Raw genomic sequence first — 57,175 nt, 5'->3', positions numbered from 1 at the left:
CTGAGAACACTGCGGATAACATCACCGAGAACTAGTCCTACCTTCAGCGGGGGATAGGTGCACTATCTCGCCGGGTTGAGGCCACTCACCTGCTCTCAATGCCCCCGCCCAAGATGTGCTAGCGTGGAGGGATGAGTTCATCCGCATCCTCCACCGCAGGCACCCCCGAAGAGCAGCCCGTCAACGACTCTGCCCTCACCGCAATCGACCCCGAGCAGAGCGCGCCCGAAAACGCTACCGACCAGGTAGAAAGCGAAGCGCCCACCGAGGCCCCCGCCCGCGTGTACCTGCATCCCGAGCAGCTGGCGATGATCCAGACCCCGGAGGCTCTGCCCATCCCCGTGCTCCAGCGTTCTATGCTGCGCATTAGCTACGTGCCCGCGATTATGCCCGGCAAGTGGTTCAACCGCTGGCACGAGCGTTTCGGCGACCGTGTGCAGCTGGCGGAGGTACCCGTGCGTGAGGCGCGCGGCCTGGACTCCCTGCATCAGGACCTGTGCCTGATTGACCCTGCCCTCAACTCTGCGGAAGAAACTGCCTCCGAGGCGCCCGCCGAGGTTAGCGCTGAGGCTACCGAGCACGCCCCCATTGAGCGTAAGGACGTACCCGAGAACCCCTTCGCACACATGAGCATTGTGCGCCCCGACCGCGAACCGGCAAGCACCGACGGCGAAAAGTACCATAGCATCCGCCTCTACGAGGAGCTACCCGTGGTCATTCTGCCGGTGGACCATGTGCTCACCGTGCTTGATGAGGTGCCCGTGGAGGAGCTTGCTGAAGAGTTCCTGCTGCAGCCCGCCTCCGATATTCCCGCTTATGAGGAAGTCTCCCGCGCATGGCGTGAGAGTGCCGGTCGCATCGTGCCCGAGGGCCTGACCGATAAGGAAACCATCGAGCTGGTTGCCGCTGGTGTGGGTCTGTACATTGTGCCCATGTCCATTGCGCGTTTCTACCACCGCAAGGACCTCACCTACCGCCCCGTTGCGGGCCTGGACACCTACCCGGTGCACCTGGTCTGGCCGCGTGCCCCCAAGGGCGAGCCGCGCAGCGAAGAGCTCGAAGCGCTCCTGCAGGACTTCATCGGTATTGTGCGTGGCCGCACCGCAACCAGTGAGCGCGGTAGCGAAACCCGGCAGGCACGCGCCGAACGCATCGCCGCTGAAAAAGCAAAGGAAAAAGCGAAGGCACGAGCCGCCAACGCCCGCCGCGAAGCACGCGATAAAAAGCGCGCCAACGCCAAGAAAAACGGTAACGCGCGCCAGCACGCTCGACAGTCCGCCAAAGCCGCCAGCGCACGCCGCGGCAAGAAACGCTAACGAACGATAGACGGTAAAATCAAACCATGGCATTAGCAATGGAAACCCGACCCGCAGCCTACGCAGTGATCATTGAGCAGGGCAAGCTGCTCATGACCCGCTGGGTGCCCGAAGACCGCGCGCTCAGCCCCCTCTGGTCCCTGCCAGGCGGCGGCATGGAACCCGGCGAACAGGCCGATGAAACCGCGCTGCGAGAGACCCTCGAAGAGACTGGTTACAGCGTCGCCATTGAAGACATTCTGGGCGTGCACGCCGGACACTTCCCCGTGCGCTCCACCCAGAAAGATCCGCAAGCGCTACCCTTCTGCGCCCTGCGGGTGGTTTTCCGTGCCCACATTGTCACCGGCGAACTGCGCCACGAAATCAACGGATCCTCCGACACGGCACGCTGGGTACCCATCGCTGAGCTGGACACCATCCGCTACGGCACCCTCATCGACGAGGTAGCCTCCATGATGGGCTACTCCAACGCCGCCAGTTGGGCACGCGAATACCGCGAATTTCTTGCCGACGAAAACGCACGGAAGCTTCCCTAATGAACCGACTGACCCTCACCCGCCGTGCGGCGCTCACCTCCCTGGCGCTCATGCCGCTGCTCGCCGCCTGCGGGAATAATGACGCTACCCCGCAGGTGGACCCTTCCGCATCCAGCTACGGTACTCTGCGTATCGGCTACGGTGCTCTGCGTGAGATGCGCGCCGTAGCGAACGTGTACGCGCGCGCCCTGCGACAGATTGGCTACTCCGTTGAACTTGTCGACACCGACAACAGCCGCGCCGCCGCCCTGCGCGGGCTCATGGTTCCTTCGGCTAACTCCGCCACCCCTACCGCAACTTTGCCCGACGACGAGGAAACCGGCAGCACCACTGCTGCCGCCCCTGAATCGTTGGACCTGGTCATCGACTACAGCGGAGACCTGCTGCTCTACCTGACCGACGACGGCAAAATCAGCCCCGCCGCGGCGCAGAACGAACGCATCGCCGCCTCCGTGAGTGCCTCCGCTCAAGCCGCAGGCGTGACCCTGCCCCCGGCAGCTACCCCCACCGCGGAGGAGAGCACCGCCTCCGCGCATGCTACGGACGCTACCGCGAGCCCTACCGCAAGCTCCACCCGTTCTGCAGACCCCATCAACCTGCGCGCTATGAGCACCACCGACATGACCAACGCCATCTCGCGCATCCTGCCCGAAGAGCTTGTGCTCCTCAACGGCGCAAACGCCACCAACAAGGATGTATTGGTCACCACCCGCGCCGTGAGCGCCCGCCACAAGCTCAACTCCCTCGCAAACCTGCGCGATGTGCAGTCTTCTCTGGCATTCTCCATCCCGGCAGGGTACTCCAGCGGTACTTATGGTGTGGATTCTTTGCGTAGCCTCTACCGTTACCGTGTGCACGACCCGAAGATTCAGGACGACCCCGCCGAGCGCGTTAACACCCTCACCGCAGACACCGTGCAGGTGACCCTGCTGCACAGCAGCGACTCCGCGATTGAAGAGAACCGCCTGGTCACCCTGGAAGACCCGTCAACGGCACTTTTGCAGCAGCAACTGGTGCCAATTATCCGCCGTACCCTGCCAGATAGCGCCCGTACGGCAATTAACCGCGTATCATCTACATTAGACACGGGTAACCTCTCGTTCCTGTTGCGTCTGACTAGCGGTTCCAACCCCATCGCAGATGACGACGCAGCACAATTCATTTTGGATCACCCTAGAAAGTAAATCATCATGACGAAGTACCGTCAGTCCTCAAAGTTGAGCAACGTCCTGTACGACATCCGCGGCCCCATTCTGGATGAGGCCAATCGCATGGAAGCGATGGGTCACCGCATTCTCAAGCTGAACATCGGTAACCCCGCGCCCTTCGGCTTTGAGGCGCCGGATGCCATCATGATGGATATCATTCGTCACCTGCCCGAAACTCAGGGCTACTCTGACTCCCGCGGCCTCTACTCGGCACGTACCGCCATTGTGCACCACTACCAGAACCGCGGCATCATGAACCTCGACACCGAATCTATCTACTTGGGTAACGGTGTGTCTGAGCTGATCCCGATGACCCTGCAGGCACTGTGCGAGACCGGCGACGAAATCCTCGTCCCCATGCCCGACTACCCGCTGTGGACCGCAGCCACCGCGCTGGTCGGCGGCAAGCCCGTCCACTACCTCTGCGATGAGGAAAACAACTGGTACCCGGACATTGAAGACATTAAGTCGAAGATTACCGAGCGCACCAAGGGCATCGTGGTTATTAACCCGAACAACCCCACCGGTGCCGTCTACCCGCGTTCCGTGCTTAAGCAGATTGTGGATGTGGCACGCGAACACGGTCTGGTCGTGTTCTCCGATGAGATTTACGAAAAGATTACCTACGATGGCGCAGAGGCCATCAACATGGCAACCCTCACCGGCGACGACGTGCTCTGCCTGACCTTCTCCGGCCTGTCCAAGGCGTACCGCGTCTGCGGTTACCGTGCAGGCTGGGTCGCAATCACCGGCCCGAAGAAGGACGCCGCAAGCTACCTTGAGGGCATTCACCTGCTCGCCTCCATGCGCCTGTGCTCCAACGTCCCGGCACAGCACGCAATCCAGACCGCGCTCGGCGGCTACCAGTCCATTAACGAGCTTATCGTTCCCGGCGGCCGCCTGTACGAGCAGCGCACCCTGGCACACAAGATGCTCAACGAGATTGACGGCATCAGCTGCACCAGCGCGGACGGCGCGCTCTACCTGTTCCCGAAGATTGATGTTGAGCGCTTCGACATTACCGACGATGAGCAGTTCGCCCTGGACCTGCTCAAGAGCCAGAAGATTCTCTTCAGCCACGGCCGCGCGTTCAACTGGAAGGACCCGGACCACTTCCGCCTGGTGTTCCTGCCCGATACGCAGACCCTCACCAGCGCCCTGGAGCGCCTGGGCAACTTCATGGCTGACTACAAGCAGAAGCACTAGCCCTGTTGCCTCTGCCTTGTGACAGATAGAAATAGCCTGCCCCGCAGTTCTGATGAGCTGCGGGGCAGGCTATTTCTGTTTGACGGCTGGAGGATGTGCCAGAGCGGGTGCTGGAAGCGGCTTTAGTTTGCCAGGTTCTCCTGACCAGCCTGTGCGCCGCGTGCCGCGTTCAGGCGCTCCTGCGCGCCCTGCAGCCACGCCTCGCAGCGGGCGGCAAGCGCCTCGCCACGCTCCCACAGGGCGATAGAGGTCTCCAGGTCGCTGGCGCCGGACTCCAGCTGGCGCACGACCTGCTCCAGCTCGGCACGCGCCTGCTCGTAGCCGAGGGTTTCGACGGGGGCGCCCAGCTCGGCGCTGTTGAAGCTAATGTTCTCGCTCATTGAGGAACCTTTCAAGGGTAAAAACTTAGGGGTAAAACGTAGGGGTATCGAGGTTTAGGAGATGTTTGAGGGACCCGTAGAAGTCACGGCCGCCTGCGCCGAACCGGTCGCCGCACGCACCGTAATCTGCTCGCCTTCGCTCAGTGCCGAAGCGTCACGCACAATAGCGCCCGCGGCATCCTGAACGATGGAGTAGCCGCGGTTGAGCGTCTGCGCAGGCGAGAGCGAACGCACTCGCGCCAACGTATGCGACAGAGTCGCCGACTCACGCTCCAGACGGTGCTGCACCGAACGGTGAGCGCGCTCGCGTAGCTGGCTCAGCTCCTCCACACGCATGAGCAGGGAGGACTCCGGGTGAGTGAGCACCGGGCGGCTACGCAGCTGGGCAATGTAGTTCATCTGCATGCCCACGTAGCCGAGCACCGCGCGGTCCAGGCGGGCGCGGGCCTCGGTGATGCGGGCGGTTTCCTCCGAAATATCGGGCACAATGCGCTTACCCGCATCGGTGGGGGTGGAGGCGCGCAGGTCGGCGACCGCATCGAGGATGGGGGAGTCTGCCTCGTGACCGATTGCCGAGACCACCGGGGTGGTGGCCGCCGCGACGGCGCGGATGAGCGCCTCCTCAGAAAAGGGCAGCAGGTCTTCGAAGGATCCGCCGCCTCGGGCGATGACGATGACGTCCACTTCCGGGTGGGCGTCCAGTTCGGCGAGAGCCGCAATGACCTCAGCCGCCGCACCCTCACCCTGAACGCGGGTATTGCGCACCTCGAAGACCACGCCGGGCCAGCGCAGGGAGGCGTTGCGGATAACGTCCTTCTCCGCGTCAGAATCGCGACCGGTAATCAGACCCACGCGATTCGGCAGCATGGGTAGCGGCTTCTTCCTCGCGTCAGAGAACAGCCCCTCAGCGGCGAGAGCTTCACGCAGACGCTGCAACTGCTCGTGCAGGTTACCGGTGCCGACCGCGTACACTTCCTTGCCGATGAGGGAGAGCTTGCCGTTCTTCCACAGGCTCGGCTTGGCGCGGGTGACGATGCGAGCGCCTACGGTCACATCGGCCGCCAGGCCGCTACCGGCACGCCCGAAGAGCGCGAGGGTGAAGGAGAAGTCTTCGTTGAGGTCTTTGAGCTCCATGAAGACGTTGCCACCGCGGCCGTTGAGGGAGGCGACCTGCGCCTCCACCCAGAGCTCGGGAACCTTGTCTACGTAGTTTTTGAGGTTCTGCGCGAGCAGGGCGAGGGGCCAGGGGTTGATGGCGGTGGTTTCCTGAGACTTCCCGGGAAGCTGCCGCTCGTGCACGGGCGGCACCACCAGTGCGGGTGCCGGCTGCGCTGCGGAGGGGTTGTAGAAGTTCATACCTTCTATTGTCCCTGATTGGTCGGTTATGCGCCTGCTTACAGGTCAGCCTGGCGACTCGGGTAGCTTGCACGCAGTGCAGGCAGAACTTAGCTTCTGGCGCATTCTGCGGGTCTGAATCGGCTTTGAACACTGTGAGCGGGTACCCTAGGCTCATGCGCTCACCCGATCAGTCAGCACATCAGAACAACGCCCTCAATACCGCCGCGGCTTCGTCAGCGGCGGGTACTGGCGCGCAAAACTACCCGGCGGACGCGACCCGAGTCGTCGACACCCGGATTACCCGCACGGACGGCTACTATACGGCGGACGAAGACACCACCCTGCTACAGCCCACGCGCACGCTCGGCCACGCCGCAGCCCCCACCAAGGCTGAACTGCATGCCGCCCCGGAGCCTCCCTTCGCGGCAGGTTTGCGGAGGTTCCTGACCGTTGTGCTGTGCGCGCTGGCCCTGGTGACCGGTTTGGGTGCGACCACGGGTGCCTGGGTGAACTCTAAGCTCATGTCAGAGCGCGGTTTCTCGCAGATTTCCTCCACCCTGGCAGAGGACTCGCAGCTTGCCTCACGCATCGCGGACGGTGCGGTTGAAGACCTCATGAACTCCGAGGCTATGACAACCTTCCTCGACGGCACCAAACAAAGCGGCTTATACTCCATTCTTGTAAAGCCGACACAAGACGGCATACGTTCCCTGCTCAACCGTTCCGCGGCTGAGCTGTCAAAAACTGAAGAATATCGAAGCCTCTGGAAGGAAATAGCCGAGGAAACTCGCCGCTACAACCTCGAACACCAGGACGGCCCCGCCGTCATTGTGCTCACCCCCTTCTACCGTGCGCTGGATGCGAAGGTCGGCTCTATCGGCTCCTTCGACCCGGACCTGACGAAGCTCGGCCCTGAAACCCTCAACATTGACCGGTTGAAGGACGGCAACAACCAGCAGGAGCAACAGGAATGGTACCTGCACGCCGGCATTAACCGTGCCGCCGCGCTGGGCAAATCCACCGTGCCGCTGACCATCATCTCGGTGCTGAGCCTGCTGCTGGCTACGTTGCTGGCACCCAGGCACCGCATCCTGGTACCGGTGGTCACGGCTCTGCTCTACGCCCTGCTGGGCTGGGGCGCCGCAGCCTGGTTTGGCGGCCAGAGCCCTGAATCCCTGGGAATTACCAGCCACAGCACCGCCGGAACGGCGCTGATTACCGGGGCATGGAACCAGCTTGCACCGTCACTGACCGGGCACTTGCAGGCGGCGGCAAGCTACGGGCTGGTCATGGCAATCCTCGCCCTACTGCTCGGTATTCTGATTCGCCTCATCGCCCTGGGACGTAGCCCTGCGAGCGGTGCCACAGTCATCACACACTAAAAGTCCGAACAACGTAGGATAGTAACCATGTCCACTGAAACTATTGCCCTGGGCCTGCCGCCCGTACCCCGCGAGCGCCGCAGCCGCGCCGACGTTGAAGCCGCCGCACCCGTCACCGGTGAGAAGAAAGTCCTGCTCGCCACCCCGCGCGGTTACTGCGCGGGCGTTGACCGTGCCGTGATTGCTGTTGAGAAGGCGCTGGAGCACTACGGTGCGCCCGTCTACGTGCGCAAGCAAATTGTGCACAACCGCCACGTGGTGGAGACCCTGGAGAAGCAGGGCGCTATCTTCGTTGATGAAGTGGACGAAGTTCCCGAAGGTTCCGTGACCGTGTTCTCGGCGCACGGCGTGTCCCCGGCGGTGGTTTCCGCAGCCGGCGACCGCTCCCTGAACACCATTGACGCGACCTGCCCGCTGGTGAACAAGGTGCACCGCGAGGCTGTGCGCTTCGCCAAGCAGGACTACGACATCCTGCTCATCGGCCACACCGGCCACGAAGAGGTCGAAGGCACCGCCGGTGAGGCGCCCGAGCACATCCAGATCGTGAACTCGCCCGACGAGGTGGACCAGGTGACCGTCCGCAACCCGGAGAAGGTCGTCTGGATCTCTCAGACCACCCTGTCCGTGGACGAGACCCTGGAAACCGTGGCGCGTCTGCGTGAGCGTTTCCCCTCCCTGCAGGACCCGCCCTCGGATGACATCTGCTACGCAACCTCCAACCGCCAGGGCGCCATCAAGGAGATCGCTCCGCGCGCTGACCTGGTCATCGTGGTTGGTTCCGCGAACTCCTCGAACTCCGTGCGCCTGAAGGAAGTAGCACTCGAATACGGCGCTAAGCGTGCCGAGCGTGTGGACTTCGCACACCAGGTGGACGAATCCTGGTTCGAGGGTGTAGCAACCGTGGGCCTGACCTCCGGCGCGTCCGTGCCCGAGGTTCTGGTTCAGGAGGTGCTGGCTCTGCTCGCCGAGTACGGCTACAACACCATCGAAGAGGTAGAGACCGCGAAGGAAGACATTCTCTTCTCCCTGCCGAAGGAACTGCGTTCCGCCCTGAAGAATGACGAGAACGTTGGCCGCCAGCTCGGTGGCCGCGGCGCTAAGCCCAACCGCTAATACTTTTAGCCTATGACCCCGTGTCATCTTCCCTACGTGGGGAGAAGACGCGGGGTCTTTCGTGTCTGAGGATGCACAGGTAGGGGGAGAAGCGCAGCTCTGCGGTCACGCTACGCGGGGGAGTGCCCCCTCTGCGGCGCTGGGGCGCCTTGAGGACGGAGCCCCCGCTTCGCGTGACCGCCTCCGCTGCCGCCTCGTTGCCCAGGGCCTATTACCCCGGAAATTACCGCGTCATACCAACCCCTCTGCGAACTCATGACATTTGTCATGGGCAGGTCATGACACTCTGTACCGCACCGGCGCAAAAACCGGCGGTGTAATAGAAACATGAACACCGCAGCACTTCAGAACAGCAAGAACAACACCGCAGAAACCGTTATTTCTGCCCGCTCCCTCCGCCAGGTTTTCTCCACCCGTGCGGCAGGCACCGTGGTCGCCGTCGACTCGATTGACCTGACCGTCAAGCGCGGCGAAATCATCGCACTGCTCGGCCCCAACGGCGCAGGCAAGACCACCCTCATCGACATGATTCTTGGTCTGACCCAGCCCAACGGCGGCGAGTTGAGCGTCTTCGGTCGCAACGCCTCCGAAGCGGCACGCGCCGGTCTACTCGGTGCGGTTCAGCAGACCGGTGGCCTGCTCAAGGACCTGACGATTCGCGCCACGGTCGAGATGATTGCCGCCCTGTACCCCAAGCCTATTGACGTGGATGAGGTACTCGCCGGCGCCGACCTGACCGAGATTGCTAAGCGTAAGGTCGGCAAGTGCTCGGGCGGTCAGCAGCAGCGTCTGCGTTACGCCCTGGCGACCATGCACTCGCCTGAACTGCTGATTCTGGACGAGCCGACCGCCGGCATGGACGTGAATGCACGCCGCACCTTCTGGGAGCGTATGGAAGCCATCGCAGAACGTGGAACGACCATTCTTTTTGCGACGCACTACCTGGAAGAAGCACAGAACTTCGCCCAGCGCATCGTGCTCATGGAATCCGGCTCCATCATCGCTGACGGCTCCTCCGACGAGATTCGTGCCCTGACCGGCCACCGCCACCTTTCCTTCCTCGCACCCGCACCCATCACCGACCTGGATGTGCCGGTCGAGGTGACCGAAGAGTCCGGCGGGTACCGCCACCGCATCTCCGTGCTGGAGATTGAGCAGGTACTGCGCACTCTGCTGAACAATTACAGCATCAGCGACCTGGAGGTCACCAAGCCTTCCCTGGACGAGTCCTTCACCCTGCTGACTGAGCAGGCCGCCGCCTCCAAGGCATCCGACGCCTAAACATCAGACCATCTAAACGCTACGCCGCCGCTACACACCTCAAGGAAAACATCATGCTCCGCTATGCACTCTACGACATCCGCGCTTCTATCCTCTCGACCGACCGTTTCTTCTTCGGCGTGGCACTGCCGATTGTCTTCTTCCTGCTCTTTGGCGCGATGCAGGACTACTCCTCCCAGCAGATGGGCGACGGCAATGTAGCAGCGTACGTCATGATTGGCATGGCGCTGTACGGTGCCGTGCAGAACACCGTGGCGATTAGCGGCAGCACCGTCACCGAGCTCTCCAGCGGCTGGAACCGCCAGCTGGCGCTGACCCCGCTGACCACCGGCAAGTACCTGGGTGCGAAGGCTCTGACCGCCCTGGTGATTTCTGCGCTGCCGGTGATTGCGGTGAACATTGTGGGCATGTTCACCGGTGTTGAGATCCCCGTGAACCAGCAGCTTGCAGCCGGTGCGCTGACGGTGCTGTGCGGTCTGGTGTTCGCCTTCTACGGCATCATGATGGGTCTGCTGATTCGTAACGAGAACGCCGTGTCCATTGCGAACGGTCTGCTGGTGATTATGAGCTTCTTCGGTACCGTGTTCTCCCCGCTGAGCACCGACCTGCTGAAGTACGCCCGCTTCACCCCGCTGTACGGTGCCGCCGAGATTGCCCGCTACCCCTTCAGTGCAGGTCAGACCATTATTCTGGGTGGTGAGGACTGGTTCGTGACCGAGCCGCTCTGGTACGCAGTGGTGAGCCTGGTCGTGTGGGCGGCAATCTTCCTGGGCGTTTCTGCCCTGCTGATGCGCCGCGCAACCCGCCGCTAAATGCTTCTTCCCGCCGCAGTCTCAAGGGTTCCGTAGTATCAGGGGCTCCCGAGGCTGCGGCGGAAGCCGTATCCACTCACGCTGCATCTACTAACACAGCCCCTACTGAACCGCCGCGCCGGTGGTATCTGCACCCGCGGCACCCGCACGTTAGGCTAGAACCATGACCGAAACCCACACCCATTCCTACGAGAACGAACACCCCCACGCAGAGAACGAGGTGGCACCCTCCGCCGCGAAGCGCACCCTGGGCAAGCACCGCTTCCGCTTCCTCCACCGCGAACGCAGCGGCAACGTGAACTGGCTGGCGCTGGGCTTTAGCGCCCCGTGGCTGGTGTTTCTGCTCATGCCGCTGGACAGCTTCCTCACCACCCCGGAGCTGGGGCCGGTGCGCTGGGCCGGTGTGGCGCTGGTGGTGCTGTTTGCGGTGGTGAACTGCTCGGCGTACGCGGTGCCGTGGCTGGTGCCGGTCGCCTCCACGGTGCGTCGAAGCGTCATCTGGACGATACTGATGGCTCTGCCTGTGGCTGGCCTGACGGCGCTGCGGCTGGAATCGGCGTATACGGTGTTCTTGTCGTTCAGCATGTACTTTGTGGCGTTCTGGATTTTTGGCACAATCGCCCCGTACCGCCTGCGCTTCGGTGTGGCAGCGACGATTGCCCTGGTCTGCTGGCTAATTTTTATGGTGGGTACCGGCTTTGACGTCACCGCGCGCGGCGGTATCGCCCTCTTTATCGGTGCGCCGATGGTGGGCATGCTGGGCTTCTCCTACCTGATTGAGCTGGGCGAACGCGCGGATGTGGCGCGTGCCTCCCTGGCGCTCTCCGAGGAACGCGAGGAGATTGCCCGCGACGTGCACGACGTGCTCGGACACTCCCTGACCGTCATCACTCTCAAAGCGGAGCTGGCGCAGCGCCTGCTGGAGATTGACCCCGCCCGCGCCGGCGCGGAAATGGAGGCGATCGCGCAGCTGTCCCGCGCATCCCTGGCGGAGGTTCGTTCAACCGTGACGCGCCTGCGCGTGCCCGACTTCTCGGGCGAGATTGAGGGCGCGGGACGTGCCCTACAAACTGCCAGTATTCGCGCCGAACTGCCGGAGGCTCAGAACGCGCTCGCGGTTGCTGGTGTGAACGCGAAGCTGTTCTCCTGGGTTCTGCGTGAGGCGGTCACGAACATGGTGCGCCACTCGGGTGCGAACGCGGCGCGAGTGCGTCTGAGCGCAACCGGTCTGGACATCCTCGATAACGGCGTGGGTGTGGGCGATGCTCGCGGTAACGGTCTGACGGGTATGGCTCAGCGTGTGGCGGCGTCCGGCGGTAGCGTGGTGATTGAGGCGGCGCCCGAGCAGTGGCTGGCTGAGAACCCTGGCGGTGGGGTGGGTACGCGCATCCGCGTGAGCATGGACGGTGACACCTCACTGCTGTAAATAGGTACTGTAGATTGTGGAACTTGGCGCCGCGCCCTGGACGGGGGAGCTACCCGCCCCTGTATGGTGGTGGTAGACAACCTCACGCGGTTGTTCCGCCCCACCGTTATCACCCCGTCTTCGCCCCCTGGGAGGCTCCCATGATTCGTGTTCTGCTCGCTGACGATCAGCAGCTCATCCGTGAGGCTCTTGCTGCTCTGCTGGGCCTGGAGGTTGACCTGCAGATTGTGGGTCAGGTCGGTAGTGGTGATGAGGTGTTGGGCGCTGTCGCCCTGTTGAAGCCGGACGTGGTGTTGCTGGATGTGCAGATGCCCGGTACTTTGCTGGCTGATGGTATTGAGGCGGCTGCGGCGCTGCGTGATGCGGGTGCGGTGAGTGAGTCGGGTGAGCCGGTGCGCACGCTGATTGTGACGACTTTTGGCCGCCCGGGCTATGTGCGCCGCGCCCTGGAGGCTGGTGCGAGTGGTTTCGTGGTGAAGGATACGGGTGCTCGCCAGTTGGCGGAGGCGATTCGTCGTGTGCATGCGGGGTTGCGTGTGGTGGATCCGTCGTTGGCGGCGGATTCTTTGGTGACGGGTGCTTCTCCGTTGACGGAGCGTGAGGCGCAGGTGCTGCGTGAGGCGGCGTCGGGTGGTACGGCTCAGCAGATTGCGTCGGCGTTGTTTTTGTCGGCGGGTACGGTGCGTAACTACCTGTCGGCGGCGATGGCGAAGACGGGTGCGTCGACTCGTCAGGATGCGGTGCGTATCGCCACGGAGAACGGTTGGCTCTAGCCCCCTGCTCTAATCAACCCGGGCGGCTCCTGCGCGAACACGGTAGAATGGTAGTGTCTATGCCCGCAGGCGCCCCGCACCCGTTTCTTCCCCGAGACCGACGGTGCCGCGCTTGGAAGCGGGCACCATTTTCGCCCTGTGCCCGCCCGCACCCGCCGCATCACGTACGCGGCGCATCCGGAACGTACGGCGGCACATGATTCGAAGGAAAACTTGTGGCTCTAACTATCGGCATTGTTGGCCTGCCTAACGTGGGCAAGTCCACCCTGTTCAACGCTCTGACCGGCAACACTGTGCTGGCGGCTAACTACCCGTTCGCGACCATTGACCCGAACGTGGGCGTGGTGAACCTGCCGGATGCGCGTCTGAACCGTCTGGCTGAGATTTTTGGTTCGGAGCGTATTCTGCCTGCGACTGTTTCGTTCGTTGATATTGCGGGTATTGTGAAGGGCGCTTCTGAGGGTGAGGGCCTGGGTAACAAGTTCCTCGCGAACATTCGTGAGGCGCACGCTATCGCCCAGGTGGTGCGTGCGTTTGATGACCCGGACGTCATTCACGTGGACGGCAAGGTCGACCCCGCCTCCGATATGGAGACCATCAATACTGAGCTGATTCTGGCTGACCTGCAGACTTTGGAGAACGCTATTCCGCGTCTGGAGAAGGCTGTGAAGATCAAGAAGGGTGACGCCGCTCAGCTGGAGACCTACAAGGCTGCGCAGAAGATCCTGGAGGATGGTGACACCATCATTTCTCGTGCGAAGGACGCGAAGCTGGAGCTGGCTCATTTGAAGGAGCTGAACCTGCTGACTGCTAAGCCGTTCATTTACGTGTTCAACGCGGATGAGGGCATTCTGGCGTCTGAGGAGAAGCAGCAGGAGCTGCGCGATATGGTGGCGCCGGCTGAGGCTGTGTTCCTGGATGCGAAGCTGGAGGCTGACCTGGTGGAGCTGTCTGAGGAGGAGGCTCGCGAGATGCTGGAGATGAACGGTCAGGATGAGTCCGGCCTGGACCAGCTGGCTCGCGTGGGCTTCTCGACCCTGGGCCTGCAGACTTATCTGACTGCTGGTCCGAAGGAGGCTCGCGCGTGGACTATTTATAAGGGCGATACTGCGCCGCAGGCTGCTGGCGTGATTCACTCTGATTTTGAGCGCGGCTTCATTAAGGCTGAGGTTGTGTCTTTCAAGGACCTGGACGAGGCTGGCTCCATGGCGGAGGCGAAGGCTCGCGGTAAGGTCCGTATGGAGGGCAAGGACTACATCATGCAGGACGGCGACGTGGTGGAGTTCCGCTTCAACGTCTAAGCGATAAAAACATAAAAGCGGAGCCCCGAACTGTGAATGTCACAGTGTGGGGCTCTGCTATTTTCTTAGGTAGACCCCCCTACAGAAAAGCTGTTTCTAGACTACGATTCGCTACTTCGACGAGAAAACGTATGAGTGCGATACCCGTTACGATTATGCTGTGCTGGATTCACCTGGTTATGGAGTCTTCGTGTGCCGCAACTGCTAGAATACCCCCCCGGCCACCACGTGGTGGGAGGAGGAGCAGTTTTGGTGTTCCTACTTGTTTTGTACCTGCTTCCTTTAGTTAGTACCTTTTTGGTAGAGTAAAATCGGTGGGTTCTATTTGTAAAAACGTTGCTATGCTTTTGCAACTCTGAGGCTGCGTTTCAAATATAGTGTCCAAAAAATCGAGCGAATGTGAACAATGTTTTCAGAAAGGCAAGGCATGGCTGAAGGGTACACGCTGCGTTGTCCTATCCGAGGTCTACTCAAGGTTTCGGGTCGAAGTAAGGATGGTCTCTCTGCAACGGAGGAGAAGTTTCGCATTGAGGCTCTTCAATATCTAGTCAAGGAGGGTTACCCGGTCGCGAACTTCATCGTCGAACCAGTACTCAAGCGTTTCGGTAACTCTGGTCGCAACAGCTTTCGCGCCGATTTTGCCATTTTGGATTGTCCTGTCGAACCTGGGCATGGCACCGAATGGATTCTTGAGCATGCCCTGGTATTGGGTGAGGTAAAGCGGGATAATGCCGATGCGCTGAAAGCTACAGAGTTTCAGGTTAAGCCCATGCTGGACTTCGCCCGTAATCAGTCGTGTGTCGCGGTCTACTGGGACAACGTCGATCAGAAGGTTTTCTGGCGTGAGGCTAATGAGGAGGGCATACTAACAGAGCATGAGGGACCAATTGAAGTTCTTCCTGGTTTCGGCCATGCTCCTGGAGCCAAACCCATGGGGTTGAAGGATTTGCGTACCGATGTGCCGCTGCGCGAAATTTTCGTCCGCATAGAGAATACCCTCCACGCCGCATCGATCTCTCCAAACAAGCGCTTTGGTCTCATGATGCAGCTTCTGCTCGCTAAGATTCATGATGAAGTGTCGGCTCGCAGTACCGGTGGACCGCTGAAGATCCAGGACTACAGGTCGCTCAAGATGAGTGCGACAACTGCTATTGCCACTTACAAAGAGGCGGCATGTTCTGCAGTTTCTTACTACAAGAACCATTTGCCGGAGAACGTGTCCACAGACTTGCCAATTCCAGACACGGCTTTCTTCACGGTGATGAGTATTCTGGCTCCCTATCGGGTAACCGCCGCATCTCAGACTGTGGTCCAGGACTTCTACATGTACTTCGCGCGAGGCCTCTACAAATGGGACTTGGCGCAGTACTTCACACCGCCTGCCGTTACGCGCTTTATTATCGATATTCTGTCCCCTGAGTGGGATCAGGATGTCCTTGACCCCGCTTGCGGAAGCGCCGATTTCTTGACAGCAACCTACCGCCGCGGTGTAGATGCTGGTTTCGTAGACTACGCATCGAAGGTCTGGGGTCGCGACCTCTCGGCTGAGGCTGTTCAGGTAGCCATTTTGAATATGGTGCTCAACGGTGATGGAAAGTCCAATATCAAGGAATGCAACTCCTTGGAAGCTGTCGACCAGCAGGAGGGACGGTGGGATATTGTTGTCTGCAATCCCCCGTTTGGTACCCGCATCGTCGAGAAGAACCCAGACATTCTCAAACAGTTTGATCTGGGCTGTGCCGACTTCAAGCGAGAAGAAGACCCTATAAAATCTAAACCGCTGAAGTCTCAGGAGACCGGCATTTTGTTCGCGGAGCTCTGTGTCCGTCTGGCCAAGTCGAGCACGGGGCGTGTTGCCCTCGTCGTCCCCAATGGCTACTTAGGGAATATCTCGGCCAAGTATCTGGAGCTGCGTCGTTGGATTGTACGCCATGCTGAAGTTGTAGCAGTCGTCGGACTTCCCCGCTTCACATTCAAAGGTTCCGGTGCCGACGTATCGGCCAGCATCATCTTCTTGCAGAAGCGTGACCAGCCGCTCAAGGCGGTCCCCAAGGAGTCCAGTAAGGCGCTGGCTGTCCAACTAATTGACAACGTCGGCTGGTCGACTGGTGATAAGAAGGCATCGCCGACCTATGTGCGTGACGAGTTGGATGGCACGCTGGTACTTGACGAAATGCAGGAGCCAATCCTGCTCTCCGATTTTGACGCTGCCCTGCGCGAACTAGCTGACAGCCCAGCAGCAGCTGACTTCCCATGGCTCGCTAATATGCCTGGAAGACAACATGTGCATACTGGTAACGGCTTCTCAGTCATGTTCCAGGAGATTCTTGATGACCCCTACCTGACGCTTGATCCCAAGATGCTTTCGCGGAAGCGGCGCGTCACTATCGACAAGATTAAAGCAGTTCCTCACTTCGTTTTGGGTGACGTCATCGACTTCCTCCCGGAGCTTCGCGATAGCGCTGGGCATGCGGTGTTTCTTGACCCGAAACAGGAGTACCAGTATGTGGAACTCAACAATGTGGAGACTGGTAGTTACCGTACTCACTTACTTCGAGGTTGGCAGCTGCCGCAGCGAGCTAAGCACTTGGCTGAGCCCGGTGACTTCTACATTGGCTCCATCTGGGGCAGTGTCCGCAAATGGTTCGTCGTCGGTAAGTCGGAGCAGAACGTCGTAGTGACCAACGGAATGCATCGCTTACGCCTCAAGCCTGGTAAATCCGACCTTGCGCTCGACCTCATCGCTGGGCTGTGCTCTGAGGCATTTAGTGTCCAGATGCGGAGCGCCGCCCGTGGTTCTGACGGCTTAGCTGAGATTCGTCCTGAAGACGCAGGGAAAGTGGTCTTGCCTCTGGTGACAAACCAGGATGCACGCGATCGTCTTCAGCCGTTTGTCGATCAGCTACTGTCTGGCTTGACTGGTGTCGAAAGCGCCGTCAGGACCCTTGCAGCCGATGGACTGCTCTCAGGGCCGCAAGTAGCCGGTCGTACCAGCCACGTCCATCTGGTGTAGTAGAGCACATCATGTTCATCGGAAAAGCCCGAGTCTCGAAGGTCCGCTATCCCGGTTCTCCTCTCAACAAGGGAAGCGACTTGTAGCAGTTCTTCAGTGGCACGGTTTCTGGTGCGAAGTGGTAATGCTCAGGCCTGAAGAATGCTCTTGTGCACATAATGTCTGGGATACCCTCGTGGTAACCAACATTGACAGTCTTGGGCGCTTTATATGCGAGGCGGTGACGATTATCGCCGACCTAGCAGAACGTGACATCAATGTTTGTGTGCTCAACCCTGCACTTGATACGTCTAAGCCCACTTACAAAGTGGCCGTCAGCATTATGACAGCGCTGGCTGAATGGGAACGCGATTTGCTCATCAAACGCACTAAAATGGGCGTTGTCAACGCGTGTACCGAGGGCCGTGTTGGAGATTTCCTTAAAGCGCTTACTGATGATGAAGCGTGCTAAGTCCGTGACCTATACGCAAAGGGGGAGCGCATTACAGCACTCTCACACTCGTTCTGAGTCTCGATGCAGACTATTTGCTGAGCATTTGACTGAGATACAAATAAGCAGAACCCCCGAGATGATCTGGAATCATCTCGGGGGTTCTGCTTTCGCTAAAACTCCGGACTGCCATTGCTGAGGCCATGAATGGAGGTATCAATAGGGTGACGAAATGAGTGCTACTTGCGCATACACTATGTCTGAACGGGGTTCAAGTTTTTAACGAAATCCGTACTCATCATTTGCCTATTAACCCTCACGCGCCACACAAGGCAGCCGCCTGGGTGTAAGTCTTATCGACCGGGATTAGTGGTCAGCACCAACCATCACGTTGGATGCCTTGATGACTGCGTATGCAGTCTCGCCCACCTTCAGGCCCAGCTCCTTGATGGACTCGTTGGTGATGGAAGCAGAGATAACAACCTCCGGAGCAATCTCAATCTTAACGATGCCGTTGGTTGCACCCTCGGTGATCTCAACAACCTTGCCAGCGAACTGGTTACGTGCAGAAAGCTTCATGAAGCCGTGCCTTTCGTTCATAAAAACCTATAAATGCTCTAAGTACTCTACACGCCGCAGCCACTCAGAAGCACCTTCCAACCAAAATATTACGCACAAACCAGGCAAATTTTATTTTCGGCTTCACCCACGCCCCGAACCCGCCCCAAAAGACCGGCAAAAACCAGCCCCACACATGCGGTTCACACCCGCCAAATGGTATAGTCAGCACGAACGCGAGAATCTTCGCACCCTCCACCGTCGCACCCCCGCCCTCGCTGACGCGCGCCCACACGCCGCAGCACCACCGCAGTAACACCGCGGAAACAGGGGAGCGGCGCATCCGCACAGATCGAAGAAGGAACCATGAGCGAAAACCTCAACGAAATCGAAGCACCCGCCTGCCCCGAATGCAGCGAAAACTACACCTACGAAATGGGTGAACTCTGGGCATGCCCCATGTGTGGCCACGAATGGGAACGCACCGCAGCAGGCGAAACCGAAGAAGAAGCAGGCTCCAAGGTTCTCGACTCCGTCGGTAACGAGCTCGTCGACGGCGACTCCGTTACCATCGTCAAGGGTCTGAAGGTCAAGGGCGGCGCAGACATCAAGGCAGGCACCAAGGTGCGCGGCATCCGCCTGCTCGAATCCCCCGTCAACGGCCACGACATTGAGGCGAAGGTCCCCGGCGCAGGCCAGATGTACCTGAAGTCCTCCGTCGTGAAGAAGGCATAAGCCCAGGCGATATAAGCCAAGAAGGCGTAAAGTCTCCTGCGAGGCGCAGAAAAGGCGGCACCTCCCGCACTAGCTCACGCTAGGGGAGGTGCCGCCTTTGTGTATGAGGGGCTCATCTGAGAAAAGCTCAGCGCACCCTCAATAGGTCGGAATGTTTTACTTCCTGCCGGTAAGGCCCAGGTAGACGGAAATAGTCAGCATTGCTGCGAAAATCGAAATAATCCAGCGGATCCAATCAATGCCGCTGGTGTCCGCTACACCCAGCTGGGTCGCTGCCCAGGTACCGATAGCCGCGCCGACAGCACCGCAGATAATGGTCCAAAGAATCGAAATGTTCTGACGGCCTCGCATGAAGAAACGTGCGATCGCGCCAATAATTGCGCCGGTAATAATGGTGCCAATAATAGTGCCCATTGTTATCTCCAAAGGTTATACACCTGCCGCTGTGACAGGTGGTGTGTTAGTTCTAGTGTAGGCAATGCTGGTTACGGAAAGCTTAATAACGGGTATGTTAAGGTAAACGGCACCTCAATGTTTTACGTGTAAAACACTGAGGTGCCGTTCCTAATGAACGAAGCGACTACTTCGACTTACGCCAAATCTTCAGAGCGCTACAAATCATCGGCAGCTGCAGGGGCAGGCGACCATACGCAATAGCCTTACGCTGAGTGGACTGGTTACGCGCATCCAGAGCCATCTGAATGTTCGCGGGGAACACCGCAACAAACAGCAGAGCCGCAAGCAGACCACCGGCACGGCGGGTCTTATCATTAGCCAGCAGGGCAGCGGTGCCCAGCTCAGCTACACCCGAACCGTGAGTGTACGCGTGGGCAGGACCCGGCAGGTACTTCGGCACAATCGAGTCGAAGGGATCCGGGATGATGAAGTGCAGCGCACCCATCACAGCGAGGGCGCGAGCCATGCGAGTAGCCGAGCGCTCAGCGCTGTACTCTTTCTTCTTAAAAATACTCATGCTCCCATTATGCGCCCGTCAGAGGCTTATTCCCCGCCTCAACGATGCGCTGAACCGCTGCGTGTTTGACTGTCTAAAATGCGGACTAGGCACGCCAAACAGAAAAACGTTGTTCAAAAGCAGGTAAGATAGGGGACAACGGCACCACGTGCGGATGACGCCCCGCCTGCCCTCACCTTCAGGTGAGTCGCCAGACGGAGTAAAACACGGGGTGCCCTTCAAAACAATCAAAGGAGTACATCATGAAGAAGATTCTGTTCATCGCTATCCTGGCAGGCGCTGCATACTTCGGCTACAAGAAGTTTGCTGCCTAAATAGCTAGCCCTCGGGCACTCTACATATCCTTAAGCAACGAAAACCCGCCGTCTCACATATGAACCATATGCGAGACGGCGGGTTTCTCGTATGCCCAACCTCCCGGGCATCAAACACGTAGCCTATAAGGCGAACCGGCTATTCGCTCGGCGGAACCTCACCGGTCATCACAACCTTGTTCTGCGAGGAGCTCCAGCTGAACTCAGCAGTCGTGCGACCGCTCGCGCTGGCGGAGCTCTCATCACCCTTCACATAGCGGTAGGTCACGCTAATCGAGCTGTCCGAGGTACGGGTAATCACCGGAGAGAACACATACGGCTCATAGGTTGCGGTACCAATGAACTTGCCGCGGTGGAACAGCAGAATATGGTGCGCCATCGAGGAGATGCAGCAATCAGACGGGGAAGAACCCGGAATCGCGTCAATCCACGACAGCTCAGCACAGGGGTCGTAACCCTCGTACGTGCGCGAAACGTTCGTCCACTGATCCCACTTGCTCTTATTCTTCAACTCGCGCAGAGCCTTAGACACCACGGTCGATGCAGAATCAGACGCGCAGGTGGAATCCTTCTTCGACTCAGACTTAGCTTCAGACTTGGAATCCGACTTCGACTCGGAGGTGGTCGGCTCAGCATGAACCGTAATCGTCACCACCGACGGCACCGGAGCAGGCGACGAAGCACTCGGGGTAGCGCTCGCGGATGCGCTCGGGCTCGCCGACGGGGTCGGGAACAGTGCCTGAGTGGAGGTCGCGCTCGCGGAAGCAGAAGCGCTGCCAGAAGAAGACACCACGGTACCCGAAACAGCAGAATCAGTGCTTGCCGAGCAGGAAGTGACAACAAGAGCTAGAGCGGCGCCCAATGCAGGTAGAGCCAAAGCGGTACGGCCGGTGAAGCGGCGGCGATTAGAAGACATGAATACTCCTGAAGATGCGCGGCAGCGCGCATCGGTGCTGGTCAAGAAGTGAATAGTGAACTCGTCCAGTATAGGGAAAAAGAGGCGGGCACGTGGTGCGCGCGGTCAGTGCCGTTCGTTACCAGCGCCGTTCGTTACCGTGGCATGTGTGAGCAACTGCCCGGCCCAAACCCCAAGCCCAAACACCCAACACCAAAAACTGGCTAGCAGACCTTATCGTCCGTCAGATAATGCACCAGCCGGCCGCGCCTCGCGGTCGCAATACGCGCCGTAATCCGCGGAAAAACCCACAGACTAATCGCGCCCTGAGCCCACAAAGTCAGCGAAAACAGTAGCGGCCGGAACGCAACATCGCGCGGATCCACGCCGGGGTTGAGAAGGCGCGCGAGCGCATCCGACAGGAAAATCGACGGGAACATCAGCGACATCAGCACCGTGCCCAGAACCCAGCCCGGCCCGAAACAGAGCAGAACCCAGCGGGCGCTCATCCGCAGGTTCTTGCGGTGCGCCCAGCGGAACTGCCAGCCGCGCAGACGGTACGGATAAATCACGCCCAGAATCGAGCCCAGGGACACCACAATAGCCGGCACCACAAAGAAGGACAGGGACATCATGAGCGTGGGGGTCAGGTTCTTGTCCTGACTGTGCAGAACCAGCGCCAGCAGAGTGCCAGAAACACCCGTGATCAGACCGATTGCAATAGCCTTCGTGCGCACGAACAGGTGCAGGGCGTGCGGGTCGCTACTGCGCAACGCACGCAGTGCATGCTCCTCATCGTGGCCCATCAGGTTCGTTGAGGTGACGTCCGCAACCATCCAGCCGACCATCACCAGCGCAAAACCAGCCGGGCCCTTAAACTCGCTAAACAGCCACGAACGCCAGACATCCGGGAGTAGGTACCAGCAGATTGCCGCCAACAGGGCGTTACACATGAGCGTCTGCGTCTCCACAGGGAAGGGGCGCGTGAACATGCGGCGTAGCTCAGCGCGCACACTCGGACGGTACGTATTCTGCGGATCAACGAGGGCACGACCCTCCACCCGCTGACGGCGCAGGTCCTGACGGAGTGCCCTGAAATTCGTCACGGGGTGCGCCAGCGGCGCAAGGCGGGAAGATACGTGCCTCAATATGCTCACCTGCCCATTGTAGAGGTGCCGCTGAGGCGAAGCGGCACCGCAGAAAATCAGCTATGCGGAAACTCCACCCACTAGAGCCTGTGTCCCCTTGCACACCCGCCGCATCCAAGGGACAATGAAAGCATGGCTGAAGTAACTCTACAGAACGAACTCGTAATCCACACCAACGGCGACCTGCCCGCAGTCGGCGCAAAGCTGCCCGAATTCTCGGTTCTCGCGGCTGATCTCTCCGAGATTTCCTCCGCAGATTTCGCAGGTAAGAACCTGGTGCTGAACATCTTCCCCTCCGTCGACACCGGTGTCTGCGCAAACAGCGTCCGCACCTTCAACAAGCAGGCTGCAGGCCTGGAGAACACCGTCGTGCTGTGCGTCTCCAACGACCTGCCCTTCGCAATCGGCCGCTTCTGCGCAGCCGAGGGCATTGAGAACGTTGTGACCTCCTCCGCTTTCCGCTCCTCCTTCGGTGAGGACTTCGGCGTGAAGCTCGTGGACGGCCCCCTGGCTGGTCTGCTGGCACGCTCCGTGGTCGTCGTGAACCCCGCCGGTGAGGTTGTCTACACCGAGCTGGTTCCCGAAACCACCAACGAGCCCAACTACGAAGCAGCCCTGGCAGCTATCAAGTAAGCTTAGTACGGGACCGGACAAGGTGCCGGCACCCGCATAGTACTTCCGTTGGGTCTATTCCCGGCGGTACACAGCACAGCAGATACTGAACGTCTACAGTGCATGATCTGGGGTTCACCCACACATGCGGCTGGCGACAGCATAACGCCCCGCCCACCCGGTATTTCGGGTGGGCGGGGCGCTTTACTATATCCAGACTTAGTGCGCGATTCAGACTTAGTGCGCGATTCAGACTTAGTGTGCAGAGGCGTCGGGATTGCCGGGAGCGTCGGTTGCGGCGGGCTCCTCGTCCGCGACCAGCATATGCTCCGGCAGGGTGCCTCGGCGCTTAGCCACCACAAAACGCGACACCAGCAGCAGAATGTACACCACCATCGAAATCAGCAGCATCGACTGCGGCGCCACCAGCAGACCAACCGCCGCAGACACACCCGCAATAGCGGCAGTCGTGCGGTCCTTAGAACTGCGATACGCATCGATAGCGAGCACCGCAAAGAGCGCCGTCATCACAAAATCCACGCCCTTGAGCTCGCTCAAGAAGCTTGCACCCAGCACATAGCCGAGCGTTGCGCTCGCTAGGACGCTCAGGTGCAGACCCGCGTGAATCCACAGGATGCGGGAGGCACGAAGCTTATGGCGGTCCGGTCCGGTGTTCAGCGCGTACGCCTCATCAATGAGGGTGTACACGGTGTAGAACTTCGCCAAACCACCCCGCACACGCTCAATCGGGTAGGACAGGCCGTACATGAGGTGGCGCGAATTAATGAGCAGAGTCATCACCGCGATAGAGAACAGCGAGGCATGATTCGACACCATATCAATCAGCACAAACTCCACCGAACCGGCAAAAACCAGGAGCGGCAGCAGGGGAGCCACCCAGAACGGCAGACCGTAACTGTGCACCAGCACGCCCAGACCAATGCCGACAAAGAACAGACCCAGCATAATCACGCCGGCAACGCGCATCGCCTCCGCGAAGCCGCTCTCGCGCGGCTGCTGAGAGTCCTGCGCATCGGGGGAGGCGGGGGCCTCCACCACGGGAATCATGCCGGTTAGCGGAAGGGCAGAAGCAATGACCTGTTCCACCTGCTCGGGAGAAGCCTGATGGGGCGCGGGTTGGCTCGCCTGCTGAGGTGTGGGCTGAGAAGAAGCAGCAGGGGAAGTAGTAGCGGAAGAAACAGACTTCTTAGAGATGTTCATCGTGACCCCCCCTAGAAAACCCAGTTAGCCAGCACAACGCAGGTGACGGTACCCGCCACCATGCTCAGCACCATATTCTTACGCCACAGGTGCGCACCCACGGTCACCACCAGACCCGCCAGGTACGGTACCGCCGTAGCGAACGAGGAGTAATTAATCTTCGCCACCGCATAGATGGCAAGTAGCGCAACCGCGCCGAGCGGAATCCAGTGGCTGAGCGCATCCAAAAGTTCGGAGCCAGCCAGAGCCTTCTTCAAACCGAAGGGAAGCAAACGAAGCAGGAACGTAATACCTGCAGCCACAAGAATTGCGGCAAGAATATAGCCGGTGGTCACTTCACTGTTCATGAAGATTTTCTCTTTCTGCACATACTCAGCGAAAGACCCCGAAAGAGGCGTGCGGGTGAAGCCGTGAAAGCATCCGCGAAAAAGGGTAGGGAGAGCCCAACCGAAGAGGTGTAGGGCGCTAAGTAGTGCGGTAGGTACGTGAGTTGATGAAAGCCGCGAAACGAAGAGGTGGAGGGTCGTTCCTCCTGCACGAGTTTTCTGCGCGGATAGTTCTGTGCAGATAGTTCTGAGCGGGTAGTTGCGCGCGTCAGTAGTTCTCGTGTGTGACCTCGGGTGATGCCGCTCCCGGTGCGGTGTTACTCCGGGGCGGCACAGCGTTCTGCGTCGCTAGTTTCCTTAGCGGTATCTTTCATCTGAGTCATGGGGTACCTTCATCTCTGGGAGCCTCCGCGCAGGTTCGCGCGGGAGGCATCTTAGTAATCCTAGAAATAGAAAGAGGGGAGAGCGAAGCTCCACTCATCTATCCTAACCGGTTTCGAACACGTATGTAACGTTCTTACCGCTGTGTGGAAGCGGGAGCATCAGTGGTAGCGGCGGTTTCAGCCTCAGCCGCTACCTCATGCACAGCACGATGCGGCAGAGTACCGCGGCGCTTCGCCACCGGGAAACGCGCCAGCAGCAGCACCACATACGAACCCAACGCCACCACCAAGAACGAGGACGGCGCAAAAATCAGCGCAACCGCAGCCGAAACCGCCACAAAGAGCGCCGTCACGCGATCCGGGTTGGCGCGGTAGCCGTCCATCGCAAGAACCGTGAAGATAGCCACCATCACGAAGTCCACGCCCTTCAGGTTACTGAGGAAACTCGCGCCCAGCACATACCCGAGGACTACGCTCAGAACCCACGACACGTAAATCAGCACGTTCACCCACAGAATGCGCGCCCCCGAACGCTCATTACGATCGGGACCGGAGTTGAGAGCAAACGCCTCATCGCAAAGAGTGTGAATCGCCAGAGCCTTAGCCCAGAAACCCTTCACATTGTGCAACGGGTAGGAAAGACCGTACACCAGGTGGCGCGCATTCACCAGGAACACCGTCAACGCAATCGACGCGAGGGGCGCGCCACCACTGACCATGCCCACCATGAGGAACTCCACCGAACCGGCAAAAACTAGGGCAGATAGCAGCGGCGCAGTCCAGATCGGCAGGCCGTGCGCGTTGAGGATAATACCCAAACCCAAACCCAGCACAGCGATACCGAGCATCACCACGGAAGAATCCGCAACAGCCAAGCGGAAATCACTCTGCGTGCTCGTACGCCCAGTGTCGGGACGCCCAGTGCCGGGGGTCTGTGCCATAAAAGAGTTCCTTGTGTATGTTGTGCTCTTCAAAAAATCTACTGTGTGCGTGAGGGACTTCGAAGCTCCGCCGCGGTTTTCCAGTGTATAGGAGCGGCCGGTTGACCGACGAGAAAAAGAGTCCGGGAATAAAATAATGAGAAACACGCTTATAGTGAATGGCACTAAACAAAGAACCACCCGAAAGGGCAACCCGAAAGGAACCTCAATGGCTGAACAGAACAACACCGTGCAGACTGCTGAAGAGCAGAAGAAGGTGTACTCGCACCAGCAGGAACGCCGCGAACTCGACAACTACCGCCAGACCAAGATCGAGCGCATCGACCGCCTGCGCTACCGTGCCTACGGTGCCAACGGCGCAACCCTCGACTTCGGTGTGGGCGAGGGCCTGCTGACCCCCGTCGAGCTGCTGCTCGCCGCGATTGCCGGCTGCTCCTCCGTGGACGTGGACGCGGGCACCTCCCGCCGCTCCACCCCCGAGGTGTTCGAGGTGCTCGCCTCGGCGCTGAAGCAGACCGAAGACGGCGCGGTGCGCCTCGACGACGTTGAGGTGGACTTTGATGTGCGTTTCCCCGCCGATGAGCAGGGCGCCAAGGCGCAGAAGATGGTGGACCGTCTGATTCAGCTCAGCGAGCAGAAGGATTGCACCGTTTCTCGTACCGTGGAGCACCCCACGAACGTTTCGTTCCACAACCTGGCTGACTAAAGCCGGGTGAGCTGAATAAATCGGGTGAATTAGCCTGATATGGAACCCTCCCGTACCGCTTGTGATGAAGCGGGTACGGGAGGGTTTTTCTGTGTTTTTGTGGTTTTGGGTGGAAAAGAGCCTCAAAAGCGAGTAGGATTGACCCTCAGATTAGGAAAACTTACGGTACGTAAGAAATCCTTATGATTAAAGAATTTCTTGACCCAGGCACAAACCTTCGGCGGCACCACCAGCAGCAGGACTAGACTGGACACCAGACTAGACCGCTAGCAAACGCACGAAGCAATAGCCTCAGAAAGAAGACCTGACATGGCACAGCCTACAGAGACTTCCGGCGCTGCATCGGAAGCCACCCCCGCAGAGGGTGAACTGAAGCGAGGCCTCTCCGCCCGCCACATGCAGATGATTGCAATCGGCGGCGCAATCGGCACCGGCCTCTTCGTCGCCTCCGGTAAGACCATCTCCACCGCAGGTCCCGGCGGCGCAATCCTCGCCTACGCCCTCATCGGCATCATGGTGCTGTTCCTCATGCAGTCCCTCGGCGAGATGGCGGCGCACCTGCCCGTCCCCGGCGCATTCCAGACCTACGCGGCACGCTACGTGTCCCCGTCCTTCGGCTTCGCCATGGGCTGGAACTACTGGTTCAACTGGGCGATTACCGTCGCCGCTGAACTCGTCGCCGTCGGCGAGGTGATGAGGTACTGGTTCCCGGACATCCCATCCTGGGTGTGGGCGGCAGGATTCCTCGTGCTGCTGACCGGCATCAACGCCCTCTCGGCACGCTCCTACGGTGAAAGCGAATTCTGGCTCGCCACCATCAAGGTCGTCACCGTGGTTGTCTTCCTCATCGCGGGTATCGCCATGATCTTCGGCATCCTGGGCGGTAGCTCCCCGGGCGTCTCCAACTGGACCGTCGGTGAGGCACCCTTCGTCGGCGGCGCACCCGCCGTACTCGCCATCTTCATGGTGGCAGGCTTCTCCTTCCAGGGCACCGAAATGATCGGTGTGGCTGCCGGCGAATCTGAGAACCCCCGCCGCGACGTGCCCCGCGCGCTGACCAGCGTGTTCTGGCGCATCATGCTCTTCTACATCGGCGCGATGGTCGTCATCGGCTTCCTGATTCCTTACTCCGACCCGAACCTGCTCACCGCAGCGGACGGCAACATCAACATCTCCCCGTTCACCCTCATCTTCGAGCGTGCGGGCATCGCCTTCGCGGCAGCCATCATGAACGCCGTGATTCTCTCCGCAGTGCTCTCTGCAGGTAACTCGGGCCTGTACGTTTCGGCTCGTATGCTCTTCGCGCTCGCCCAGGAGGGTAAGGCACCGAAGATGTTCACCCACATCAACTCCGGCGGCGTGCCCATGAACGCGCTGCTGGCAACCGCAGCTATCGGCGCGGTCGGCTTCATCGCCGCACTGCTCTCGCCGGACGGCGCGTACCTGTGGCTGGTGAACGTGTCCGGTCTGGCTGGCTTCATCACCTGGGTGGGTATCGCTGTGGCTCACTACCGTTTCCGCCGCGCGTACCTGAAGCAGGGCAATAGCCTGAAGGACCTGCCCTACGTGGCACCGTTCTTCCCCGCAGGCCCGATTATCGCCTTTCTCATGTGCCTGGTCGTTATTGGTGGCCAGAACTACGAGGCGTTCCTGAGCGGCGACTGGGCTGGCGTGCTCAGCTCCTACATTGGTCTGCCCGTGATTATCGCGGTCTGGCTGGTGCACCGCGTGGTCACTCGTGACCGCCTGATTCCGCTGGAGCAGATTGACGTGAGCGGCATCGAGGTTAAGGCTTCGAAGTAACGCGAATGCTTGCGCCGGCTGATAGACTCTGCTGGCTGAATTAGCTGATACGTGAAGAGCCGCCGGTTCCCCTGACTGAGGGGATCCGGCGGCTCTTTGCTATCTGCAGTTTATTCCGCACGGGTGAGCTAGGCTGTATGCTCTGCAGCTCTTAGGAATGGCGGCGCGAACGCAGAACGCTCAAGCCAAGACCCGCACAGATTGCAACAACGCCAATGCCAACAATCACACCAACGCTGGATGCACCGGTGCTCGCCAGGGTAGCCTTCTTGGGGCTGCTCTCCTTAGCGAGGCTGTCCTTTGCCCCAGTGTCCTTAGCCAGAGTGTCCTTAGCCGAGCGGGCGGCGGTCACCGGAGCCTCCTGGGCGGGCTTGCTCTGAGCAGGCTTATTCTTGGGATGCGCCACGGTTGCGTCCTCCAGCTTGTCAGCGTTGGGGGTCTTATCGGCAACCGGCTCCGGAGCGACCGTTGCTTCCGGCAGTGCGGGAACGGTCGGCGCGTCGGTCGGGTTCACACCCACGGTTGCCTCGGGCAGAGGAGCTACGGTCGGCGCGTCGGTCGGGTTTACACCAATGGTTGCTTCCGGCAGGGGTGCTACGGTCGGCGCGTCGGTCGGGTTCACACCCACGGTTGCCTCGGGCAGAGGAGCTACGGTCGGCGCGTCAGTGGGGTTTACACCTACGGTTGCTTCCGGCAGGGGTGCCACGGTCGGTGCGTCAGTGGGGTTCACGCCAACGGTTGCTTCCGGCAGGGGTGCTACGGTCGGCGCGTCGGTCGGGTTTACGCCGATGGTTGCCTCGGGCAGGGGTGCCACGGTGGGTGCATCGGTCGGAACCGCAGAAACCACGGGCTCCTGCGCGAAAAGCTCAAGAGGTTTCTGAGCATCAAACGAGCCGTACTCAGCACCCTGAACGCCAGCCGCCATAGTGCCCGCAATGTACTTGTGAGAGGTATTCAGCGTCGCCGCAACATTCGCCGGGACCTTCACCTCCGTCTCAAAAGCACCGTTGTGAATCTGCGAAGCAGGTACGGTCACCTCAGCCACGAAGCGCATACCCATCTGAGGAAAACGACCGGGAACCCACACATTCGTATCAGACACCACCACGCGCACACCGTGCGGGGTAGCCTCACCGGTGTAGCCGGTACCGCGGACCTTCAACACGGTCTCACCCTTGGTGTTCAAACGCGGCGAATCCACGTGCAGAACCGGTGCGGCGCTATCCTTCACAACGTCCATGCGCAGAATCTGACCGCCCCCGTAACCATCAACGATGATATTAGCGACGAAGCTGTAGTTCTTCGCCGGGTCAATCAGGCTACCGGGAACGTAATGGGTCGCAGTCGCCGTGCCGTCCTTGAACGGGCCCTCAACGCGCACCGTCTGAATCGGGTTCAGAAACGGGAAACCCCTATGGTTTGCCTCGTGCAATGCCGGGGCGAAAGCGGTAGTTTTCGCGGGCAGTTTCGACGCCTTGAACGTAATCTTGTTCAGACGCAGGGCGGTCTTCAACTCACGAGTATTGGTCTCAACTTTGTAGTTGTAGACCGTAATAACCGGCGGGTTATCCGGATTCGGGGTATTCGCTGCCGCAACAGAAGGCAGAGCGCACAAGCTCAAGGAAGCGGCAAGAAGAACAGAAGCGCCGGCGCTACCGTAGCGGCGGGCAGGAGAAGAGTTAGCCATCATGAAGTTCCTTCTACATGGGTGATTGAGTGATCCGCACTCTTCCTGTATCGCGCCAAGTCGAGTGCGTATACGGTACCGCGACATCGCGGTTAATTACACCGTAACACGCACCTAAACGCATGAACCGGACATAAGATAACTCGCCGAAATATTACGTAAAACCAATACCTACAGGGCGCACAATAGGGTGGATGAATAAGACAAACACGCACTGCGCCGGGTGGAGGATACGGAAATGCTAGGGTAGAAAGATGCCCACGCAGAAGAACCCGCAGAACCGAGTAGAAGCAACCCCGCCCGCCCCGCCCGCCGAACTCAGCGCTACTGAGCACAGCGCCATCGACAGCACGCACCGCGTCGTGAACGTGTGCGCTGTAGCAATCCGCAACCGGGACGGGCTCGTACTCACCGTGCGCAAGCAGGGCAGTGACGGGTTCATGATGCCCGGCGGCAAACCCGAACCGGGGGAGACCCCGCTACAGACCGCCTGCCGTGAAGTGAACGAAGAAATCGGGCTCACCCCCGACCCCGCCCGGATGCACCACCGCGGACTCCTGGAAGCGGCGGCACTGAACGAGGCAGGCTTTACGGTACGCGCCGAAACCTACGAATACGCACCCACCGACGAACAGCACGAGCTATTGGCTTCGCTGGTGCCGCAAGCCGAAATCGCTGAGCTGCGCTGGGTCAACCCCGCCATGAGCAGCTCTTTCGATTCTGCATCGCAGGCACCGCTGAATACCGAGCAGATCTTCCCGCTGCTGGCACGCACCCCGCTACCGTAACCCCCGCCCCTGACGTGCCCCTGAACCGGCGGGCGGCACACATGAGGTACACAGGTGCATCCGGTACCCTCAACACAGCAACATCTATCGCGGGTAGAACGCATAGAGGCGCTCCACCCCGGAAACCCCCCATACACCCCAAGGAGAACCATGAAGAAGACTGACTACAACCTCGCCGTCTACTGCGGGGCACGCTCCGGCAACGACCCGCTCTTCACCACCCGCGCCCAGGAGCTCGGCACCCTCTGCGCCCAGAACAATATTGGTGTGGTGTACGGAGGCGGCCGCACCGGCCTCATGGGTACCGTCGCGGGCGCAACCCTGGACGCCGGCGGCGTAGTTTACGGCGTGGTCACCCACAAGCTGGTCGGCCTGGAGGGTGTGTACCCCGGCCAGACCACCCTCGACATTGTGGACACCATGCACCAGCGCAAAATCGCCATGATTGAGAAGGCTGACGCATTCGTCGCAATGCCCGGCGGCCCCGGCACCCTCGAAGAGTTCTTTGAAGTTTTCAGCTGGCAGTTCCTCGATATTCACTCCAAGCCGGTCGCCCTGCTGAACGTCAACGGCTACTGGGACAAGCTCATTGACGCGATGCACTACATGGCGTCCACCGGCCTGCTCAACGAACGCTACCTAGACGAGCTCATCATCGCCACCACTCCCGAAGAGCTGCTGGATGCGCTTGCCAAGGACCTGGAACGCCGCGCCGCCGAGAAGAACACTGCTGAATAAAGCCAACACTGCATAAAACCAACGCAGAAAACGAGAACCACTATGGCAACCACCCCCAACCAGGCACGCACCCTGCTGCTGACCTTCTTCGGTCCGTTCCCCGGCGTGCCGGTGAACCCCACCGTTGCGCTCGCTGAGGGTGCTCAGCGTCTGCTGACTCAGAGGCGCCCGGATTTGAACGTCATCACCCGCGAGCTACCCGTCAGCTACGACGGATCCAGCACCGCTCTGCGCGCCGCCCTGCAGGATGTGCAGCCCGATGCGCTCATCAGCCTGGGCGTTGCGGTTGGCCGCGACGTGGTCAGCCTCGAACAGGTCGCTATCAACCTGGACTCCGCCGGTATTGAAGATAACGACGGCGACCAGCGCTGCGATGAGCCGATCGCTCCGGGCGGTCAGGAGGCGTACTTCTCCTCCCTGCCGGTGCGTGCCAGCTTTGAGCGTCTGCGTGCGGCGGGGGAGCCGGTCGAGATTTCGTACACCGCCGGAACCTACGTGTGCAACCACGTGTTCTACGAGGGTCAGCGCATCAGCCGTGAACTGGGTCTGAGCATCCCCGCCGGATTCGTGCACGTTCCCGCAACCTGCGCCGACGGTGAAGAGACGACCAAGGGTGTGGAGCTGACCGCCCACCGTGACGCCGGTGGCGTGATGCGTGATGAGCAGGGCATCCCGCAGCTGCCCGAATCCACCGTGGTGCGCATTATTGCGGAGGTCGCCTCCGACACCCTGCCCGCAGTGAACTAGCAACACTGGGCGTAGCTAGAACCCATATAACAAAACCGCCGGATAGCCTCCCAAACTGGGAGCCTATCCGGCGGTTTGTGCATCCTATACCCGCGGGCCATAAAACCCTTGGGGCTATGTTTGAGCTACTACTTGGTGCGGTTCTTCAGGTAGTAGTCAATCAGCGAAGCGGTCGAAGAATCCTGACGAGCCAGAACCTCGCGGTCACCCTCAATAGCGGGAACCAGGTCCAGCGCCAGCTTCTTACCGAGCTCAACACCCCACTGGTCGAAGGAGTCAATACCCCAAACAACACCCTGAACGAAGGTGATGTGCTCGTACAGGGCAATCAGGGAGCCCAGAACGCGCGGGGTCAGGCGCGGCGCCATGATGGAGGTGGAGGGGCGGTTACCGCTGAAGATACGTGCGTTGACCACGTGCTCTGCGGTGCCCTCTGCACGAACCTCTTCCTCGGTCTTACCGAAGGCGAGAGCCTGAGACTGTGCGAAGAAGTTAGCCAGGAACAGCTCGTGAACGTCCTGCTCGCCGTCCTTGGTCGGGTGGACCGGGTTAGCGAATGCCAGGAAGTCCGCAGGAATCAGGCGGGTGCCCTGGTGAATCAGCTGGTAGAAAGCGTGCTGGCCGTTGGTGCCAGGCTCGCCCCAGAACACTTCACCGGTTGCGTAGTTGACGAAGGAGCCGTCCGCGCGAACGGACTTGCCGTTGGACTCCATGGTCAGCTGCTGCAGGTATGCGGGGAAGCGGTGCAGGTACTGGTCGTAGGGCAGAACCGCGTGGGTCTCAGCACCGAGGAAGTTCACGTTCCAAATGTTCAGCAGACCCATCAGAACGGGTACGTTCTGAGCCAGGGGAGCGGTGCGGAAGTGCTCATCCATTGCGTGGAAGCCGGCGAGGAAGTCAGCGAAAACCTTCGGGCCGAAAACGATAGCCAGGGAGGTACCGATTGCGGAGTCTACAGAGTAGCGGCCGCCAACCCAGTCCCAGAAGCCGAAAGCGTTCTCGGGGTCAATACCGAATGCTGCAACCTTGTCGAGTGCGGTGGAGACAGCCACGAAGTGCTTAGCCACAGCCTCGGACGCTTCCTTGCCTTCCAGAGCGCCAGCCTCAGCCAGTGCGGACAGCAGCCACTCGCGTGCCACACGCGCGTTGGTGAGGGTTTCGAGGGTACCGAAAGTCTTGGATGCGACGATGAACAGGGTGGTCTCGGGGTCCAGGCCGGAGACCTTCTCAGCCACGTCGGTCGGGTCAATGTTGGAGATAAAGCGTGCGGTGATGCCTGCATCAGCGTAGGGCTTGAGAGCCTCGTACACCATGACCGGGCCCAGGTCGGAGCCACCGATACCGATGTTCACAACGGTCTCGATGCGCTTGCCGGTGATGCCGGTCCACTCGCCGTTGCGCACGCGCTCAGCGAAAGCGTAAATCTTCTTCAGCACGGCGTGAACGTCTGCGTCTACGTCCTGGCCGTCAACGGTCAGCGCGGGGGTGTAACCCTCGGGGCGGCGCAGCGCGGTGTGCAGTACTGCGCGGTCCTCGGTGACGTTAATGTGCTCGCCGGAGAACATTGCCTCGCGAGCCTGCTCCAGCTTGACCTCTTCAGCGAGCTTGACCAGCAGCTCAAGGGTTTCGGAGGTAATCAGGTTCTTGGACAGGTCGACGTGCAGTTCGTCGGCGGTGAAGCTGAGCTTCTGCGCGCGTTCCGGGTCAGCGGCAAACCATTCGCGCAGGTTCGGGGTGAGAGATTTGTGGTGAGCGGACAGAGCAGACCACGCGGAGGTGGTCGTAGGGTCAATAGAAGTAGTCATGCTTCCATTCTCTTATTTTCAGGTGCCTCTGTCATCTCTTTCGAGAGTGATATGGGACGATACGGCGAAAAAATCGAAACCTGGCACTGCTGTGAGCGGCATAGAAACGAAGTGAGCAATTCGAAGAAATCGAAGATGGTGACGTGCCTTGTCGGGTGCGTATCCAGCGGCAGAGGGAATGAGCCACAGAGGGAATGGGAGAAAGCCCACAATCTTTGAAGTTTCACTTTAAAGAACATTAGACTATATAGTTCAAAGAATCTTAGACCAGGGCTCAAAGTATCTGGGGTCATGAAACACCCCAAGAAATATCCCCTAGATGCTCATATACAGCGTTCTACCCGGTACGACTTTTGGGGTAGAGGCTAAGCCTTTAACACTCAGGACAACCAAACATGGCATTTAATCTTTTCAAGGGGATTCGTGTGTCCAAAACCGACCAGAATCCTCCCTACGAATCTTTTCTGGAAAGTCGCGGCTTCCGCCCTGAAATCCAGGGTCTTCGTGCGTTCGCAGTACTGCTTGTCGTGATCTACCATGTGTGGGTGGGTAAGGTGTCCGGCGGAGTGGATGTCTTTCTCTTCATTTCCGCATTCCTGCTTTCGCTTTCCTTCATGCGGAAAATCAATGAGGGTAAGCCCCTCAAGCTCCTGAACTACTGGACGCACGTGTTCACCCGCCTGCTGCCCGCAGCGTCGGTCGTGATTCTGCTGACCCTCGCCGGTAGCTTCCTGGTGCTCTCGCCGACCATCTGGACTGACCGTGCCGTGGACGCGCAGGCTTCCCTGTTCTACTGGCAGAACTGGAACCTGGCGAATAACTCGGTAAACTACTTCGCCTCCAACACCGGCGGTAAGTCGCCCTTCCTGCACTTCTGGTCCCTGTCCATTCAGGGTCAGATTTTCCTGCTCTGGCCGGTTCTTTTTGCTATCACCGCGCTGCTGGTGAAGAAGGTCCGTATCAAGCCGGTACCCGCCGCCGTACTGGTCTTCGGCCTGGTCTTCTGCGCATCCTTCGCGTTCTCCGTATGGGAGACCAAGAACTACGCCGCATACGCCTACTTCGATACCCGCACCCGCTTCTGGGAGTTCGCGGTCGGTACCCTGCTCGCCATCATGACCCTCAAGTGGAAGCCCTCTCATGTGGGTACCCGCGTGGTTATGGGCTGGATTGGTACCATCGGTCTGATTACCTGCGGTGCCGTGCTACCCGTTGAGAAGGCATTCCCCGGCTTCCTGGCGCTGTGGCCGATTCTCTCCGGCGCACTGGTCATTATTGCCGGCCGCACCGATCACAAGTTCGCGATTGACCGCCTGCTGACCTCCAAGCCGCTGCTGAACCTAGGCAACATCTCCTACGCCCTGTACCTGGTGCACTGGCCCATGCTCGTGCTGTACAGCGCCGCCGTGGGTAAGCCGCGCGTCTCCTTCCTCGAAGGCACCGTGCTGATTGCTGTATCGATTGGTCTGGCGTGGCTTCTGAACCGCTTCGTGGAGAAGCCCCTGCGCTCGGCGTCCGATAACTTCCTGCCGGCGCTCGCCTCCAAGCTGAAGCTGCAACGCCCTTCAACCTCCTACTCGGCATGGGCGGGTAACGTCGCTTTCGTTGTTGCGATTCTTGCCCTGGCGGCACCGACTGTGCTCGGTACCCGAGCGTGGGCTGAACAGCGTGACGAGCAGGTCATCAATAGGGCGATGGCTAGCGTCCAGAATGATGTCGACACTTACCCCGGTGCGCGTGCGCTATCGCCCGATAAGGAGCTCGTCGAGGCTGACCCCATCCCGAAGAACGCTACTATTGCTAGTCTATTCGTCCCCTGGGATACCGGCTGTAAGGGCTCTTATGTTCTGACTAATGAACAATTGGACATTAGCTGCGGCTACACGAAGAACGCTTCCGATGATGCGCCTCTCTTCGCCATGGTGGGAAGCTCTCATGCCCTGCAGAAGACAGAAGCTCTGAAAGGCATTTCTAAGCAGGTGGGTGCTAATCAGCTGAATCTGTTGCTAACCGGCTGCCCGTATCCTTTCACCCAGCCCGAGAATACGGTGAATGGGTTCATGAAGCGTTGCATCCCCTTCACTGAGGATGCGACCGCTGAAATTTTGGCGGCCAAGCCCTCCACCGTATTTATCATTTCGACCACTACTGCCGTAACCGCCGAGGGCGAAACCGTAGACCCCGGTCTGGACGAGACTTTGCGCAAGCTTACCGACGCCGGTATTCAGGTCATTGGTATTCGCGACAACCCGCGTTTTGCCTCCGACATGTACATGTGTGCGATGAAGGCGAAGAACATCGATGACTGCTCTGAACCCATCGAAGTAAAGTACGGTGAGGACCCTGCCGCCCCGATCTTCGCCAAGTACGCTGACCGCGGCGCCTACCTGATTGACCTGAAGGACGTGTACTGCCCCGACGGTAAGTGCTCGGTTCTTCAGGGCAACGTGTACATGTACGCTGACTCGAACCACCTGACGAATGTCTACGAGACAACCCTCACGGACATCATCTATGAGCGTGCCCTTGCCGCTGGTTGGGATCCGAAGGGAACCGCCAATAAGTAAGTAGCCCATCTGGTTGGCTCGCATATGTGTTGAATACAAAGCCCCCTTTCGCCGCGTGAACTGCGCCCCGTGGACTTTGAGTTAACGAGGGAATTTGGTTAGGAGGCGGATGCGAGTTTTAGTTTTACCAGGCGAACGGTCGCCGCGCCCGAGTACGGGGGTGGTGTGAGCGGAGTAGAGTAAAACCTATGACTTCTTCACCTGAACACACACCCGCTGACACTCACGCACCGCGCTACCTGCTCGTCTCCCGCGAAGGGGAAACCCTCCTCAACGATGACGGAACCCTGCACTACCTGACCGGTAACGATACTGCCGAGCCGCTGACCGAAGAGGCTATCCTTGCGCGCAGTGTAATTCGCCCCGCCGCCTACGGTGCTGACGCCCAGAAGAATAGTGAGGCAGAGGTGCACGTGCTCTACTGCGAGGATGAAACCCTCACGCAGGTCGCCGCCGACCTGAACACCCCTCGGGTGCGCGCCTCCACCAGTGGTTTCCGCTACTACCCGGTGCACGAGGACCCGGAAGGCCGCGCCCACTACGCCACCGCCCTGGCACGCCGCGACTACCTCATCGACATGCGCTACTCCGCCTACAGTGGCGAGGAGGCACCCCTCGGCTCCAAGGGCATCCGCCGCACCGCCTCCGGCGAGCTGGTGTTCCCCCGCATTGAACCCGCCGTGATGGCGCTGGTGACCAGCCGCGACGGCGAGCGCGTGCTGCTGGCGAATAACCGCCAGTGGCACCCCAACCGTTTCGCCCTCATCGCCGGTTTCGTTGACCCTGGCGAGAACCTCGAAGAGGCAATCGCTCGCGAAGTCTACGAGGAGACCGGCCTGCACACCCTCAGCACCGAATACCGTATGAGTGATGTGTGGCCTTTCCCGCGCTCGCTCATGATTTGCTACCGGGCGCGCGTGGATGAGAACGAACCCATCATCCATCACGACGGTGAGATTCGTGCCGCCCGCTGGTTTACCGCCGCTGAGTTGCGTGAGGCGATTGCTATTTCGGAGGAGCGCGGCAATAGCGACGAGGATGACCCCGCCAAGCTGGAGTTGCCCGGCACGAACGCTGTCGCCCGCCGCATGCTTGATGAGTGGCTCGCCGAAAAGCCCTAGTGATACACTGGTAGCTAAGCCCAACGGAGGGGGGTCCGTTTTGGCGTGCCCGGAAATGCTCTCATCGCAGAGCGGTTCCACCGGCAAACACTCCAACCGGCAAACACCCCCAGATACCTATCTGAAGGTACTGCCCCGTGACCCCCGCGCCTTCTAGAGCGCACCCGCTGGCAAGACTATCCCCTAGATTTAAGCGAGAAACTTAACGCATGTCTGAAAACACCGCTTCGCGCCCCGACCTTCGCAATGTGGCCATCGTGGCACACGTTGACCACGGCAAGACCACCATCGTCGACGCGATGCTGCAGCAGACCCACGCCTTCTCTGCCCACGCAGATGTTGAAGACCGAGTCATGGACTCCGGCGACCTCGAAAAGGAAAAGGGCATCACCATTCTGGCGAAGAACACCACCGTGTTCTACAACGGCCCTTCCGCCAACGGTGAGACCATCACCATTAACGTTATTGACACCCCCGGCCACGCCGACTTCGGTGGCGAGGTGGAGCGCGGCCTGTCCATGGTTGACGGCGTTGTGCTGCTCGTGGACGCATCCGAAGGTCCGCTGCCCCAGACCCGCTTCGTGCTGCGTAAGGCACTGGCTGCTAAGCTGCCCGTGATCCTCGTGGTGAACAAGGTTGACCGCCCCGACTCCCGTATCGACGAGGTCGTTGGCGAGTCCATGGACCTGCTGCTCGGCCTGGCATCCGACCTGGCGGACGAGGTTCCCGACCTGGACCTGGACGCTGTGCTGAACGTTCCGGTAGTGTACGCATCCGGTAAGGCTGGCGCTGCATCCCTGAACCAGCCCGCAGACGGCCAGCTGCCCGACAACGACGACCTTGAGCCGCTGTTCAAGACCATCATCGAGCACGTGCCCGCCCCCACCTACAACCCGGACGAGGTTCTGCAGGCACACGTGACCAACCTGGACTCCTCCCCGTTCCTGGGTCGTCTGGCACTGGTCCGTATCTTCAACGGCACCCTGAAGAAGGGCCAGACCGTTGCGTGGGCACGTCACGACGGTGAAATCAAGAACGTCCGCATCTCCGAGCTGCTGGCTACCAAGGCTCTTGAGCGTGTTCCCGCAGAGTCCGCTGGCCCCGGCGAAATCGTCGCAGTGGCAGGTATCGAGGACATCACCATTGGTGAAACCCTCACCGACGCTGAGAACCCCAAGCCCCTGCCGCTGATCAAGGTGGACGATCCCGCGATCTCCATGACCATCGGTATTAACACCTCCCCGCTGGCTGGCCGCGTCAAGGGCGCAAAGGTCACCGCACGTCAGGTGAAGGACCGCCTGGACCGCGAGCTGATCGGTAACGTGTCCATCAAGGTTCTGCCCACCCAGCGTCCGGATGCGTGGGAAGTTCAGGGTCGTGGCGAGCTCGCCCTGGCTATCCTCGTGGAGCAGATGCGCCGCGAAGGCTTCGAGCTGACCGTGGGTAAGCCCCAGGTGGTTACCAAGACCATCGACGGCAAGGTCTACGAGCCCATGGAGCACATGATCATTGACGTGCCCGAGGAGCACCTGGGCGCTGTCACCCAGCTGATGGCTGCGCGTAAGGGCCGCATGGAGAACATGTCGAACCACGGTACCGGTTGGGTCCGTATGGAGTTCGCTGTTCCCGCACGTGGTCTGATTGGTTTCCGTACTCAGTTCCTTACTGAGACTCGCGGTGCCGGTATTTCTTCCTCCTACTCGATTGAGCACGAGCCTTGGGCTGGCGACATTGAGTACCGCACCAACGGTTCGCTGATTGCTGACCGTGCCGGCGTGGTGACCCCCTACGCGATGATTAACCTGCAGGAGCGTGGCACCTTCTTCGTGGAGCCCACCTCTGAGGTGTACGAGGGCATGATCGTTGGTATGAACTCCCGTGCAGACGACATGGAAGTTAACATCACCAAGGAAAAGAAGCTGACCAACATGCGTTCTTCGACCGCGGACAACTTCGAAAACCTGACCCCGCCGAAGAAGCTGACCCTGGAGGAGTCCCTCGAGTTCGCTCGCGAGGACGAGTGCGTTGAGGTGACCCCCGAGGCGATTCGTATCCGTAAGGTCATCCTGGACTCCAACGAGCGTGTGCGCGAGTTCCGCCGCCGCGCCCGTGCGAATGACTAATACTGCGCGAACTAATAGCGCGTTAGCGACTAGCCTGCTGTAGCGGGTGCTGTCGTTGCGTAAGAACCGCCGCTACCTTTCACATGGAAGGTAGCGGCGGTTCTGTTTAACCCTCAGGCACGTTCGGGAAGTACCGGAGGGGTAGGGCGGAGAGAAGAACAAGGAGAGCGGAGCGCTTTTGTTTTCTGCCTAAAACTGCTTCCGAAAAGCCTGAACACCCCGCGCTGTACATGCGAGTGTGTAAGATAAAATAATGCGCCTGCACGGTGGCGGCACCCGTCCGCTACTCAACGTCTGCTGATCAACGATGTAAATTGCCGGCGCGATTTGACCGTCTAAGAAACCCAACCCTGCGTATGAGAGGGAAAGCCTGTGTCTGAAACCGAGAACACTCAGCCTGATTCTGCGACCCCCAGCTACCCTACGCAGGGTGAGCGTATCACTCCCGGTTCCCGCCGTGACCTGCTGCCGAATAATTACGATGCGAAGAAGGCACGCATCCTGTTTGTGCACGCACACCCGGACGACGAAACTTCCTCAACCGGCGCGACCATGGCGTACTACGCGCAGAAGGGCGCTGAGGTGTATCTGCTGACCGCTACCCGCGGTGAGTTGGGCGAGGTCATCCCCGAGGAGCTGCATCACCTGGAGGTCGGTAAACCCGGCTGCCGTGATAACGGTGAGGCGCTGGGCGAGTACCGCACCGGTGAGCTTGCCGGCGCTATCAAGGCGCTGGGTGTGAAGAAGCAGTTCTTCCTGGGGCAGGAACCCGCCGTTGCGGAGGGCACGTTGCCGCTGTACCGTGACTCCGGCATGGCGTGGGGCCCGGAGGGTAAGCCCGTCGCCAACCCGGTGGCGGCGGCTGATTCGTTGACCGCGCAGCCGCTGGAACCACAGGCTCAGGCGCTGGTTGCCGCTATTCGTGCCCTCACCCCGGATGTTCTGGTCACCTACGATTCGGACGGCGGCTACGGTCACCCCGACCACGTGCGCGTGTACGAGATCGTGCACCGCGCCCTGCAGATTCTTGAAGATGACGAGGACCGCCCGATTCTCACCTGGGGCATTGAGGGTGAGTTCGATACGGCGGATCAGCGTCTGCAGGCTGCTATTTACGGTGATGGCACCGCCAAGCGTAAGGCAATGGAGGCGCACCGCACCCAGATTACGGTGGTGGACGAGAAGACTTTTGAGTATTCGAATAAGGTGCCGCAGAAGATTTCTGCCGTGGAGACTTTCCGTGTGCTCGACGGTGACCCGACCGCGACCGTGCACCCGAAGCCGCAGGAGGCTGGTCTGGTGGCGGGCGTTCTGACCGGCTCGATTCTGGGCATTTTTGCCGGTATCGCCGGCTCGATTTACCATGCCTGGGTCGTGTACGCGGGCGATACCGCCCTACCGCTGGGCCTGCTGGTGGCGTACCTGACGGTTTTCTTTACCGCCCTGTGGTGTGCCCTGTCGTTGCGTCGCGGCTACGCGGCGGCGGTCGTGGCTGTTGCAGTGTTCGTGACCGTGTACGTGCTCGGTTACGGTCGCCCCGATTCGCCGTTTGTTCTGGTGAACCCGGGCCATTCGGCGATTGGCTTCTACGGTGCCCTGTGGTGGTTTGGTGCCCCGGTTGCGGCGATGCTGGGCATGCTCGTGTACACGCGCGCTCGCGTGAAGGACGCGCAGTATTTCTCGCCGCGTGCGGCGCATCAGCGTGCGCGCGCTAAGAAGTAGCTTGAAGGCTATTACTATGTCATAACGTGGGGGAGGGGCGTTCCGGTCTGCCGGGGCGCCCCTCCTGCTGTTTTGGGCGCGGCACAGTTGCTGTCTTCTGCACCCGCCGGACAGAGGCCCGGATAGCGGAAAATAGGGAAGAAAATTTATGCGTTATTCGGTGAATTTAGCGGGGTTGAAATAGCGGCGACCTCATCAAAAAATTCATGTGACGAAGATTTCATTTTTGGCTTAATCTATTTTTAAAAGCCAGCCGACTAGTCGTAATGCAAATAAATACCAGGTCAGCCTAGCCTAAAAAATACCCCCACAAACCCAATGACCCACTGTCTGATACACCACGAAAATACTGTTAAACAGTCAGCGCGCGATAGACTATACACAGACTTCCCCGCCGGGTACCACCTACTCGGCGGTTTACTCTGTAGATTTTGCCCTGCAGCAGACGACCCGCAGACCGGCGGGCACGGGGCGAACAGCTTCTAGAAAGGCACACCAATGACCTACGTAATCGCGCTTCCCTGCGTGGATGTCAAAGACCGCGCATGCGTTGAAGAATGCCCCGTCGACTGCATCTACGAAGGCGAACGCACCCTGTACATCCACCCGGATGAGTGCGTGGACTGCGGCGCCTGCGAGCCCGTCTGCCCCGTAGAAGCAATCTACTACGAAGACGACGTCCCCGAAGAGTGGAGCGAATACGTCAGCGCCAACGCAGACTTCTTCGACGACCTGGGTTCCCCCGGCGGCGCAGCAAAGCTCGGCCCCACCGGCAAGGACGTGCCCTTCATCGCGGCGTTGCCCCCTCGTGGCGAGTAATCCCTGCGGCGAATAATAGCGACAACCGCATAGACTGACCGCACCCGCTAACGGGTGCCAAGAGCCTCTATCACAGCACCCGGTGCCCACGCACCGTCTAGGCGCTGGAATGGAGGCTCTTGCTGTAGGCACGCCAGCGCGCGGACGCTAGACTAAAATGACGAAAACTATTCCCAAGCAACCAGGTGACACAATGACTTACGGCCTGAACCTGCCCGAATACCCCTGGGAGGCGCTTGCCCCCTACCGCGCAACCGCGGCCGCCCACCCGGACGGTCCGGTGGACCTGTCCATCGGCACCCCGGTCGACCCGACCCCGCAGAACATTCGTGAGGCGCTGGCTGCCGCCTCCGACGCACCCGGCTACCCGACCACCCACGGCACCCCCGCCCTGCGTGAGGCTATTGCTGAGTGGTTTGCGCGCCGCCGCGGTGTGACCGGTCTGAGCCCGGAGGCGATCATGCCCACGGTCGGTTCGAAGGAACTCGTGGCGTGGCTGCCGTTCCTGCTGGGTCTGGGCCCGGGCGATGTGGTCGTGTACCCGCGCGTTGCGTACCCCACCTACGATATGGGTGCCCGCTTTGCCCGCGCCGAGTCCGTGCCCGCCGATAGCCTGGATGAGCTGGACGCTGACACCCGCAACCGTGTGAAGCTGATTTGGGTGAACTCCCCGGCGAACCCGAACGGTGTGGTGCGTACCGTGGAGCAGCTGCGTGAGGTTGTGGCGCAGGCGCGTGAAATTGGTGCCGTGGTGGCATCTGACGAATGCTACGCGGAGCTTGGCTGGGGTGCTTGGGATGAGGCGCGCGGCGGTCAGCCGGTGCCGTCCATCCTGGATCCGCGCGTGTGCGATGGCGACTTCACCGGCCTGTTTGCGGTGTACTCGCTGTCGAAGCAGTCGAACCTCGCCGGTTACCGTGCCGCGTTCATCGCCGGTGCTCCCGAGCTGATGCCGAACCTGATTAATAGCCGTAAGCACGCCGGCATGATTGTGCCCGCCCCCGTGCAGGCCGCCATGATGGTTGCGTTGGCTGATGAGGCGCACGTGGCGGCTCAGAAGGACCTGTACCGTGCCCGCCGCGAGGTACTGCAGGAGGCGATTGCCGCCGCCGGTGGTCGCATTGAGGACTCTGAGGCTGGCCTGTACCTGTGGACCACTTTCGGTGAGTCCACCTGGGATTCGATTGGGCGCCTGGCGGAGCTGGGTATTATTGCTGGCCCCGGCGTGTTCTACGGCGAGGACGGCGAAGGCTACGTGCGTATCGCCCTGACTGCCTCTGATGAGGCGGTGGCGAAGGCAGCTGAGCGTCTGAAGGCATCTGCATCTAAGTAACGTTGCCGCTAAGTAGTCCCGACAGGCATGTAGCTTCGGTAGCTGTGTAGCTCCAGCAGCTAACTAGCCCGCATAGCAGAAAGCCCCTGCACCCTCCCAAAGGGGAGTGCGGGGGCTTTGCCGTATCCGCTGATTGTCGTTGGCTGAGGAGCCAGAACGAGAAGGGCTACTTGCGGTCGCCGGGCAGAACGAACATCTGAACGGTCGGCGGGTTCGGGTTATCCAACGCATCCGGAATCAGGTTTCGGGTCACCTTCGCGGAGGTGCGCGACGCCAGCCTGTCCGTAATGCCGGTTGCTACAGCCGTCAGCACGAAGTTCACCGTCACGAAGAGTGCCGCCGCCAGAATCAGGGTCTGCAGCACGTTGCCGTCACCGGAACCGATACGGCGCGCCGAGGCCAGCAGCTCCGGGTAGGAGATGATGTAACCGAGTGCGGTGTCCTTCAGAATCACTACGAACTGGCTGAGCATCGAGGGCATCATTGCGGTAAACGCCTGCGGAAGCAGGATCCGAATCAGCGTCTGGGTCGGGGTCAGACCAATCGCAAGACCCGCCTCGCCCTGGCCGCGAGGAAGCTGCTTCACGCCCGAACGCAGCAGCTCAGCAATCACCGAACCGTTGTACAGGGTCAGACCAATCACCACGGCGATGAAGGGCAGCTGAGCAGGCGGAAGACCGCTGTACTTGCCCAAAAAGAGCCAGAAGAAGATCATCATTATCAGCACCGGCACGGCGCGGAAGAACTCCACCACCACGGTGCCGAACCAGCGGATAACGCGGTACTGGGAGAGTCGAGCAATACCGAAGACCACACCGAACGCAACCGAGGTAACCACCGAAACCGCTGCCGCCGACAGGGTCGAGGCAAGGCCCGGCAGGTAGTAGGAGCTCCAGGCGCGGGCGGTGAACAGGTCAGTCCACTTTTCTGCCTCCAGCTGCCCCTTCTGACCCATCACGGTCAGCACATACACCGCAAATAGTGCAAAAAGGACTCCAGCAACAATGTTGAAGATGCGGATACGACGCTGCGCAATAGGACCCGGCTCATCGAAAAGCACCGAAGAAGCGGCGCGGGTGTCATTACTGATAAAAGGGTTTTTCATCGCTTCACCGCCAGCTTACGGGATGACCAGGTGGTCAACGCACCAATGGGAACAACAATAATGACGAAGCCCATCGCAAACATGATGAAGATAGCGAGCACCATGTTCGCGTCGAACTCAATCATAGATTTCATCAGCCCGGAGGCCTCCGCCACCGACGCGACCGAGGCGACAGTGCTGTTCTTCGTCAACGCAATCAGAGTATTGCCGAGCGGGGTAATGGCACCGCGTAGAGCCTGAGGGAAAATCACCAAGCGGGCGGTGTCGAAGAAACCCAGACCGATAGCGCGTGCCGCCTCAGCCTGACCCTTCGGCACGGTGTTCACACCCGAACGAATCGCCTCGCAAATAAACGCCGAATGGTAAATCGACAGGGCAATGACCGCGTACACGAAGAAATTCGTGTCGAAATCGTGCGAGAAGGAGAGCTGGAACTGCGTCCACACACCCAAAATGGCAAAAGTCATCATGATGGTGAGCGGAGTATTACGGACAGTATGCACATAGGCGGTGCCCACCCAGCGCAGGGACGGGACGGGGCTGATGCGCATGAGCGCCAGCACAGTACCGAGAACGAACGAGCCAAGAGCCGCCCAGAAGGTCAGCTGAATATTGGTCATGAAGGCGCCAACCACATCGTACTTGGACAGGAGGGTGCCGAGTTGGTCAAAGAATGACATTCGTGAACCTCTCTAGAGACCTAGGCGCAGGAGGTGCCCAGGTGCGGCGGGTTGGTTTCGGTGTTGTAGTGGTAGCCGGTGCCTTCGGTGTACTTGGTGATGAGTTTCTCCCAGGTACCGTCGGCAACCATCTCGTTGATGGCGTTGTTCACGGCTTCGCACTTGTCGGTGCCCTTGGGCAGACCCACGCCGTAGCGTTCGGTCGTGAAGGGGGAGCCGACCACTCTCAGCTTGCCCTTGTTCGCTTTGGTGGCTGCCAGACCGGCGAGGGTAATGTCGTCGGTGGTGACGGCGTCCACCACGCCGCCGTTGAGGGCGACCACGCAGTCGGAGTAGCTGTTCTGCTTGACCAGGTTCACGTTCTTGGCGAACTTGTCCTGCACCTTCTGGGCGCTGGTGGAGCCGGTGACGGAGCAGAGGTTCTTGCCGTTGAGGTCGTCCGGTCCCTTGATGTCGGTGTTGTCGGCACGCACGAGCAGGTCCTGACCTGCGGTGTAGTAGGGGCCTGCGAAGTCCACGGTCTTCTTGCGGCTTTCAGAGATGGAGTAGGTCGCAAAAATCATGTCTACCTGACCGGTGTTGAGCATGTTTTCGCGGTTAGCGGCGGGGGATTCGACGAACTCAATCTGCTCTTCGGAGTAGCCGAGCTTGCCGGCGACGTAGCGTGCCACCTCCACGTCGAAACCGGTGTAGGTGTTGCCGTCCTGGTAACCGAGGCCGGGCTGGTCTACTTTGATGCCGATGCGGATCTTATGGTCGCTGTCTGCGCTGGAGCATCCGGCGAGGACGCCGGTCAGAGCGAGGGATACTGCTGCGGCGAGTGCCGCGAGCCTACGTGAATATTTTTGCATGTCGGTCCCTCTGCTTTAGTGGTTGATGATCTTGGAGAGGAAGTCCTTGGCGCGCTCGCTCTTCGGGTTGGTGAAGAACTCGTCCGGGTGCGCCTCTTCGATGATCTCGCCGTCGGCAAGGAAGACGATGCGGTCTGCCGCCTTGCGGGCAAAACCCATCTCGTGGGTCACCACGATCATGGTCATGCCTTCCCTCGCGAGGGAGACCATGGTGTCGAGCACCTCGTTGACCATTTCGGGGTCGAGCGCGCTGGTGGGTTCGTCGAAGAGCATGACCTTGGGCTTCATGGCGAGTGCACGGGCGATGGCGACGCGCTGCTGCTGACCGCCGGAAAGCTCTGCGGGCATCTTGTGCACCTGGGAATCCACACCGACCTTCGCGAGCAGGTTCATGGCTTCTGCTTCTGCCTCTGACTTGGACATTTTGCGGATTCGGCGGGGCCCAAGGGTTACGTTATCGAGGATGTTCTTGTGCGCGAAGAGGTTGTAGGACTGGAAAACCATGCCGACTTCGGCGCGGAGCTTGGCGAGTGCGCGGCCTTCTTCGGGTAGTTCTTGTCCGTCAATGGTGATGGATCCGCTGGTGATAGTTTCGAGGCGGTTGATGGTTCGGCAGAGGGTGGATTTGCCGGAACCGGAGGGGCCGAGGAGGACGACGACCTCACCTTTTCCCACGGAAAGATTGATGTTCTTCAGAACGTGGTTGGTGCCGTAGTACTTGTTGACGTTGGCGATTTCGATGAGGTTTTTCTGCGCTTCGGGAGCTGCCTGTGCGGACATTTTGAACCCTTTCACGTGAGGTGCGTCTATGATGCGGGTTGTCTGTATGCTGAGTTTTCAGCTTACGCCTCAGACGGTTTCCTGTCTGCAAAATATTCACTTTACTGGGTAAGCAATGTGAATTTTTAAGCATGAATGCATAGTTATAGTATTTTTGACGTAAAAATATGGGTAAAAAACACCCCATCTTCACAAAAGGCTCTGACTAGGGAATATATTCTTCCCTTTCTCTACGCACTCACGAGGTGTCAAACGCCTTTGGGGAGGTAGTCACGACTTGGTAAAAATTTCGAAAAAAGCGCAGAAAAGTGCCCGATAGGTGAGATAACACCTATCGGGCACTCTTCAACACCCCTCACAAGGGGCTAAAACAGCTTAGGCTTCGTAACCGTTGGGGTTGTTCTTCTGCCAGTTCCAGTGGTCGCGAACCATGGTCTTAATGTCGCGGCTAGCGCTCCAACCCAGATCCGCCAGAGCAGAGGAAGGATCAGCGTAAGAGACCGCAACGTCACCGGGGCGACGATCCACAATCTTGTACGGCAGCTCCTTACCGCACGCCTCCTCGAACGCGTGCAGAACCTGCAGAACCGAGTAACCGTTACCGGTACCCAAGTTCCAAGTGTGCAGGCCGCCGTGCTCAGTAATGTAGTTCAGCGCCTTCAGGTGGCCATCAGCCAGGTCAACCACGTGGATGTAGTCGCGCACGCCGGTACCGTCAACGGTCGGGTAGTCGTTACCGAAGACGTTCAGGTGCTCGCGGCGACCCACAGCAACCTGCGCGATGAAGGGCACCAGGTTGTTCGGGATGCCCGCCGGGTCCTCACCAATACGGCCGGACTCGTGCGCACCAACGGGGTTGAAGTAACGCAGCAGAGCAATGTTCCACTTGGGATCGGAAGCAGCCAGGTCAACCAGCATGTCCTCAATGTGCTCCTTGGTGCGGCCGTAGCAGGACTGCGCATCCATGTTCATCTTCTCGATCAGAGGCATGGACTCGGGCTCACCGTACACGGTAGCGGAGGAGGAGAACACGATGGAGTGGCAGTCAGCCTCGTCCATTGCGTACAGCAGGTTCAGGGTGCCAGCCACGTTGGTCTGGTAGTACCACAGCGGCTTCTCTGCGGACTCGCCCACAGCCTTCAGACCCGCAAAGTGAATCACAGCGTCGGGGCGAACCTGCTTGAAGAGAGCCTTCATGCCTTCGAGGTCGAGCAGATCAACCTTGTGGAACTCGGGGGCGCGGCCAGCGAGTTCAGCGACGCGCTTGAGGGACTCCTCGGAAGAGTTCGCGAGGTTATCCATGACGACGACGTCGTGGCCTGCCTTGAGCAGTTCAAGTACAGTGTGGGAGCCGATGTAGCCGGCGCCGCCGGTAACGAGTACCTTCATGATGTCCTTTCGGGCTTTATATATCCGGAAAAAGTGCTCCGGATGGGGGACAAAAGCTGTTGAGCTGTATCTAATGGTACAGCTGTGCATGGGGTGTAAGTACTGCGGGACACTGTGCGCTTGTGCACTCTGGTGTGAGCATGTGGGAAGCGTTCTTTAGGTGTGTCGCCACTCGCCCCCACCTCGCTGTATAGTTTGCGTCTAATCCCACCAGAAATACCACTGGCGGCTCTGGTGAATAAACTCCGTCAGCTGCTCAAAATCCTCAAACACCTGGAACGGAAGATCGGAACAGAATGCGAATTGCTCGACCGCCACCTTCTTCGCCTCGACCGGGTCTGCTACGGGGCGTTCCACCAGAAACTCCAGGCAGTCAGCACCGTCAAGAGCCGCCGGGATGGCACCGTACTTTTCACGCCAATAGTGGGTGAATGCCAGCTGCGTTTGAGCGTCCGGGCAGTCATTCCAGCCGCCGAAGGGCAGGTACGCGGGAATATCGGCGGGGTCATCGGTCGGAATCTGTAGCAGGAGCATCTCGCCTTTCTCTTCTTCATCCAGGAGCTCATAGCAGAGTAGGGCGGAAAGAGTCGGGGCGTCATCTTCGGGCTCCTCATCGGGCAGAAAATCGGAGCTCATAAACTCGTCGACAAGCTCGTTGAGGTTGAAGTCGTCCGGGTCGTCCTCGTGAGTCTCTTCGCCATCGTCCATAACCTGGCGCAACTGCTGAGCAATGGCGGCGCTACCGTACTCTTCGGCGGAGGCGCCACCACGGGCGGTACGGTAACGCTGCAGGACAGCACGAGTGTAGGCGCTCACCTGCTCGGGGGTTAGAGTCTCAACATCGTCGATAATGTCGTGCTCAAGGGATACCGCAATGACCATGCTTTCAAGCACCGTATCGTTTAGGTTCAGGAAGAAGGGGACGAACCCCTCCGCGCGCCCCAGCTTAGCCAGCTCATCGTAACGAGCCATGGCATCAGCGGCAGGAGCGCCCACCGCAATACGCTCGTGCGGGTAGGGGAAGAGGCGCGTAAAGTGCCGGTAGGTTTCGCTCATCGTCGACTCTGACTTAGTTGATTCAGGCATCTGAGTTCCTCTCTGAACTGTACAAGTGGTCAGTCATGGCGGGTACGCTGTACCCGGTACTACCAGCCTAGCGAAAGCCCGAGCCGTATGCCCTGAAAACGGTCATCGTAGCCGCCGCGGATTCGCGCCCAGCCTGTAAGAGCGGCGGACGAGGGAACACCGGGCGCAGAAAAGGGGCCGGGATGCTTCACACATCCCGACCCCTAAAGCCGATCCCTAAAGTTCGCGGGCCGACCCCCAACGTTCGCAAGGGCAACCAGCGCTAGTCCAGGTGCAGACTAGTCCAGGTGCAGACTAGTTCAAGTGCAGACTAGTTCAGGTGTAGCGCCTCGTTCAGCTCCACGGTGTTCTTCGCACGCGGCAGAACCTCAATCGCGCCGCTGATCGAATTGCGGCGGAACAGCAGATTCGACACGCCGGACAGCTCCGCAGCCTTCACCACGCGCGCCTCCTGACCGGGCAGCAGAACACTCACGCGCGAACCAGCGGTCACATACAGGCCAGCCTCAACCACGCAGTCATCACCCAGGGCAATACCGATACCGGACTCCGCACCCAGCAGAGAACGCTCACCAATAGAGACGCGCTGAGTGCCACCACCGGAGAGGGTACCCATCGTGGAGGCGCCGCCACCCACATCCGAGCCGTCGCCCACCACAACGCCCTGAGAAATACGGCCCTCAACCATGGAGGTGCCCAGGGTACCGGCGTTGAAGTTCACGAAGCCCTCGTGCATCACGGTCGTGCCGGACGCCAAGTGCGCACCCAGGCGTAGACGGTCACCGTCGCCAATACGCACGCCGGCGGGAACCACGTAATCCACCAGGCGCGGGAACTTATCAATGTGGCTCACGCTCAGGTGGCCCAGCTTGCGCAGACCAATCGCCAGCTTCTGGAACTCGGCGGCAAGCACCGGGCCGTGGTTGGTCCACGCAACATTCGCCAGGGTGCCGAACAGACCGTCCAGGTTCAGCTCGTTGGGGCGAACCAGAGTGTGCGAGAGCAGGTGCAGACGCAGGTACGCGTCGACCGCATCTTCGGGTGCCTCATCCAGGTTGATGGATGCGGTACGCACCTCGGTGCGGGCATTGCGCGCCGGGTGCTCGGCGGCCAGTTCCTCCAGCTCGTCCGCGATGGACAGGTCGGGGGTCTGGGTGAGGGAGGGAGCGGGGAACCAGGCATCCAGGACGGTGCCGGCGTGCTCGCCAGAGACAACAACATTGACCAGTGCAACGCCGGAGGCGTAACGGGGAGTGTTTTCAGACATGCCTCCCATTATAGTTTTGGGGGTGAGAGCCCCTTCAAGACCGTCTCATATGCTCGATATGGGCGTTGTGGGCGCGGGTGTGTGTACCGGGGAACCTGTAAGGTGGAAGGATGAGCGTTTCCCCGAATATTTCTGAGCGTCACCCTGTACCGCAGCCGCCCCTGAACCTGGACGTGTCCATGCCCGAGCTGACGCGTGCCCTGCTGGATTACGAGTCGGTTTCCGGCAATGAGCAGCCAATTGCTGACGCCGTGCACATGGCGCTGTCGTTCTGCCCGCACCTGCAGTTGACCCGTGACGGGGATGCCATTATCGCCCGCACCGAGTTCCCGCCGTTGCCCGGCGTTGAGGGGGAACGCACCCGCATTATTCTTGCCGGTCACCTGGATACCGTGCCCCTGCCCACCGTTGAGGGTTCGCTGGGTACCGTGCCGTCCACGGTGCGTGAAGAGGACGGCCACAGCGTGCTCTACGGTCGCGGCGCCACCGACATGAAGGGCGGCGTTGCGGTTCAGCTGAAGCTTGCCGCCGAACTGACCGCGCAGGACACCGACTACAACCTGACCTACATCTTCTACGACAACGAAGAGGTCGCCAGCGAACTCTCCGGCCTGGCGCGTCTGATCTGCAACCACGGCGAGCTCATCACTGACGCAGACTTCGGTGTGCTGCTTGAACCGACCAACGGCACCATTGAGGGCGGTTGCAACGGCACCATGCGTTTCTTCGTGCGCACCCGCGGCCTTGCCGCCCACTCGGGTCGTGCATGGCGCGGCGAGAACGCAATTCACGCACTGGCACCGGCGTTGGCGGCGCTCGCCTCCTACGAACCGAAGACTATTGCGGTGGAGGGCCTGGACTATCGTGAGGGTCTGAACGCGGTGCAGATTTCTGGTGGTGTTGCCGGTAACGTGATTCCTGATGCGGCGGCAATGCACGTGAACTACCGGTTTGCCCCTGATAAGACCCTGGATGAGGCGGTCGCCCACGTGCGTGAGGTCTTCGCCGGATACGAGCTGGATTTTGTGGATCTTTCCCCGGCGGCTCGCCCCGGCCTGGACACCCCGCTGGCGGCTTCCCTGATTGAGGCGGTGGGACAGGAGCCTCAACCGAAGTACGGTTGGACGGACGTGGCGCGCCTGAGCGAGATCGGTATTCCCGCGGTGAACTTCGGCCCCGGTGACGCTCTGCTGGCTCACACCGATAACGAGCACGTGAGCTTTAGCCAGCTGACCCGCTGCCACGCCGATTTGCGTGCCTGGCTGCTCAGCGACCGCGACGAGGACTAGCCGCGGCGCTAACTCTGTTGGTGCTGATTCTGCCGGTGCTGGCGCTACTATTTGAATTTAGGTGACCGTCAGGGGTTGACGGTCCTGCATGATATGAGATTGACATGAACTTTCTTCTGATTCTGCTTGCCCTGCTGATTTCGGGCATTGCGGTGCTCTCCGTTGTGGCGCTCTCCGGTGAGCGTGCCGTGCCCGGTGCCGCGTTCTTCAGCGGCGTGGGCCGTGACGGTTTGGGCACCTTTGACCGTGTGGAGGATTTCGGCTTTATCGCTCCTCTCGTCGGTGCACCCGAAGATGACAAAGCACTCGAGAACGCACCCGCCGCGGAGGCTGCCGCTTCGGCTACAGAATCTGCTGATGCTAACGCGGTTGCCGCTGAGCCGGTTCGCCGCGGTGCGGTTCCCCTGTCTGATGATGCGGAGAGCACCTTGAGCGCGCATGACTTTGTGGAGAAGCGAAAGAACCCGCAGGCTGAGGGGAACTAACGCCCGTGAGTGTTTCGCCTGAACGTAATAGTGCTTCCCCCGCGTATTCTCCTGTGCAGGGTGCCGCCACCCCCGCCTCCGGCGAGGAACGGAGCGAGTCCTTTGATGAGCTGCTGACCTGGGCGTACACCGCCGCCGGTGAGCGCCTGCACCGGGTGGGGGAGCGTCTGCGTGCCCTGCCCGCCTGGCTGTCCGTACTGCTAATTTACGGTCTGTCCCGACTATGGGGCTTCATCGTGTTTGCCGTGGTCGGTCAGCAGCAGCTGCGCAGCCCGTGGGGTCAGCATCTGGATTATTTGTCGTTCATTAGCATCTGGGATGCCGGCTGGTATGAGCAGATCGCGGTACAGGGCTACCCGAGTGAGCTGCCGGTGAATGCGGCGGGTGTGGTTCAGCAGAATCAGTGGGCTTTTTACCCGATTTTCCCGCAGCTTTCCGGTGCTATTAGTCGTGCGACGGGCATCGGGTACTACCCGGTGGCGGCGACGGTTGCTCTGATTGCCGGTTTCGCGGCGGCGTGGGTGATTTACCTGCTGTTTGAGGCGTCGTTGAAGGCGACCGGTTTCACAAGTGAGGAGTCGCCTTCTGCCCTGTCTATGTGGGCTGTGGCGTTGGTGTCGTTCTTGCCGGTGGCGCCGGTGCTTCAGGTGCCGTATGCGGAGTCGCTGAACCTGGTGTTCCTTACCGGCGCGCTGCTGTGCCTGGTTCAGGGACGCTACGGCCTGCTGGTTCCTGTGGCGGCGTTGGCGTGCCTGTCCCGCCCGGTGGGTGTACCCCTGGGCGCGGCTGCCGGCCTGTGGTGGTTTGCGTGCTGGGTGCGTTCGAGCCGCCAGTCGGGTATGGGTGCGGCGTTTGTGCGTCATCTGGGGCAGCTGGTCAGCGCCTTGGTGGTGTGTGCGTGTGCGCTGGTGTGGCCTGCGATTGCGTGGTGGGCTACGGGCCGTGTGGATGCGTACACCGCCACGGAGACGGCGTGGCGCGGTACCCATTTGGCGCCGATTCAGCCGTGGCTTTCGCAGGGGTACCTGTACTTTGGGTATGCGGCTCCGGTGCTGCTGACTCTGCTGATTTTGGGCTTTATTGCTCTGTGTTTGAGCCCTCTGGCGCGTAGGGTTTTGGCGGCTCCGTTGAACCTGTGGTGCCTGAGCTATTTTGCGTATTTGATTCTGTTTTTGAATCCGCAGTCGTCGACGTTCCGTCTGTTGTTGCCGTTGTTTCCGCTGGTGATTGTGGTGGCGGCGGCGAGCCGTTCGCGGGCGTATCGTTGGGCGTTGTTGGTGGCGGATGCGTGTGCGCAGTGGGGCTGGGTTGGCTGGCTGTGGCATTGGAAGCAGCTGCCCGGCGGTGGAGACTACCCGCCGTAAACCGAATATCGTGACTGGAGACCGCCGGTGTGCTGCCGGCGGTCTTTTGCGTTCGGGAGGCGGGCGTGTTTGCGGTTGGAGCCGCAGCGTTTTAACCCGGCGGTGGAGACTACCCGCCGTAAACCGAATATCGTGACTGGAGACCGCCGGTGTGCTGCCGGCGGTCTTTTGCGTTCGGGAGGCGGGCGTGTTTGCGGTTGGAGCCGCATCGTTTTAACCCGGCGGTGGAGATTATCCGCCGTAAACCGCTGATGTGGCGTTCTTAGCCGTGGGCGCAATGCCCTTCCGCGGTGCTGTAGCGTACGCCTTCTGCTTGTCCAGAGCTTAAAGACACGTCCAGAAAGCGCCGCGGGTTCGGCGGTGCTGGCTCGGAACTGATAATCTATATTCTGTGTTTGGTATTAGTGGCACCGAGTTGATTATTTTGGCCATCATCACGTTTGTGGTGATTGGCCCCGAACGCATGCCCGAATACGCCCGCCAGATTCGTGAATTCGTCAAGACTGTGCGCCGCATGGCGTTCGACGCGAAGGACGACTTCAAGGAAGCCCTGGGCGAGACGGGTCTGGAAGATATTAACTGGCGCCAGTACGACCCCCGCCAGTACGATCCGCGCGTGATTGTGAAGCAGGCATTCGCTGAGGATGACGCCGAGCGTGAGCGTGAGGCGAAGGAACGTGAAGAGGCGCTGCTGAAGGAGAAGGAAAAGTCGGAGAGCCGTGCTCTTCCGCGAGGCGCATACGCCCCCTTCGACGTGGACGCAACCTAAGATTTTGAATAGATAAGAACCCCGCACCGTGATGGTGCGGGGTTCTTTCTATTCTCAGCTGTTTGGCCGTCAGCTTCTAGACGCTCAATCTCTAAACGAAGAGCGGCAGGTTCTGACCCGCCCTCGACTCGCCCGACTGCAGCAGCTGCGAGGCGATGGACTGGATTTCTTCTGCGGTGGCGGAGTCGGGGTGACCCCACACGACAGGCATGCCATCGTCACCGCCGGTACGCAGGTTCACATCCAGCGGGACGGAACCGAGCAGCGGTACCGGGTAGGAGAGCGCCTCCGAAAGACGCTCAGCGAGCACCTGACCGCCGCCAGAACCGAACATGTCGAGCACGGTACCGTCCGGCAGGGTCATGGCAGCCATGTTCTCCACCACGCCCACGACCTTCTGACCGGTCTGCAAGCTCAGGGTACCGGCACGCTCCGCCACATCCACCGCGGCGTGCTGCGGGGTGGAAATGAGCACCAGCTCCGCATTCGGCAGCAGCTGAGCCATGGAGATGGCAATATCGCCGGTGCCAGGCGGCAAATCGAGTAGCAGCACATCCAGGGCGCCGAAGTGCACGTCCATGATGAACTGCTCCAGAGCACGGTGCAGCATGGGGCCGCGCCACGCCACCGGCTCGTTACCCTTGAGGAACATGCCGATAGAAATCACGCGAATAAAGCCGCCGCTGACCTTCTGCTCACCCCAACGCTGGGCGGGGGCGGGCACATCCACGGTCGGCGGAAGAATCAGGTCATCCAGGCGGGTCGGGGCGTCGGTAATACCCAGCAGACCCGGGATGGAGAAGCCGTGCACATCCGCGTCAATAATGCCCACCGCAAGCCCGCGCGAAGCGAACGCGGCGGCAAGATTCGCGGTCATGGAGGACTTGCCCACACCGCCCTTACCGGACACCACACCGAACACGCGGGTCAGCGAACCGGGCGCGGTAAACGGATTGGAACGCTCCGGCTTGAGCATCGAACGCAGGGCGGAACGCTGCTGCGGGTCCATCGCACCTACCTGCAGCTGCACACGCTCAACACCCTCAACGGTGGCGGCGGTGTCACGAACCTGCTGCTCGATGGTGTTCTTCAGCGGGCAACCCTCAATGGTGAGTAGCACCGTGACCTCCGCCCAGTGGCGGCCGGGAATCGGCTCACCGTGCTCATCCAATTCAGGATGCACGAGTGCAGTCTCCACCATGCCCAGCTCCGTAATGGGGCGGCGCAATTCGGGATCCTCGACGCGGGCAAGAGCCGCGTAGAGCGCATCCTGCAGGGGCGAATTAGCGGTCACGGGCGCCTCCCTCACGGGTGCGCTCTGCCTGCTGCTGTGCCTGCTGGGATTCGCGGCTCTGAGGCTGGCTCAAATCGCCTCGGTGGGGATCCTGTGCGGAGTCCTTCGCAGGGCGTTCAGCCTTGTCAGAAGCCTTATCGGTACCGTTCTCGGTACCCTCGGAGTTCTTGCCTTCAGAGCTCTTTCCCTCAGCGCCCTGCTCCTCGGCGTCCTTCTCCTCGCCCTCGGAGATATCGATATCGTCGATAGCCTCCTCCAGGTCCTCAATGTCCTCACTGATGTCCTGCAGCTGCTCGGCGTGACGCTCCTGCTCCTGCGCAATGTTCTGCAGTTCCTCAAGAATGTCACGCAGCTCGCTACGGACGAAGTCACGGGTCGCAACCTCACGCAGAGCAATACGCAGCGAAGCAATCTCGCGGGTCAGGTACTGGGTCTCCTCCAGGTTCTGCTGGTCACGCTTACGGTCCTCAGAGGCCACCACGCGGTCGCGGTCATCCTGACGGTTCTGCGCCAACAGCAGCAGGGGAGCAGCGTAAGAAGCCTGCAGGGACAGCATCAGGGTCAGCAGGGTGAAGTTCAGGCTACGCGGGTCGAACTGCATCTCCTCCGGCGCCAGGGAGTTCCACGCCAGCCACACGCCACAGAAAATGGTCATCCACATCAGGAACTGCGGGGTACCCATGTAGCGTGCGAAACCCTCGGTCATGCGGCCGAAAGCATCCGGGTTGGGGCTCGAGAACAGCTTCGGCTTGCGGGTGCCGGGGGTGCTCAGCTGCGAGTCGCTACGCTGCGGGCGGGAGTCGCCGCGCTCGCGGTTGCGTTCAGCGTACTTCTTCTCCAGGCGGTCCTTGAGGATGCGCGCCTTATCGATGCGGGGGTTCTCTTCGGTACGGTTTGCGTCGCGGCGGTTCGATTCAGGCAAAGCGTCGTCCTACCTTTCGTACGGGAGTTCCATCATCGTAAGTGCGCCAGTCTTCGGGCAGGAGCGCATCGAGCACGTCGTCGATGGTCACTGCGCCTACCAGGCGGTGCGATTCGTTCACAATGGGAACGATGGTCAGGTCATAGGTCGCCAGCACGCGTGCCAGCTCTTCCAAACTTGCCTGGTCAGAGACAGGTTCAGTGTCGGTATCGAGGATGTGACCAATCGGCTCACTCGGCGGCACACGCAGCAGCTTCTGCATGTGCACCAGACCCAGGTACTTGCCGGTCGGGGTTTCCAGGGGCGGGCGGGTC

At 60.2% G+C, this 57,175-nt stretch carries 53 protein-coding genes (2 of these 53 only partly in view); 31 read left to right on the top strand and 22 right to left on the bottom strand.

The window, feature by feature from the left end:
• From O3675_RS03245 to O3675_RS03225, 5 genes are all read left to right on the top strand, one after another.
• On the top strand, positions 1–35 hold the 3' end of the coding sequence (locus O3675_RS03245) for a DedA family protein (RefSeq protein WP_049360469.1). The gene continues 466 nt to the left of window position 1, outside the view; only the last 35 of its 501 coding nucleotides appear in the window; the start codon falls outside the window, past its left edge; the stop codon is at positions 33–35.
• 96 nt (positions 36–131) lie between these two features.
• Positions 132–1,316, top strand: a complete 1,185-nt coding sequence (locus O3675_RS03240) for a LysR substrate-binding domain-containing protein (protein WP_303935930.1) — start codon at positions 132–134, stop codon at positions 1,314–1,316.
• 26 nt (positions 1,317–1,342) lie between these two features.
• Positions 1,343–1,852, top strand: a complete 510-nt coding sequence (locus tag O3675_RS03235) for an NUDIX domain-containing protein (RefSeq protein WP_005508451.1) — start codon at positions 1,343–1,345, stop codon at positions 1,850–1,852.
• A complete protein-coding gene (locus tag O3675_RS03230) occupies positions 1,852–3,036 on the top strand; it encodes a glycine betaine ABC transporter substrate-binding protein (protein WP_371570940.1) in 1,185 nt (394 codons plus the stop codon). The genes O3675_RS03235 and O3675_RS03230 overlap by 1 nt, the downstream gene beginning before the upstream one ends.
• A 6-nt stretch (positions 3,037–3,042) precedes the next feature.
• Positions 3,043–4,266: a pyridoxal phosphate-dependent aminotransferase gene (locus O3675_RS03225; protein WP_049341826.1), complete on the top strand. Its 1,224-nt coding sequence runs from the start codon at positions 3,043–3,045 to the stop codon at positions 4,264–4,266.
• Positions 4,267–4,388: 122 nt separating this feature from the next.
• Here O3675_RS03225 and O3675_RS03220 read toward each other — a convergent pair whose 3' ends face one another.
• Complete coding sequence (locus O3675_RS03220) at positions 4,389–4,646, bottom strand: exodeoxyribonuclease VII small subunit (protein ID WP_049327598.1); 258 nt, start codon at positions 4,644–4,646, stop codon at positions 4,389–4,391.
• Positions 4,647–4,700: 54 nt separating this feature from the next.
• The gene (xseA, locus tag O3675_RS03215) at positions 4,701–6,002 is read right to left on the bottom strand and encodes an exodeoxyribonuclease VII large subunit (protein ID WP_371570936.1); all 1,302 of its coding nucleotides are present in this window, start codon (positions 6,000–6,002) and stop codon (positions 4,701–4,703) included.
• 155 nt (positions 6,003–6,157) lie between these two features.
• Between xseA and O3675_RS03210 the strand changes: the two genes are divergently transcribed.
• From O3675_RS03210 to O3675_RS03170, 9 genes are all read left to right on the top strand, one after another.
• Positions 6,158–7,366 carry a dehydrogenase gene (locus O3675_RS03210; RefSeq protein WP_371570934.1) on the top strand — a complete coding sequence of 403 codons (1,209 nt, stop codon included), beginning with the start codon at positions 6,158–6,160 and terminating at the stop codon, positions 7,364–7,366.
• A 27-nt stretch (positions 7,367–7,393) separates the two neighbouring features.
• Entirely contained in the window at positions 7,394–8,479 is a 1,086-nt protein-coding gene (locus tag O3675_RS03205) for a 4-hydroxy-3-methylbut-2-enyl diphosphate reductase (RefSeq protein ID WP_371570932.1), read from the top strand.
• A 327-nt stretch (positions 8,480–8,806) separates the two neighbouring features.
• The gene (locus O3675_RS03200; RefSeq protein ID WP_371570930.1) at positions 8,807–9,760 is read left to right on the top strand and encodes an ATP-binding cassette domain-containing protein; all 954 of its coding nucleotides are present in this window, start codon (positions 8,807–8,809) and stop codon (positions 9,758–9,760) included.
• Between the two features lie 53 nt (positions 9,761–9,813).
• Positions 9,814–10,572 (top strand): ABC transporter permease, encoded by a 759-nt coding sequence (locus tag O3675_RS03195; protein WP_296545836.1) that lies wholly within the window; start codon positions 9,814–9,816, stop codon positions 10,570–10,572.
• A gap of 163 nt (positions 10,573–10,735) precedes the next feature.
• On the top strand, positions 10,736–11,998 hold the full coding sequence (locus O3675_RS03190; protein ID WP_303935919.1) for a sensor histidine kinase: 1,263 nt from the start codon (positions 10,736–10,738) through the stop codon (positions 11,996–11,998).
• 140 nt (positions 11,999–12,138) lie between these two features.
• A complete protein-coding gene (locus O3675_RS03185; RefSeq protein WP_005508461.1) occupies positions 12,139–12,771 on the top strand; it encodes a response regulator in 633 nt (210 codons plus the stop codon).
• 215 nt (positions 12,772–12,986) lie between these two features.
• The gene (ychF, locus tag O3675_RS03180) at positions 12,987–14,072 is read left to right on the top strand and encodes a redox-regulated ATPase YchF (RefSeq protein WP_005505132.1); all 1,086 of its coding nucleotides are present in this window, start codon (positions 12,987–12,989) and stop codon (positions 14,070–14,072) included.
• A gap of 427 nt (positions 14,073–14,499) precedes the next feature.
• Positions 14,500–17,085: a class I SAM-dependent DNA methyltransferase gene (locus O3675_RS03175; protein WP_371570928.1), complete on the top strand. Its 2,586-nt coding sequence runs from the start codon at positions 14,500–14,502 to the stop codon at positions 17,083–17,085.
• Between the two features lie 124 nt (positions 17,086–17,209).
• On the top strand, positions 17,210–17,536 hold the full coding sequence (locus O3675_RS03170; RefSeq protein ID WP_371570926.1) for a recombinase family protein: 327 nt from the start codon (positions 17,210–17,212) through the stop codon (positions 17,534–17,536).
• A 345-nt stretch (positions 17,537–17,881) separates the two neighbouring features.
• Here the strand turns inward: O3675_RS03170 and O3675_RS03165 are convergent, their stop codons facing one another.
• A complete protein-coding gene (locus O3675_RS03165) occupies positions 17,882–18,094 on the bottom strand; it encodes a molybdopterin-binding protein (protein WP_005505155.1) in 213 nt (70 codons plus the stop codon).
• A 345-nt stretch (positions 18,095–18,439) separates the two neighbouring features.
• On the opposite strand from O3675_RS03165, the gene O3675_RS03160 reads away from it, so the two are divergent.
• Positions 18,440–18,808, top strand: a complete 369-nt coding sequence (locus O3675_RS03160) for a zinc ribbon domain-containing protein YjdM (protein ID WP_005508467.1) — start codon at positions 18,440–18,442, stop codon at positions 18,806–18,808.
• A gap of 156 nt (positions 18,809–18,964) precedes the next feature.
• Here the strand turns inward: O3675_RS03160 and O3675_RS03155 are convergent, their stop codons facing one another.
• The 4 genes from O3675_RS03155 to O3675_RS03140 form a co-directional block, all read right to left on the bottom strand.
• Positions 18,965–19,222, bottom strand: a complete 258-nt coding sequence (locus O3675_RS03155; RefSeq protein WP_005505157.1) for a GlsB/YeaQ/YmgE family stress response membrane protein — start codon at positions 19,220–19,222, stop codon at positions 18,965–18,967.
• A gap of 166 nt (positions 19,223–19,388) precedes the next feature.
• Positions 19,389–19,781 carry a membrane protein gene (locus O3675_RS03150; RefSeq protein ID WP_005505158.1) on the bottom strand — a complete coding sequence of 131 codons (393 nt, stop codon included), beginning with the start codon at positions 19,779–19,781 and terminating at the stop codon, positions 19,389–19,391.
• A gap of 453 nt (positions 19,782–20,234) precedes the next feature.
• The gene (locus O3675_RS03145) at positions 20,235–21,011 is read right to left on the bottom strand and encodes an LppP/LprE family lipoprotein (RefSeq protein WP_371570922.1); all 777 of its coding nucleotides are present in this window, start codon (positions 21,009–21,011) and stop codon (positions 20,235–20,237) included.
• Positions 21,012–21,214: 203 nt separating this feature from the next.
• Complete coding sequence (locus tag O3675_RS03140) at positions 21,215–22,138, bottom strand: hypothetical protein (RefSeq protein WP_371570920.1); 924 nt, start codon at positions 22,136–22,138, stop codon at positions 21,215–21,217.
• Between the two features lie 132 nt (positions 22,139–22,270).
• Here O3675_RS03140 and tpx point away from each other — a divergent pair, with 132 nt between their 5' ends.
• A complete protein-coding gene (gene tpx / locus O3675_RS03135; RefSeq protein ID WP_049338137.1) occupies positions 22,271–22,771 on the top strand; it encodes a thiol peroxidase in 501 nt (166 codons plus the stop codon).
• A 234-nt stretch (positions 22,772–23,005) separates the two neighbouring features.
• Here tpx and O3675_RS03130 read toward each other — a convergent pair whose 3' ends face one another.
• From O3675_RS03130 to O3675_RS03120, 3 genes are all read right to left on the bottom strand, one after another.
• Positions 23,006–23,971 carry an AzlC family ABC transporter permease gene (locus O3675_RS03130; protein WP_371570918.1) on the bottom strand — a complete coding sequence of 322 codons (966 nt, stop codon included), beginning with the start codon at positions 23,969–23,971 and terminating at the stop codon, positions 23,006–23,008.
• 11 nt (positions 23,972–23,982) lie between these two features.
• Complete coding sequence (locus tag O3675_RS03125) at positions 23,983–24,318, bottom strand: branched-chain amino acid transporter permease (RefSeq protein WP_070507515.1); 336 nt, start codon at positions 24,316–24,318, stop codon at positions 23,983–23,985.
• Positions 24,319–24,814: 496 nt separating this feature from the next.
• Positions 24,815–25,621, bottom strand: coding sequence for an AzlC family ABC transporter permease (locus tag O3675_RS03120; RefSeq protein ID WP_371570915.1), 807 nt, complete (start codon positions 25,619–25,621; stop codon positions 24,815–24,817).
• Between the two features lie 208 nt (positions 25,622–25,829).
• Here O3675_RS03120 and O3675_RS03115 point away from each other — a divergent pair, with 208 nt between their 5' ends.
• Together O3675_RS03115 and O3675_RS03110 are read left to right on the top strand one after the other, a co-directional pair.
• On the top strand, positions 25,830–26,327 hold the full coding sequence (locus O3675_RS03115; protein WP_371570913.1) for an OsmC family protein: 498 nt from the start codon (positions 25,830–25,832) through the stop codon (positions 26,325–26,327).
• Positions 26,328–26,636: 309 nt separating this feature from the next.
• A complete protein-coding gene (locus tag O3675_RS03110; RefSeq protein WP_049354198.1) occupies positions 26,637–28,130 on the top strand; it encodes an amino acid permease in 1,494 nt (497 codons plus the stop codon).
• Positions 28,131–28,281: 151 nt separating this feature from the next.
• Here the strand turns inward: O3675_RS03110 and O3675_RS03105 are convergent, their stop codons facing one another.
• The gene (locus O3675_RS03105; protein WP_371570910.1) at positions 28,282–29,820 is read right to left on the bottom strand and encodes a hypothetical protein; all 1,539 of its coding nucleotides are present in this window, start codon (positions 29,818–29,820) and stop codon (positions 28,282–28,284) included.
• A gap of 251 nt (positions 29,821–30,071) precedes the next feature.
• Here O3675_RS03105 and O3675_RS03100 point away from each other — a divergent pair, with 251 nt between their 5' ends.
• The 3 genes from O3675_RS03100 to O3675_RS03090 all read left to right on the top strand — a co-directional run bounded on the left by O3675_RS03100 (position 30,072) and on the right by O3675_RS03090 (position 32,090).
• The gene (locus tag O3675_RS03100) at positions 30,072–30,605 is read left to right on the top strand and encodes an NUDIX domain-containing protein (RefSeq protein ID WP_371570907.1); all 534 of its coding nucleotides are present in this window, start codon (positions 30,072–30,074) and stop codon (positions 30,603–30,605) included.
• A 150-nt stretch (positions 30,606–30,755) separates the two neighbouring features.
• A complete protein-coding gene (locus O3675_RS03095; protein WP_371570905.1) occupies positions 30,756–31,343 on the top strand; it encodes a TIGR00730 family Rossman fold protein in 588 nt (195 codons plus the stop codon).
• A 42-nt stretch (positions 31,344–31,385) separates the two neighbouring features.
• Positions 31,386–32,090: a pyroglutamyl-peptidase I gene (locus O3675_RS03090; protein ID WP_314363611.1), complete on the top strand. Its 705-nt coding sequence runs from the start codon at positions 31,386–31,388 to the stop codon at positions 32,088–32,090.
• A gap of 128 nt (positions 32,091–32,218) precedes the next feature.
• Here O3675_RS03090 and pgi read toward each other — a convergent pair whose 3' ends face one another.
• On the bottom strand, positions 32,219–33,895 hold the full coding sequence (pgi, locus tag O3675_RS03085; protein WP_005508482.1) for a glucose-6-phosphate isomerase: 1,677 nt from the start codon (positions 33,893–33,895) through the stop codon (positions 32,219–32,221).
• Between the two features lie 395 nt (positions 33,896–34,290).
• Between pgi and O3675_RS03080 the strand changes: the two genes are divergently transcribed.
• The 6 genes from O3675_RS03080 (at position 34,291) to dapC (ending at position 43,580) form a co-directional block, all read left to right on the top strand.
• Positions 34,291–36,462: an acyltransferase family protein gene (locus O3675_RS03080; RefSeq protein WP_371570901.1), complete on the top strand. Its 2,172-nt coding sequence runs from the start codon at positions 34,291–34,293 to the stop codon at positions 36,460–36,462.
• 188 nt (positions 36,463–36,650) lie between these two features.
• Positions 36,651–37,583: an NAD(+) diphosphatase gene (nudC, locus tag O3675_RS03075; protein ID WP_371570899.1), complete on the top strand. Its 933-nt coding sequence runs from the start codon at positions 36,651–36,653 to the stop codon at positions 37,581–37,583.
• Positions 37,584–37,792: 209 nt separating this feature from the next.
• The gene (gene typA, locus O3675_RS03070) at positions 37,793–39,706 is read left to right on the top strand and encodes a translational GTPase TypA (protein ID WP_314360219.1); all 1,914 of its coding nucleotides are present in this window, start codon (positions 37,793–37,795) and stop codon (positions 39,704–39,706) included.
• A gap of 372 nt (positions 39,707–40,078) precedes the next feature.
• Positions 40,079–41,428, top strand: a complete 1,350-nt coding sequence (locus tag O3675_RS03065) for a PIG-L family deacetylase (RefSeq protein ID WP_102033400.1) — start codon at positions 40,079–40,081, stop codon at positions 41,426–41,428.
• 498 nt (positions 41,429–41,926) lie between these two features.
• Positions 41,927–42,247 (top strand): ferredoxin, encoded by a 321-nt coding sequence (gene fdxA, locus O3675_RS03060; protein ID WP_005505213.1) that lies wholly within the window; start codon positions 41,927–41,929, stop codon positions 42,245–42,247.
• A 193-nt stretch (positions 42,248–42,440) separates the two neighbouring features.
• On the top strand, positions 42,441–43,580 hold the full coding sequence (gene dapC, locus O3675_RS03055; RefSeq protein WP_371570896.1) for a succinyldiaminopimelate transaminase: 1,140 nt from the start codon (positions 42,441–42,443) through the stop codon (positions 43,578–43,580).
• 166 nt (positions 43,581–43,746) lie between these two features.
• On the opposite strand, the gene O3675_RS03050 is transcribed toward dapC, so the two are convergent.
• The 7 genes from O3675_RS03050 to dapD all read right to left on the bottom strand — a co-directional run bounded on the left by O3675_RS03050 (position 43,747) and on the right by dapD (position 50,747).
• Positions 43,747–44,685 carry an amino acid ABC transporter permease gene (locus O3675_RS03050; RefSeq protein WP_371570894.1) on the bottom strand — a complete coding sequence of 313 codons (939 nt, stop codon included), beginning with the start codon at positions 44,683–44,685 and terminating at the stop codon, positions 43,747–43,749.
• A complete protein-coding gene (locus O3675_RS03045; RefSeq protein ID WP_049327621.1) occupies positions 44,682–45,365 on the bottom strand; it encodes an amino acid ABC transporter permease in 684 nt (227 codons plus the stop codon). The genes O3675_RS03050 and O3675_RS03045 overlap by 4 nt, the downstream gene beginning before the upstream one ends.
• Positions 45,366–45,385: 20 nt before the next feature.
• Positions 45,386–46,216 (bottom strand): glutamate ABC transporter substrate-binding protein, encoded by an 831-nt coding sequence (locus O3675_RS03040; RefSeq protein ID WP_070633829.1) that lies wholly within the window; start codon positions 46,214–46,216, stop codon positions 45,386–45,388.
• Positions 46,217–46,231: 15 nt separating this feature from the next.
• Entirely contained in the window at positions 46,232–46,996 is a 765-nt protein-coding gene (locus O3675_RS03035) for an amino acid ABC transporter ATP-binding protein (RefSeq protein WP_049337287.1), read from the bottom strand.
• Positions 46,997–47,371: 375 nt separating this feature from the next.
• Entirely contained in the window at positions 47,372–48,385 is a 1,014-nt protein-coding gene (gene galE / locus O3675_RS03030) for a UDP-glucose 4-epimerase GalE (protein WP_005508490.1), read from the bottom strand.
• Between the two features lie 201 nt (positions 48,386–48,586).
• Positions 48,587–49,471, bottom strand: coding sequence for a DUF4253 domain-containing protein (locus tag O3675_RS03025; protein WP_371570890.1), 885 nt, complete (start codon positions 49,469–49,471; stop codon positions 48,587–48,589).
• A 310-nt stretch (positions 49,472–49,781) separates the two neighbouring features.
• Positions 49,782–50,747: a 2,3,4,5-tetrahydropyridine-2,6-dicarboxylate N-succinyltransferase gene (gene dapD, locus O3675_RS03020; RefSeq protein ID WP_049337291.1), complete on the bottom strand. Its 966-nt coding sequence runs from the start codon at positions 50,745–50,747 to the stop codon at positions 49,782–49,784.
• Between the two features lie 101 nt (positions 50,748–50,848).
• Here dapD and dapE point away from each other — a divergent pair, with 101 nt between their 5' ends.
• The 4 genes from dapE to O3675_RS03000 all read left to right on the top strand — a co-directional run bounded on the left by dapE (position 50,849) and on the right by O3675_RS03000 (position 54,645).
• The gene (dapE, locus tag O3675_RS03015; RefSeq protein ID WP_060824498.1) at positions 50,849–52,027 is read left to right on the top strand and encodes a succinyl-diaminopimelate desuccinylase; all 1,179 of its coding nucleotides are present in this window, start codon (positions 50,849–50,851) and stop codon (positions 52,025–52,027) included.
• A gap of 104 nt (positions 52,028–52,131) precedes the next feature.
• Complete coding sequence (locus O3675_RS03010; RefSeq protein WP_005505239.1) at positions 52,132–52,512, top strand: hypothetical protein; 381 nt, start codon at positions 52,132–52,134, stop codon at positions 52,510–52,512.
• Between the two features lie 5 nt (positions 52,513–52,517).
• Positions 52,518–53,876, top strand: coding sequence for a hypothetical protein (locus O3675_RS03005; protein WP_371570887.1), 1,359 nt, complete (start codon positions 52,518–52,520; stop codon positions 53,874–53,876).
• A gap of 391 nt (positions 53,877–54,267) precedes the next feature.
• Positions 54,268–54,645 carry a twin-arginine translocase TatA/TatE family subunit gene (locus O3675_RS03000; protein WP_005505243.1) on the top strand — a complete coding sequence of 126 codons (378 nt, stop codon included), beginning with the start codon at positions 54,268–54,270 and terminating at the stop codon, positions 54,643–54,645.
• Between the two features lie 91 nt (positions 54,646–54,736).
• Here O3675_RS03000 and O3675_RS02995 read toward each other — a convergent pair whose 3' ends face one another.
• The 3 genes in view from O3675_RS02995 to O3675_RS02985 are tightly spaced (each overlapping or abutting the next) and all read right to left on the bottom strand, a layout consistent with a single transcriptional unit that may run on beyond the window.
• Positions 54,737–55,939 (bottom strand): P-loop NTPase, encoded by a 1,203-nt coding sequence (locus O3675_RS02995; RefSeq protein WP_371570885.1) that lies wholly within the window; start codon positions 55,937–55,939, stop codon positions 54,737–54,739.
• Complete coding sequence (locus O3675_RS02990; protein WP_371570883.1) at positions 55,929–56,861, bottom strand: DUF1003 domain-containing protein; 933 nt, start codon at positions 56,859–56,861, stop codon at positions 55,929–55,931. The genes O3675_RS02995 and O3675_RS02990 overlap by 11 nt, the downstream gene beginning before the upstream one ends.
• Positions 56,854–57,175, bottom strand: partial view of a magnesium transporter MgtE N-terminal domain-containing protein gene (locus tag O3675_RS02985; protein ID WP_049337302.1) — the 3' end only. Its footprint extends 1,007 nt past the window's final position; only the last 322 of its 1,329 coding nucleotides appear in the window; its start codon lies beyond the right edge, outside the window; the stop codon is at positions 56,854–56,856. The genes O3675_RS02990 and O3675_RS02985 overlap by 8 nt, the downstream gene beginning before the upstream one ends.

This window comes from Rothia sp. 27098_8_27, assembly GCF_041432805.1.
Classification (GTDB): Bacteria; Actinomycetota; Actinomycetes; order Actinomycetales; family Micrococcaceae; genus Rothia; species Rothia mucilaginosa.
Note: the sequence above shows the minus strand (reverse complement) of the source record. Positions and strands in the feature narration are given on the sequence as shown.

What these genes read in the sequence shown, in the direction of transcription:
- O3675_RS03240 (WP_303935930.1), top strand. Translation starts at nt 132, where the DNA reads ATGAGTTCATCCGCATCCTCCACCGCAGGCACCCCCGAAGAGCAGCCC.
- O3675_RS03235 (WP_005508451.1), top strand. Translation starts at nt 1,343, where the DNA reads ATGGCATTAGCAATGGAAACCCGACCCGCAGCCTACGCAGTGATCATT.
- O3675_RS03230 (WP_371570940.1), top strand. Translation starts at nt 1,852, where the DNA reads ATGAACCGACTGACCCTCACCCGCCGTGCGGCGCTCACCTCCCTGGCG.
- O3675_RS03225 (WP_049341826.1), top strand. Translation starts at nt 3,043, where the DNA reads ATGACGAAGTACCGTCAGTCCTCAAAGTTGAGCAACGTCCTGTACGAC.
- O3675_RS03220 (WP_049327598.1), bottom strand. Translation starts at nt 4,646, where the DNA reads ATGAGCGAGAACATTAGCTTCAACAGCGCCGAGCTGGGCGCCCCCGTC.
- xseA (WP_371570936.1), bottom strand. Translation starts at nt 6,002, where the DNA reads ATGAACTTCTACAACCCCTCCGCAGCGCAGCCGGCACCCGCACTGGTG.
- O3675_RS03210 (WP_371570934.1), top strand. Translation starts at nt 6,158, where the DNA reads ATGCGCTCACCCGATCAGTCAGCACATCAGAACAACGCCCTCAATACC.
- O3675_RS03205 (WP_371570932.1), top strand. Translation starts at nt 7,394, where the DNA reads ATGTCCACTGAAACTATTGCCCTGGGCCTGCCGCCCGTACCCCGCGAG.
- O3675_RS03200 (WP_371570930.1), top strand. Translation starts at nt 8,807, where the DNA reads ATGAACACCGCAGCACTTCAGAACAGCAAGAACAACACCGCAGAAACC.
- O3675_RS03195 (WP_296545836.1), top strand. Translation starts at nt 9,814, where the DNA reads ATGCTCCGCTATGCACTCTACGACATCCGCGCTTCTATCCTCTCGACC.
- O3675_RS03190 (WP_303935919.1), top strand. Translation starts at nt 10,736, where the DNA reads ATGACCGAAACCCACACCCATTCCTACGAGAACGAACACCCCCACGCA.
- O3675_RS03185 (WP_005508461.1), top strand. Translation starts at nt 12,139, where the DNA reads ATGATTCGTGTTCTGCTCGCTGACGATCAGCAGCTCATCCGTGAGGCT.
- O3675_RS03175 (WP_371570928.1), top strand. Translation starts at nt 14,500, where the DNA reads ATGGCTGAAGGGTACACGCTGCGTTGTCCTATCCGAGGTCTACTCAAG.
- O3675_RS03170 (WP_371570926.1), top strand. Translation starts at nt 17,210, where the DNA reads ATGCTCAGGCCTGAAGAATGCTCTTGTGCACATAATGTCTGGGATACC.
- O3675_RS03165 (WP_005505155.1), bottom strand. Translation starts at nt 18,094, where the DNA reads ATGAAGCTTTCTGCACGTAACCAGTTCGCTGGCAAGGTTGTTGAGATC.
- O3675_RS03160 (WP_005508467.1), top strand. Translation starts at nt 18,440, where the DNA reads ATGAGCGAAAACCTCAACGAAATCGAAGCACCCGCCTGCCCCGAATGC.
- O3675_RS03155 (WP_005505157.1), bottom strand. Translation starts at nt 19,222, where the DNA reads ATGGGCACTATTATTGGCACCATTATTACCGGCGCAATTATTGGCGCG.
- O3675_RS03150 (WP_005505158.1), bottom strand. Translation starts at nt 19,781, where the DNA reads ATGAGTATTTTTAAGAAGAAAGAGTACAGCGCTGAGCGCTCGGCTACT.
- O3675_RS03145 (WP_371570922.1), bottom strand. Translation starts at nt 21,011, where the DNA reads ATGTCTTCTAATCGCCGCCGCTTCACCGGCCGTACCGCTTTGGCTCTA.
- tpx (WP_049338137.1), top strand. Translation starts at nt 22,271, where the DNA reads ATGGCTGAAGTAACTCTACAGAACGAACTCGTAATCCACACCAACGGC.
- O3675_RS03130 (WP_371570918.1), bottom strand. Translation starts at nt 23,971, where the DNA reads ATGAACATCTCTAAGAAGTCTGTTTCTTCCGCTACTACTTCCCCTGCT.
- O3675_RS03125 (WP_070507515.1), bottom strand. Translation starts at nt 24,318, where the DNA reads ATGAACAGTGAAGTGACCACCGGCTATATTCTTGCCGCAATTCTTGTG.
- O3675_RS03120 (WP_371570915.1), bottom strand. Translation starts at nt 25,621, where the DNA reads ATGGCACAGACCCCCGGCACTGGGCGTCCCGACACTGGGCGTACGAGC.
- O3675_RS03115 (WP_371570913.1), top strand. Translation starts at nt 25,830, where the DNA reads ATGGCTGAACAGAACAACACCGTGCAGACTGCTGAAGAGCAGAAGAAG.
- O3675_RS03110 (WP_049354198.1), top strand. Translation starts at nt 26,637, where the DNA reads ATGGCACAGCCTACAGAGACTTCCGGCGCTGCATCGGAAGCCACCCCC.
- O3675_RS03105 (WP_371570910.1), bottom strand. Translation starts at nt 29,820, where the DNA reads ATGATGGCTAACTCTTCTCCTGCCCGCCGCTACGGTAGCGCCGGCGCT.
- O3675_RS03100 (WP_371570907.1), top strand. Translation starts at nt 30,072, where the DNA reads ATGCCCACGCAGAAGAACCCGCAGAACCGAGTAGAAGCAACCCCGCCC.
- O3675_RS03095 (WP_371570905.1), top strand. Translation starts at nt 30,756, where the DNA reads ATGAAGAAGACTGACTACAACCTCGCCGTCTACTGCGGGGCACGCTCC.
- O3675_RS03090 (WP_314363611.1), top strand. Translation starts at nt 31,386, where the DNA reads ATGGCAACCACCCCCAACCAGGCACGCACCCTGCTGCTGACCTTCTTC.
- pgi (WP_005508482.1), bottom strand. Translation starts at nt 33,895, where the DNA reads ATGACTACTTCTATTGACCCTACGACCACCTCCGCGTGGTCTGCTCTG.
- O3675_RS03080 (WP_371570901.1), top strand. Translation starts at nt 34,291, where the DNA reads ATGGCATTTAATCTTTTCAAGGGGATTCGTGTGTCCAAAACCGACCAG.
- nudC (WP_371570899.1), top strand. Translation starts at nt 36,651, where the DNA reads ATGACTTCTTCACCTGAACACACACCCGCTGACACTCACGCACCGCGC.
- typA (WP_314360219.1), top strand. Translation starts at nt 37,793, where the DNA reads ATGTCTGAAAACACCGCTTCGCGCCCCGACCTTCGCAATGTGGCCATC.
- fdxA (WP_005505213.1), top strand. Translation starts at nt 41,927, where the DNA reads ATGACCTACGTAATCGCGCTTCCCTGCGTGGATGTCAAAGACCGCGCA.
- dapC (WP_371570896.1), top strand. Translation starts at nt 42,441, where the DNA reads ATGACTTACGGCCTGAACCTGCCCGAATACCCCTGGGAGGCGCTTGCC.
- O3675_RS03050 (WP_371570894.1), bottom strand. Translation starts at nt 44,685, where the DNA reads ATGAAAAACCCTTTTATCAGTAATGACACCCGCGCCGCTTCTTCGGTG.
- O3675_RS03045 (WP_049327621.1), bottom strand. Translation starts at nt 45,365, where the DNA reads ATGTCATTCTTTGACCAACTCGGCACCCTCCTGTCCAAGTACGATGTG.
- O3675_RS03040 (WP_070633829.1), bottom strand. Translation starts at nt 46,216, where the DNA reads ATGCAAAAATATTCACGTAGGCTCGCGGCACTCGCCGCAGCAGTATCC.
- O3675_RS03035 (WP_049337287.1), bottom strand. Translation starts at nt 46,996, where the DNA reads ATGTCCGCACAGGCAGCTCCCGAAGCGCAGAAAAACCTCATCGAAATC.
- galE (WP_005508490.1), bottom strand. Translation starts at nt 48,385, where the DNA reads ATGAAGGTACTCGTTACCGGCGGCGCCGGCTACATCGGCTCCCACACT.
- O3675_RS03025 (WP_371570890.1), bottom strand. Translation starts at nt 49,471, where the DNA reads ATGCCTGAATCAACTAAGTCAGAGTCGACGATGAGCGAAACCTACCGG.
- dapD (WP_049337291.1), bottom strand. Translation starts at nt 50,747, where the DNA reads ATGGGAGGCATGTCTGAAAACACTCCCCGTTACGCCTCCGGCGTTGCA.
- dapE (WP_060824498.1), top strand. Translation starts at nt 50,849, where the DNA reads ATGAGCGTTTCCCCGAATATTTCTGAGCGTCACCCTGTACCGCAGCCG.
- O3675_RS03010 (WP_005505239.1), top strand. Translation starts at nt 52,132, where the DNA reads ATGAACTTTCTTCTGATTCTGCTTGCCCTGCTGATTTCGGGCATTGCG.